We start from the raw sequence: 56,427 nt of genomic DNA on the forward strand, positions 1-56,427 counted from the left end.
TACAACTTGCTCAGTAGACTACGGTGATTTCGTTATGACAATGGAGTATGCGGACCAACTGCCTGCCATATACTCGAGTTGCGAAACGATTTATGTAGTGATGGGTCCACGACAGCATTTAGTTCCGAGCATAGCGCGTAGGCTATCGACCCGCTTACATAAACTTGCTGCCTCACAAAAGCAGATTGTCTTAATCGGCACTGCTATATCGGCAGGAGTTGTTTTGACACTTAAGGATGCTTTTCCTGATATGCAAATAATGCAGCTCTAAAAGAAATATCGACGTTGGTAATTGTATTCTTCGATTTGGACTAAAAACACGATAACAGCCATAAAAAAAGGGAGCCATTTGAACTGGCTCCCTTTGTCTTATGCTGCCTTCGCCTCGTCCTTCCTCCGTTGCAGCACGAAGATCGGCTGCGCCCATTGCACATCCTTCTTCTTCTTGCTGGTGATGAGCGTCAGCTCCGACGGATCGTACACGTCCGTGTTGTGCGTCAGCGGCGTCGTCATCAGGTATTGCGCGTCGGTGTTCTTGAGGAATTCGCCCACCAGCTGGATGTTGCGGATGTCCAGGTGCGCGAACGGTTCGTCGATGAACACGAAGCCGCCCGAGCCTTCTTCCGACTTCAGGAGGCCAATCAAGAGCACCAGCGACTTCATCACCTGCTGGCCGCCGGAGGCCTCGCCGTCGTTCATGCCGATCTGGTCCTTGCCGTCGAACTTGAAGCGCACGTGCAGGCCGGCCTGGGCCAGCTGCACGTCGTCGTTCTCCAGGCGCACCGGGTCGGCCTGCACGTCGATGCCGGCCAGCTCGCCCAGCTCCTTGATGTTCTTCGAGTAGGTCTTGATGGTGTAGCGCAGGCGCTCGATGTAGGCGCCGCGCGCGTTGCCCGTGGCCTCGATCGCGCGGTTGTTCTGGTAGCGGCGCTCTTCCGTTTCGGACTGGCGGCCGGACAGCTGGTCGTTCAGGCGCGCATACTGGTCGATCACCGTGCCATCCTGTTCCCAGTCCTCGCGCGCCAGGGAATGCTCGAGCGTCGACAGGCGCAGGTTGACCTGGTGCGCGTTCTGGTGCCTGGCCACCAGGGCGCTGCGCCAGCCTGCGTTCTTCCAGTTCTTCGGCACGTGGCGCCAGCCTTTGCGCAGCGCCAGCAGCGCCTTGGCATGTTCGGCGCGCTGCTCGATGGTGCGGCGGTTATTCAGGCGCATGCCCGCTTCCGCCTCGGACAAGGCCATGCGCGCGTTCTGCCATACGGTGTCGGCGCGGGTCCGCGCCACCGTCGCGTTCTTGGTCAGCATCGACAGCTCGCCCAGGCGCGCGCCGACTTCCAGGCGCTCGGCCTTGAGCGGCTGGACGGCGCGGGTGGCTTCCTCGAACTCGGCCTGGCGCGCCGACAGTTCCTTGGCCGCGTCCACGCCGGCGATGCGGCCCTTCAGCGCGCCCACCTCGGCGGCCAGCTTGCTGATTGCCAGCGTCAGCGCGTCTTCCTGGGCTTCCAGGGCCGGGAGCGACTTCTGGATCGCTTCCAGGCGCTGGGTCTTGCCGGCGGAACCGAAGCGGTAGCGCGACGGCTCCACGAACAGCGAGCGTCCGCCGCGGCGTTCGCGGTGGTAGGCGTCCGGCGTGATCCATTCGTCGCAATTGGCCTTGAAGCCGGCGTCCACCGAGTCCACGCGCTCGATGCGTTCCAGCTGGTCGATCAACCAGCCCGGCGCCTTCCCGGAGAAGCGCACCACCGACAGCAGGGTGCTGTCCTTGACCACCGGCGCCTCGACGCAATCGGGCACGATGAAGTGGCGGTAGCGCTCCTTCTCGGCCAGGCGGTAGGCGGCCGGGGCATCCTTGGCTTTCTCCAGCAGCACCACCGACGCGTAACCGCCGAGCACACCTTCGACCGCGCCCTGCCACTTCGGATCCGTCACTTCGACGATGTCCGACAGCATGGCGTGCGGGATGCCCTCGTCGCGCAGGGCGCGGCGCATCTGGCGCTGCGCTTCCGGCTCCGGCATCGCGCTCTTGCCCTGCAGCGCCGAGATGGTGGCCAGCTCGCCCGCTATTTTTGCCGCGATGCTGTCGCGCGCCGCCTTCTGCCTGGCCAGCTCGGCTTCCTTCTCGTTGAGCTGATTCGCCACCTCTGCCAGGTCGGCGCCGGCATCAAGCGCCAGCTTCTGCAGGCGTTCCTTCTGCTCGAGCAGGCTTTCCAGGGGCTTGAGCTTCTGGTTGACTTGCGTGAGGCGGCCGGCCAGTTCCGTGGCTTCCTGCTCCAGCTGGGTTTCCTGCTTCTGCGCTTCGGTCAGGGCGCGCTGCTGGGCGGCCAGCTGCTGGCGCTTCTCGGCCAGGATCGCGTCGGACTGCAGCAGGGGCTTGCGGGCTTCCTTCAGCGTGCGGCTGATCAATGCGGCCTTTTCGCGCGCTTCATGGTATTCGAGCGCCGGCAGCACGTCTTCCTGCAGCTCGCGCTTTTCCTTGTGCAGGTCTTCCCACTGGTGGTAGTTGGCCACGCGCAGGCGCAGGCCTTCCAGGTTGATGCGCGAGGTTTCCAGCTCGGCCTCGAAACGCTTCAGTTCCGTCTCGGTGTCGCGCTGGTGGCGCTTGGCCTCGTCGTAGGCGTCCAGCACTTCCTTGTCGCCGAACACCTGGAACACCAGGTCCAGCAGCTGGCGCGGCGCGTACTCGCACAGCTTGTCGGTCTCGCCCTGCTCCAGCGCCAGCACCTTCGACATTGCCGGCGACAGGCCGGCCGAGGCCAGGCGCTTCTTGTAGTTCTCGACGCCGAGCCAGTCGGTGGCTTCGGTGACTTCCTCGATCTCGACGTTCCCCGGGCGCATCAGGTACTGGCGCTTCCAGTCGCCGCCGTTCTTCTGCACCTGGCAGAACAGGGTCACTTCGTCGTCGGCGAAGAAGCCGGAATGGCGGAATGGGCGGTTCGACAGCTGTTTGCCGACCGGCTTGTTGTCGACCACGGCGCGCAGCCAGGCGCTCTGCTGGCCCGAGTGGCGCGCATAGTGCTTGTAGGTGCGGCCCATCGAGCAGTCGAGGCCGAACAGGGTGCGCAGCGCATCGAGCAGGGTGGTCTTGCCGGAACCGTTCTGGCCGGCGATCGTGATGATCTTGGCGTCCAGTGGAATGTTCTTGATCCGCTGCCAGTAATCCCAGTGGACCAGTTCGAGTGATTTGATGTGGAACATGGGCTTGCCTTAATTCGGAGTTTCTTCGTCGGCGACGGTTTCGACAACGGCGTCGTTGGCGGCATCGACCTTGCGCGGCACCACGGCCAGCGGGGCGCGCTTGAACACGTCGGCCAGCGCACCGTTGATGATGCGTTCCTTCAGCACGTCGGTATCCATCATCAGGTCCAGCAGCGGGCCTTCCAGGATCACGTCGCCGCGGCGCTCGATGAAGCCGAGCTTGGACAGCACGCCCAGGTTCATGTCCATGCGGGTCTTCTTGCCCAGCTTGTCGCCGAAGTCGGACAGCAGCGCGGTGTAGGAGATGCCGATCGAGGTGTCCTCGGCGCGCGGGATCGGCGCATCCTTGTCGAACATGTCGGTCTGGTCGTCGTCCACCGTGACGTGGGTTTCCTGGCGCTCGCGCTTCGGCAGGATGATCTGCGCCCACAGCACCACCAGCAGGGCCACGCCGTCGCGGGTCAGGCCGAAGTTGTTGTTCTGCCAGATGTCCTTGGCGCCGAAGATCTTCGGCTCGACGTTGCGGTGCAGGGCGATCGTCACGTGGTCGGCATACACGTTGTCGAGCAGCTTCATGCCGCATTCCAGCAGGCGCTTGTCGACTTCGATGCGGAACTGCTCGTCCGACAGCGCGCGCTTGACCATCTTGTCGTCGCGGCGCAGGGTCTGGTGCGTCAGCAGGCGCGCGATCAGGATTTGTGCGTCGTCATTCATCGGAAAGGCTTTCAGTATTCAGTGACAGGGTGGCGATCGACATCGCCGCCACTTCGGGATCGTCGAGCTGGATCATGTCGTCAGTGGGCTCGAACTTCACCGGCAGGCGCGCCAGCTCGGCGGTCGCGCCCTGCAGGCTGGCCTCGGCGGCGTCGCCCAGCAGCGGCAACAGCGAAGCCCGATAAGACGCAACAGCGAAACTGGCCGGCAACAGCGACTCGTGCAGCGCCACCTTCTTCGGGCCGCTCTCCGAGAACTCGGGGAAGTTGCCGAGGTTGGCGAAGTCGGCCAGCTTGTTGATCCAGTCGTTCAGCTCGGCCTGCATGGCCGGGTTGTCGTTGATGGTGGTGGGCGCATCCTGGCCGCTCGGCAGGCCCTTGGGGCCGGTCGAGGTCACGCGCTCGAGCAGCAGCTCGGTCTCGGCCACGTCGATCATCTCGGCCGGCGTGCCGAACAGCGGTACCACCGGGCGGTCGATCGCGTCCGCGGCCAGGCTGGCCAGGTCGTCGTGGGCCAGCAGCCAGCGCTTCACATCCGTGGTCGACAGGCCGGACTGGCCCAGGTGCACGCGCTGGCGCTCGATCTGGTTCAGGGCGCGCGAGAACATGCCCTGCATGTTCAGCAGCGCGCTCTGGGCGCGGCCGATGGCCTGCGCCGCCTTGTGGGTGGCGGCATCGGCGTTCGGATCCTGCAGGATGGCGCGCAGGATGACGGAGCCCTTCTCGACCCAGTCGCAGGCCATGTGCCACTTGGCCTGCGAGGTGCGCAGGCGGAATTCGGAGCCCGAGGCGATCGCGTCGCGGAATTCCTCGGTGAGTTCGACCAGGCGGCCCAGCAGGTGGCGCAGCTGCTCCACCGTGACGCCGCCCACGGCCTGGGCGCCGGCCACCTGCGACAGCAGGAAGCCCATCTCGGCATCGTCTTCTTCCGGCTTGGCCAGCGCGATCAGGGCGTCGAGCGCGGACAGCACGTTGCGCGCCAGCGGCGTGATGCGGTAGACGGCGGCCGGGGCGTCCCAGGCCAGCAGGCCGTGGCCGCGCAGGCGGTTCAAGACCGTCTCCAGGCTTTCCGCCGTCAGGTAGGCCAGCTTGTTGTTGATGTCGGCGCGCGAAAAGCTCGATGCGCCGGTGTCGCTGGCCAGCTCGCGCAGGACCAGCAGGCGCACCAGCACGCCGTCCTGGCTGCCATGGAACAGGGCCGTGAAGGCCGACAGCATCGGCTGGGCGCGCTTGAGGTGGTAGACCTGCTCGATCTCGTCGGGCGCGACGCCGCTCTGGAAGTGCGCCTGCAGGGGGTCGTCTTCCAGCGAAGTATCCTGAGCTGTGATGCGGGAATCTGCGGCGAGCGCCGCGCCGCCAAGGTGGTCGATCATGTGAGTACCGTTCTCTGGCGCGGACAAGCTCAACCGGTCCGCGGGGGCGCCAGTATAACAGTTTAAGATCGGCAACTAGCAGTCGATGGGGGCGGTCATTGCAGGAAAGACACACCAGATTATTGTCTTAAATGCAATAAAATATTGCCTGAATGTGAAATCTCGTTCAGCGTTTCTTGACAGTATTCAAGGTCTGTTCGACCTGTTCCTTGTCGCCGTCCGTATAGCGCAGCCTGACCGGATACCACTCGTGTTGCGGCGCCAGCCACACTTCCAGGGTCTGCTCCTTCTTGTCCGCCACCGGCTGACGCGCCACCAGCACGGCCTCGACTTCGCCCAGGCCGGTGCGCACTTTTTCGCGTTTGACCACCTTGAACACCCAGGTTTCGGCATCGCGCCGGCCGGCGACAAAGAAGGGCCATTCGGAACCCGGCCTGAAGCGCTCGCCGGCGCCGCGCGCCACCGCCGCCAGCTGCCAGGTAATGGAAGCGCGGTCCTGCTCGCCGCCCTTGAGCGGGTAGACCTGCCTGCTTTCGCTGAAGCGCAGCACGTTTGCCGCGCGATCGAAGGTGGCGGTGGTCGGGTCCTTGCGCATGCGCTTCTCGACGAACTCGTTGGGAGCCAGGCCGAAGGCGTCCACCGCGCCGCTGCTGCGATCGTGGGTGATGGTGCCCAGCACCGACAGCCGCGATTCGGCATTGACGCTGTACTTGCCCTCCCCCGCGCGCCAGTTGACGACGGCCTCGCCCTTCAGGCCGAAGCCGCGCTGGCGGGCCTGCAGGTCGTAGCTGAGGTCGGCCGACGGCGGCAGCTCGAACGGCCGCTTGATGGCGGGCGGCGCATCCTTCGCTGCGGCGGCGCCCAGTGTGAACGCGAGCAGCATGCCGGCGCCGGCGTGTCGTAGGGCGGATGTTTCGGTAAATCGGTGCATAGTCAGAATCCTGGTTGGGTCATGGCGATGTCGCTCACCGTCTGGGTGGTCACGGCGCCCTTGGCTTCGCTGCTGCGGATCTGCACCGGCAGCCAGCCGTGCGCGGGCGAGAGCCAGATGTCCAGCCGCGTCTTGTACGAGCCGGGCTTCGGCGGACGCACCACGCGCACGGTCTGCAGGCGGCCGATCGGGGTGTCGATCTCTTCCGGCCCCACGACATTGAAGGTATACACGCTGCCCCAGCGGTCCTCGCAGACAAACATGTCGATGTCGCCGGAAAGCTGCGACTGGTCGCCGCGCGCGATGGCGGACAGCTGCAGCGGCACCGTGGCCTTGTCCTGCGCGCCGGGCAGCAGCGCGTAGTTGTTCTGCGAGGCCGAAAAGCTCACCTTGTTGCCGGGCCAGTCGAAATGGGTCGCGGTCAGCGCGCGGCCGCGGCGCTTTTCCGTCATCTTCACCGGCGCCAGGCCAGTGTTGCCGAGGCGGCCTTCGCTGGTGAGCACCGCCAGGTTCACGCGCGCGAACACGATCCTGATGCCGGCCTCGAAGCGCAGCTGGTAGGCCCCGTCGGTCCGTTTCCACGACAGCAGCGCCTGGCCGCTCCAGCGGGTGCCGTCGGCATCGACGCGCGCCACGTCGTAGCGCAGCTCGGCCGGCGGCGGCACGTCGACCTTGTAGCGGCGGATCGTATGCACGATGGGGGCCGGGCCGGGATCGGGCGGAGCTTCCTCGGCTGCCGCCATGGCCGCCATGGCCGCCTGCTGCGCCGGCGCCGGCTCGGCGGGCGGCGCGGCCGGCTGGGCGGGCGGACCGGGTGCGACAGGCTCGCCCACCACGTCCTCGGTCACCGCAATCGTGGGCAGCGGGACGAAATCGGGCAGCGGCGGCTGCACCATCTTCGGCCCAGGAAGCGGCGCCGGTTCGGGCGGCGCCTCGCGCGGCGTCGTGGGCAGCAGCCGGGCGAGGCTGATGGCGGCTTCGCCCTCGCGCCCCGGCAGCGCGATGCCCTGCGTGCCCGAGGTGAGCCAGGCCAGCAGCAGCCAGTGCAGCAGCACGATGAGCGTGCACAGCACCAGGGCGCGCAGCCGCTGAGGAGGGAAAGCGGAACTCATGCCGCTAGTGTAGCCTGAGCGCAGCCGGGGCGCAGGTGCACGGCGCAGGGAGGCCGCATGCGCTTGTCGCGCAGGCTTTGTCCTGTGTTAGTTATCTGATACGCTAGGCGTGTCCACCAATGGAGAAACCGATGCTCAAGCCACCCATGCCGAACGCTGCCGGAATGACCGATACGCTCGAATTCGTCAAGAACCTCTGGGGCGGCATGCAAATCCCGGGTGTCGGCGTGCCCGGCATGTCCGGCTCCAGCCTGTCCGTGGACGAACTGGACAAGAAAATCACCGACCTCAAGGCCGTCGAATCCTGGCTGAACCTGAATCTGGGCATGCTGCGCGGAACCATCCAGGCGCTCGAAGTGCAGCGCGGCACGCTGGCCACGCTCAAGGCCATGGGCGACAGCATGGCGCAGGCCATGGGGGGCGCCGGCGGCGATCCCGCGATGGCGGCGCCGTTCGCCCAGTTCTTCGCGCAGTCGGCTGCGGCTCCCACGCCGCCCCCGCCGCCGGCCCCCTCGGCCCCGCCCGACCAGGCCACCACGCCCGGCGGAGCCGCCACCCCGGAGGCAACGGCCGCCGGCAGTGCCATGCCCGCAGCGGTCGCCTGGTGGAATTTATTGCAAGAACAATTCCGTCAAGCGGTCAGCAGTGCGATCCCGCCATCCGGGGCAGGGGCGGACACGCCGGGCACGCCGGGCACCGAGGGCGGCGAGGCCGCAAAGGTCCAGCCTGCCGAGCCGAAGGCCCGGGGCGGCTCGCCGCTGGACGTTTCCGGCGGTGCGGCCCAGCCTTCCTCGGGTTCCAAACGGGTGGGACGCCATCCCCGCGCCAATCCGGACAAGGGATGAGGCCGGCCTGGCAGCCATCCTTCCCGCCTGCCCGGCAGTGACTGCGCAAGCCCGCACCGGCGCGACATGGCGACAGCGGCGATTGGCGGGTCGCACGCGCACGCAGCGCTCCCTGCGTCGGGAGAGCATGGTATGGTCGCGCTATTCATTACCTTGACCAGATGCGAACGATGAGCCCACCCGCGCGGCCGAGTACCGGTTCTGCCACCCCCAACTTCGTCGCCGGCGGCGGCAGGATGGGCGAAGCGATTCGCAGCTACGCCTGGGCCGATTCGCCTCTCGGGGAACCCGATTACTGGCCCGGCGCCCTGCAGACCGTCGTCGGCATCATGCTCCATTCCCACACGGCCATGTATGTCGTCTGGGGCGACGACCTGATCCTGCTGTACAACGACCAGTACCAGACTATCCTTTCCGGAAAGGGAGCGGATCCGCGCCAGTTCCTCGGCCGGCCGTTCCGCGACGTGTGGCCGGAAGTATGGGACGAGGTCTCGCCCATGCTCTACTCGACCCTGCGCGGGGTGCCCGTGTCGTACGAGGACAGGCGCTTCGTCCTGATGCGCAATGGGGCGCCGGAAGAGATGTACGCCAGCTTTTCCACCACGCCGGTGTTCGATGCCGACGGAAGCATCGGCGGCGTCCTGTGTATTTGCAGCGAAACGTCCGAGAAAGTGCGGACCAGGCTGCAGCGCGACGCCGCCCTCGAGGAACTGGAGAGCACCGTGGCGGAACGCAGGCAGGTCGAGCAACGGCTGCGCCTGCTGGACGCCATCGGGGAGGCGACCCGCCTGGCCGGCGATCCCGAGGCCATCATGGAACACAGCACGCAGCTGCTGGGCGAGTTCCTCGGCGTCACCCGGGTCGCCTATGCCGACCTGGAAGCGGACAACGACCGCTTCACGATCCGCCACGACTGGCACCTTCCCGGCGCCGGCAGTACCGTCGGCGTCTATTCGCTCGACCTGTTCGGTGCAGGGATCGCCCGCAAGCTGCGCGCCGGCCGCACCACGGTCGTCAACGACGTCGACGCCGAGCTGGCCTCCGGCGACGGCGGCGACATGTTCAGGCAAATCGGCATCCAGGCCGTGGTGTGCTGCCCCCTCGTCAAGCAGGAAAGGCTGGTGGCCCTGATGGCCGTCCACCAGGCGCGGCCGCGCACCTGGACCGTGGAGGAAATCGCGCTCATCGAAGCCGTGGTGGACCGCTGCTGGGCCCACATCGAACGGGTCAGGTCGCACGAGGCGCTGCGCCAGGCAGACCGGCGCAAGTCCGAATTCCTGGCGACGCTCGCGCACGAACTGCGCAACCCGCTGGCCCCGATCCGCAGCGCGCTCGACGTGCTGCGCCTCGGCGCCGACAGGCCGGGGATGCTGGACAAGGTACGCGGGGTCATGGAACGCCAGGTGACGCACATGGCCCACCTCATCAACGACCTGCTCGACATTGCGCGCATCTCGTCGGGGAAAGTCGTCCTCAAGAGCAAACGCGTCAGCCTGCAGTCCGTGATCAGGAGCGCCATCGAGGCAAGCCTTCCCCTGATCGAGGGCGCGGGACACGACTTTGCCGTCGACGTCCCCGAACAGCCGGTGTGGGTGGATGGCGATCCGGTGCGCCTGACCCAGATCCTGGTCAACCTGCTGTCGAATGCCGCCAAGTACACGGGGCGGCAGGGACGCATCGCCCTGGCCGTCACGGCCGATGGCGGCCGCGTCGCCGTGCGTATCCAGGACAACGGCATGGGCATTGCGCCCGACTCGCTGGAATCCGTGTTCGAGATGTTCACCCAGGCCCATGCCGACGCGGCGCTATCGAAAGGCGGGCTCGGGATCGGGCTGTCCCTGGTGCGCCACCTGGTCTCCCTGCATGGCGGGACCGTGACGGCGGCCAGCGCCGGCCTGGGCCAGGGAAGCAGCTTCACGGTCGTGTTGCCGCTCGCCGCGCCGGCCGAGGGTGAGGAATCCCGGACGCAGGCGGGTGAGGCGCCCCGTGTGGCCCCGCATCGGCCCACGCGCATCCTGATTGCGGACGACAACGTGGACGCGGCCGAAACGCTCGGGCGCCTGCTGCAGTTACAAGGCCATACGGTCGACATCGCGCACGACGGCGTGCAGGCCGTGCGCATCGCGGCCCTCAGCCGCCCGCAGATTGCCCTGCTGGACATCGGGATGCCGGTCATGGACGGCTACCAGACTGCAAGGATGCTGCGCACCATGCCCGACATGGGCGCCGCCTGCCTGGTCGCGCTCACGGGTTGGGGCGCGGAAGAAGACCGGGCGCGCTCGCGCGCCGCAGGCTTCGACCACCACCTTCTCAAGCCGGCCCAGCTCAGCGATATCGAGCACATCATTGCCCGGACGTCCGGCTCCGCGGAGCCCGGAGCGGCGCGCCAGGGCTAGAGGACAAAGCGGTCCAGCCCGACGATGGCCGACACCGCCAGCGAGGCCACGAGGTAGCAGAGCAGCTGGTCTTTCCAGCCCAGCTGCAGGCGCCGGCTGGCCACCACCACCAGGGCGATCAGGCCGCCGGCCACCAGCACCGGCAAGGTCCATTTGCCCAGGCCGAAATACAGGCTGACGCGTGCTTCGTCGTTCGGATGGAGAACGCTGACCAGGCCGGCCGTCAGGCGGGAGAACGCGGCCGCATACAGGAATGCGAACGCAATCGGCGAGCCAGTGCGCCGCACCACGACATAGGCCAGCACGCCTTGCAGGATGGTGACGGCAGGGCCGGCGGCATCCGCCAGCATCCGTTGCCAGGGCTCGGCCGGCGTCAGGTAGCAGACGATGTTCAGGCCGAACTGCATGTCGAGGCCGAGCGCCCGGCCGGCGAGCCAGTGCGCCGATTCATGCACGAGGTTGGTGGCGAAGAAGACGACGATCAGCCAGGCGAAGAACGACGGTGTGAGCTTCATGAACATACCGGTTGGAACAGCGATCGGGCAAACCTGCGTTGTCGTGCGCATGCAATGTACTGCAAGTAATGAGAGTTTTCCAGCTTGAAATTTTCGCTACCTGAGGGCGAACTGGACGCAGCTGCAACGCCGCACGCTTGATGTAGTCGGTAGCGCCCGCTTGACTGGCGTGCTGAACTGGCCTGGCGGGATCGGTTTTTCCATTCCGCGCGTCTTCAGCAGGAGTGCCCGTGCCCTCTTTCGACCCAGCCAGCCTGGCCCCGGCGCAGATTGCCGACCTGCGCCGCAAACTGGAAGCGGCCGGTTGCCGTCCGCCGCCGCATGCCCGCACGCTGGGCGAACTGGCCGAGGCGGTGGTCGAATTCCGGCGGCGCCAGGGCATCGCCGGCCGCGGCGTGCTCGACGACGTCACCTTGATGCGCCTCGACGAGGTCAGCGGCGCCACCTTCCGCGACGCCTTCCTCGACGAGCTCGACCTCCTGCGGCCCGACCCCGATGCCGCGTCCGCTTCCGCTTCCGACGCCGGGCTGTCGCGCCGTGCCCATGGCGCCGGACTGGTAGGGCTGGCGCTGTCCGGCGGCGGCGTGCGCAGCGCCACCTTCGGCCTGGGCGTGCTGCAGGCGCTGGCGGCGCAGGGGATGCTGCGCCACCTCGACTACCTGTCCACCGTCTCGGGCGGCGGTTTCATCGGCGGCTGGCTGTCCAAGTGCATCCACGAACAGGGTGGCGACGTGCGCAAGGTCGAGGCGATGCTGGCGCCTGCGGGCGGCACGGCGTCCGCCGGGCCGGAGGCGCCGGAGATCCGCTTCCTGCGCCAGTACAGCAATTACCTGTCGCCGCGCGGCGGCATGTTCAGCGCCGACACCTGGACCCTGATCGGCACCTATGTCCGCAACACCGGCCTGAACCTGACGATGCTGGTCGCCTGGCTGTGCGCGCTGCTGCTGCTGCCGCGCGCGGCGGTCTGGGCCGTGCACCGGATCGTCGACCCCGGCGGCGCCTGGGCCTTGTACGCCGACCTGGCCTGGATGGCGGCGACCGTGCTGTTCCTGTGCGCGGTGTTCTGCATTGCGCTGAGCATCTCGAGCAAGCCGTCCGGCTCGCGCGGCCAGCGCCGCTTTCCGCTGTCGCAGGGTGCGGTGCTATGGTGGATCAACCTGCCCCTGCTGCTGGCCGGCTTCCTCGGCAGCGTGGGCCTGTGGCGGCACGGCGGTGCGGCGCCGGTCTGGGAGCTGGGCATGCTGCCGGCCCAGCTGCAGGGACGCGAGCACTGGCTGCTGGCGCCCGGCTTCGTGTACTTCGTCGTGTGGGCCTGCGGCTGGTACGTGGCGCACGACCGCACCAGCGTCTACCGGCGCGCCGGCTATACCCTGTGCGCAGCCGCCTTCGTCGCCGTGCTGGCGGTGCTGGCCGCGGCGGCGCGCGCCTTTGCGCCCGAGATGATGGCGCAGCTCGTCATGGGTGCGAAAGCGCGCGCCGGCGCCGACCACCTGGTGAACGGCCTGCTGGCCCTGTCGGCAGTGCTGGTGCTGCTGGCCATTGCCCTCTGGGGCATGCACCGCCTGCAGCCGCGGCCGCCCTCGGCCGACCTGACGCGTACCGAGATCGCCGAGGGCGTGTCGCACCTGCTGTGCGCCCTCGGCGCGCTGACCATCGGCACGGTGCTGCTGCTGGGGGGACTGTCGGTGCTGCCCGACCCGAGCACGCACCCGGTGCTGAACAACGCGATCGCGCTCACTACGTTCGGCATGCCGCTGATGATGGCGCTGTTCGCCGGCACCATGACGCTGATGATCGGCCTGATCGGCCGCATGTACAGCGACGCCAGCCGCGAATGGTGGAGCCGCCAGGGCGCCTGGACCTGGATCTTCGCGCTGGCCTGGGTGTCGATGTTCGGCGTCGCCTTCTTCCTGGCGCCGCTGCTGCACTGGGCCTGGCTGACCTACGAGCCGTGGTCGCACGCCGGCACGGCGGCCGGCTGGCTGCTCATGACCTGGTTCGGCCTGCGGGCCGGCAGCGGCAGCAGGACGGGCACGAACGGCGCCGGAATGCGCGCCACCGAGTCAAAGCTCGACCTGGCGGCGCGGCTCGCGCCCTACGTATTCACCGCCGGCGTGTTCGCGCTCCTGAGCGCGCTGGTGCAGGCGGTGGTGGCGCCGCCGCGCATCGCCTGCGCCCAGCCCATCACCCTCACCTGCGTGTACGGCGCCCACGCCTCCGCCACCCTGGCGACCGGCGGCGGCCGGCTGGCCACGACCCTCGCGGCCTTCCTGGCGGCCGCACTGCTGCTCGGCTGGCGCGTGGACATCAACAAGTTTTCGCTGTACATGCTGTACCGTAATCGCCTGGTGCGCGCCTACTTCGGCGCCAGCAGCCGCGCGCGCAGGCCGCATCCGTTCACCGGCTTCGACCCGGGCGACGATCCGCTGCTGGCCGACCTGCAGCAGCAGCGCCCCTGCCACATCATCAACACCTCCCTCAACCTGGTGGGCGGCGAGGAGCTGGCCTGGCGCACCCGCAAGGCAGCCTCATTCACCTTCACGCCGCGCTACTGCGGTTTCGAGCTGCCGGCCGGATCGGTGGGCATGGGCGGGTCGACGGCGGCCGATGCGCAGTCGTCCGATGCCAAGCGCGGCTGCTACCGGCCCACCCATGCCTATGGCGCGCGCTCGGGCGCCGGCGCCGACGACGATGCCGGCGTGCGGCTGGGGATGGCGGTCGCCGTCTCGGGCGCGGCGGCCAGCCCGAACATGGGCGCCCACTCGTCGCCGCCACTGAACTTCCTGATGACGATGTTTAACGTGCGCCTGGGGCGCTGGTGCCCCAACCCGCGCAAGGCGGCGTGGCAGCAGTCCTCGCCGCCGGTCGGGCTGTTCAGCCTGCTGGCCGAGCTGTTCGGCATGACCAATGCCGACGCCACCTGGGTCTACCTGTCCGACGGCGGGCACTTCGACAATCTCGGCATCTACGAGCTGGTGCGGCGCCGCTGCCGCCTGATCGTCGCGGTGGACGTGGCCAGCGACGGGCGCCTGGCCTTCGAAGACCTCGGCAATGCGATCCGCAAGTGCGCCACCGACCTGCACGTGCGCATCGACCTCGACGTCTCGAAGCTGGCGCAGCTGGGTGGAGAGGGCCTGTGCGGCGCCAGCTGCGCGGTGGGGACGCTGCGCTACAGCCAGGTGGACGCGGGCGGCGTGGACGGCACCCTGCTGTACCTGAAACCGGCCATCGTCGGCAGGGAGAACGCCGACCTGCTCAACTACCGCAAGGTGCACCCGGCCTACCCGCACGAGAGCTCGGTGGACCAGTGGTTCGACGAGACCCAGTTCGAAAGCTACCGGGCGCTGGGGCAGTACATCGGCCAGTGCGCGCTGGGCGGCGCGGTGGAGGCGGCGCGCACGCGCGACGGCGGGATCGACGTGGGCATGCTATGCGCCGAGCTGGCGCGCAGGCATGGCGACGCGGCGCCGGCACAAGGGCCTGGAGACGTGCGAGGAAGCTGGCGCTGAGGCCGTGACGGCAGGCTCAGGCGGCCTCGTCCTCGTTGTCCTCGTTGTCCTCGCTGTCCTCGTTGTCCTCCTCGTCCGTCTCCTTGTCGCCGTCCTTGTCCGGCGCCCCGGCCTTGGCGTCCTCCTCCGACTTCAGGCCCGTCAACTGATCCATCAGCTGCGCAAAGCGCTGCTGCCCCGGCTGCAGCTGGTCGACGTGGAGCAGCACGCCGTGCGCTTCCTCGTGCAGCTGCACGCTGTGGCCGCGCTGCTGCATGTACGAGATCAGGACCTGCACCGAGTTGAACAGGATGCGCACATTGTGCGGCAGCGCCGTGCGCGCGTTGCGCATCCATTCGACGGCTTCGGCCAGCTTGTTGGTCTTCCAGAGCAGCACGCCCTGGTTCATCAAATCGACTGCTTCCTTGCGCGCGGCGCGGATCAGCTCGGCGCCTTCCTCGCCCATGCGCGCCTTGTCGAAGATCGCCTGCACCTCGTCCTGCAGCAGCACGTTGTCGTGGTTGTTGCGGATCACGTAGCACAGCAGATCGGCCGGCGCCTCCTTGACCCCGACCGCGAACAGCAGGGTCGCCATCTCGAAGCAGGTCGGCACGTCCGGGCGTTCCGGGGTGGCCGCCAGCAGCGCTTCCAGCTCGTCGCCCGCCTTGCGCGCACGGCGGTAGTCGCCGCTTTCGTGGTACACCAGGCCTTCGGTGATCTTGGTGCGCAGCTCCATGTCGGGATGGTCGGCGCCGAATTCGCGCTGCGTGATACTCAGGATCTGGAGCGCTTCCTTCGGGTCGTTCTTCAGTCCGCACACGCGCGCCAGCCCCAGGTAGGCGTCAGGCGTCTTGCGGATCGAGTATTCGCCGATCGCGATGCACTTGCGGAAGGCCTTCTCGGCCATGCCGACGTTGCCCAGCCTCAGGCAGGCCTGGCCGAGGTTGCGCTGGCGCGGCACCGAATTCGGCGACAGTTTGGCGGCGCGCTCGAGGATGCTTTGCGCTTCCTCGTGCTTGCCCAGCTTCTGCCAGGCCAGCGCCAGCTGGTCGTAGGCATCGATGTAGTAGCGGTTCTCGGCGATCACGGTCTGGAACATCTGGCGGGCCTGCTCGAAGTCGCCATCGGCCATGCGGATCTTGGCCAGGCCGGCGCGTGCCCACTGGTATTCGCGCTGGGCCAGCACGCGTTCGTAGGTCTCGCGCGCCCTGGCCGGCTCGCCGCTCTTCTCCATCAGGCGCGCCTTCATGCGCAGCAGGTCGATCTCGTGCACCTTGTTCGCCAGGATCGCGTCTTCGCACAGGCGCGCCGCGCGCAGGTAGTCCTTTTCGATATAGGCCTGGTCGATCAGGCTGAACACCTGCTTCTTGCGCCACACCCGGTTCAGGCGGGTGAGCAGCACGCCTTCGGTGATCGGCTTGACCAGGTAGGCGTCCGGCTGGTGCTCGGCCGCGCCCATCACCGACTCCACGCTCTTCTCGGCCGATACCATCAGGAATACGCTCGACGGCAGCAGCAGGTTGCGCATGCGCGCTTCTTCCAGCACCTGCTGGCCGTTCTTGCCCTCGCCCAGGTTGTAGTCGCACAGCACCACGTCGTAGCGCGTCTTGTTCAGCAGGGCCATGGCCTCGCCGCCGCTGGAGGCCTGGTCGATGTTGCGCGCGCCCAGGCTGCGCAAGGCTTCGCGCAGCAGCTGGCGCACGCCGATGAAGTCGTCGACCACGAGGTAGCTCTTGGACGCCCAGTCGATCTGGTCCGCGTTCGACGCCGCGAAGGAATTCACGCCGGTATTCATGGCAGCAGCAGGATGAAGCAGCCGCCGCCCAGCGGACCGCCGTTCTCAAGGCGCACGGCGCCGCTGCGCTCGCGGTGGCGGTGCATGCGCGCCACCTCGCGCGAGAAATGCAGGCCCAGGCCGGCGCTGTTGGTCAGGAAATTGACGCCGCTCGCGGTTCCGCTCATCGCCGCGCTCCCTGCTTCGAGCAGCGCGGACGGATAGCCGACGCCGTTGTCCTCGACGCGGATCTCGAGCCAGCCGTCGTGTTCGCGCGCCACCAGCAGGATGCGGTCGCGCGTATAGTGCACGGCATTGTTGACCGCGTGCGACACCACGCCGACGATCAGGTCTTCGTCGAGGTGCCACACCAGGCCCGGGTCGATGTCGAGCTCGAGCCCGATGCCGCGCGACTCTAGCAGCACACGGCCGTTGGCGACCACCTGCTCGGCCAGCTGGCCGACCTCGATCGGCTGCACGTCGAACGGGTAGGCCGAGGTGCCCACGTGCTTGTACAGCGCCAGCAGCTGCATCAGGTTGTCGTTCAGCCGGCGCGTCTGGTACAGCATCTGCGCCATCTGCGGGTAGGCCTTCTCGGTCTCGGGCGAGGCAGCGTCGAGCAGGCGTTCGAGCGTGCCGGACAGGACGCTGATCGAGTTCTTCATGTCGTGCGCAGTCGACGCGAGGAACATGGACAGGGGCGAGTGTGGGTCTTCCATCGGATCGGCCGTCATTTCAGGCCAGAAAAGTTACCTTGAATCGATTATAGCCCCGGCGTCTGGAGAGTTGACGGCGAAACAGCATCTATTACGATAATGCAACACTTTATGGCCGTGCAGTGCGGTCGCTCAGTCCCGATGGCCGACCGGATGGCGCTTGCTGCGCCGGGCGCGCAGGACGAATCGGGCGGGATCCAGGGCGTCGACCAGCGCCGTCTCCAGCGGCAGCGGCTCGCCCTCCAGTTGCGCGGCCAGCAGCTCGGCGGCAAGCGGCGCCCAGATCAGGCCGCGCGAGGCATAACCGAGCAGGGCATGCAGGCCCGGATGGCGCGGCACGTCACGCAGGCGCTCGGTGGTCCCGGCGGCGCCGAAGTCCGGCAGGCGGCCCACCAGCGGCAGGCGGTCCGGCGCCACGCAGCGAAAGCCCACGCGCCCCGCCAGCGGCGCGCCTTCGCCCGCCAGCGGGTCGGACAAGAGGCCGCGCAGGCGCTCCAGGTTCTCCGCGTGGCTGGCGGCGCGCAGCCCGGGATCGTCGTCGAGGTCGTAGGTGGCGCCGGCGCAGGCGATGCCGCCGGCGGCCGGGGTCAGGTAGGCTTCGCGGCACAGCACCAGGGGCAAGGCGGGCAGGCTGCCGGCGTCCAGGTGACTGACCTGCCCGCGCAGCGCCGCCAGCGGCAGCGCGCGCGATTGCGCCAGGCTGCGCGCACCGGCGCCGTTGGCCAGCACCACGGTCGGCGCCTGCGCCACCAGTGCGCCGTCCTCGCCCTGCGCCTGCCATTCGTCGCCCTCGCGCACCAGGCATACCGTGCCGGCGCCGAAGCGGCGCACGAGCCGGTCGCCGCAGGATCGCAGCATCGCCTCGCACACGCTGCCGGGGCGCGCCCAGCCGCCTTCGGGGAACAGCCAGCCGCCCTCTGGCGCAGGTAATCCGAGCAGCGCCTCGGCCTCGGCGCGCTCGAGCCAGCGTGCATAGTGCGGCGGATACGCGGCCTCGCGGGCGATGGCGCGCGACACCTCGGCGTGTGCGGCGTCGCGCGCCAGCTGCAGCACGCCGCAGGCTTGCCCTTCGATGGCGCCGCCGATGCCGCCCAGCTGGCGCCAGGCCCGCAGGGCGTACAGGTAGGCGGCGCGCGTCAGGCGCGTCGGCATATTGTCGTCGCGCGACAGCAGCGGCATGAAGATGCCGGCCAGGTTGCCGGATGCTTCCATCGCATGGGCCGGGTGGCGCTCGACCAGCGTCACTTGCCAGCCGCGCGCCGCCAGGCTGGCGCAGGCGGCCGATCCGGCCAGGCCGGCGCCGAGGACGATGGCGCGCTTCTGCTCCGCCGGCAGCGCCGGCGGCAGCGGCAGGCGCGGCTTGCGGCTTGCGAACACGGCGTCGCCGGACTGGCCATCGAACACGAAGCCCTGTTCCTGCAGCGCCGCGCGCTGCCCTGGGTCCAGCGCTTCGGCATGCAGGCGCGCGCCGGCGGCCACGATGCGCGCCAGCGGACGGACGAATGCCGTACCGGCCTCCAGGGCGCCGTGCAGGCGGACATAGTCGGGCTGCGCGCCCAGCTGCGCCAGCGCCGCATCCAGGGGCGCCGCCAGCAGGGTCAGGCTCAGGCGCGGGTCTTCCTGCGGTATGCGGTGGAAGCCCGGCTGCAGGCCGCCGGCGAGCGCCACGATGTGCAGGCGCGCCGGCCGCCCGGGGTCGGCGCGCCAGGCCTCCTGCAAGGCGCGCACCCCGGCGCCGTCGCCGTAACCGGTGTCGAGGAAGGTATAGCGCGCGCGGCCGCGCCAGTGTGCGCGCACCTCCATGCTAGCGTCCCGCGTAGCAGAAACAGGCCTTGTCGTGGTCGTTCACCACGCCGATGCCTTGCAGGTAGGCGTAGATGATGGTCGAGCCGACGAACTTGAAGCCGCGCTTCGACAGGTCTTTCGAGATGCGGTCCGACAGCGCGGTCTTCGCCGGGCGCGCGCCGTCCGGCCAGTCGTTGACGACCGGCTTGCCGTCCACCCAGCCCCACAGGTAGGCGTCCAGGCTCAGGCCCTGTGCGCGCATCGCCAGGTAGGCTTTCGCATTGCCGATGGCGGCAGCCACCTTCAGGCGGTTGCGCACGATGCCGGGGTTGGCCAGCAGCTCGGCGACCTTGGCGTCGTCGTAGCGGGCGATGACTTGCGCATCCCAGCCGTCGAAGGCGGCGCGGTAGTTGTCGCGCTTGTTCAGGATGGTTTCCCAGGACAAGCCGGCCTGCGCGCCCTCGAGGTTCAGCATCTCGAACAGCGTGGTCTCGTCGTGGCAAGGCACGCCCCATTCGTGGTCGTGGTAGGCGAGATAACGCGGGTTGGCCATGTTGGCCCAGGAGCAGCGGATGGGGTGAGTGGCGGCGGTCATCACGGAAGTATAAATCACGCGCATTCATCCAGCACCGCGGCCAGGCGGTCCACGCCGCGCCGGATGTCGTCCGGGCCGACCGCCGAGAAGCCGAGCACCAGGCCCGGGTCGACCGCGCATTCCGGCCCTGCATGCGGATTGGCGTAGTAGCCGAGCGGGCGCAGTTCGATGCCGGCATCCTGCGCGGCCTGCGCCACGCGGGCTTCGTCCGGGAATCGTCCATCCGCGCCGCGGCGAAAATGCACGCACACATCGAGCCCCGCGTCCGTCGGCCCGCAGCGCAGCCGTCCGTCCAGGCGCGCGGCGAGCGCATCGAGCAGCGCGCCGCGGCGCTCGGCGTAGGCCTCGCGCGTGCGCCGGATGTGGCGCCCGAAATGGCCCTCGCCGATGAAGTCGGCCAGCACCATCTGCGGCAGGATGGCGCTGTGGCGGTCGACCAGGGCCTTCGCCCGGGCGAGCGGCTCGGCCAGGCCTGGTGGCGCCACCACGTAGCCCAGCCGCAGGCCCGGGAACAGGACCTTTGAGAAGGTACCCGTATAGATCACGCAGCCGGCACGGTCCAGGCTTTGCAGCGAGGCCAGCGGCGGACCGGTGTAGCGGTATTCGCTGTCGTAGTCGTCCTCGATCACCCAGGCCCGCTTCTCGCCGGCCCAGCGCAGCAGCGCCAGGCGCCGGGCCAGGCTCATGGTCACGCCGAGCGGCAGCTGGTGCGAGGGCGTGGCGAACACCATGCGCGCATCGGGATAACGGGACGCGGCCCAGTCCACGTCCATGCCCTCGGCATCGACCGGCACCGTGCAGATGCGCCCCCCGGCGGCCACCATCGGCGCGCAGGCGCCCTGGTAGCCCGGCGACTCGACCCAGACGCCGTCGCCCGGCGCCAGCAACAGCTGGGCCAGCAGGTACAAGGCCTGCTGCGAGCCGGAGGTGACGACCACCTGTTCCGGCGTGCAGCGCACGCCGCGCGAGGCGCGCAGGTAGGCGCACAGCAGTTCGCGCAGGCGCGGCTCGCCGCTCGGCATGCTGTAGCCCAGGTGGGGGCCGGGCCGGCGCAGCGCACGCAGCTCCAGCCTGCGCCAGACCTCGAAAGGGAACAGGTCCAGGCCCGGCATGCTGGGACGGAAGGCGCGCACCGGACCGTCGTGGTAGCGCACGTGCGCCATGCTGGCGGCCATGGCCGCGCCCCGCTCCGGCAGCGGGCGCAGCAGGCCGGGCGGCGCCGAGGGCGCCGGCAGCGCCTGGCGCGCGTGCGGCAGCGCCGCATCGACGAAACTGCCCTGCCCGACCCCGCCGCGCAGGTAGCCTTCGGCCGCCAGCTGCTCGTAGGCGGCCAGCACCGTCTGGCGCGACATGCCGAGCTGCCGGGCGAGTTCGCGCGTGGCGGGCAGGCGCGCTCCCGGCGCCAGCCGGCCCTGCAGGATGGCGTCCTTGAGCCGTGCATACAGCTGGCGAAACAGGGGCACGGCCGCGGCGCGCTCGAAGGGCGCGGCAAGCAGGAGATCGGTGGTGTCGAGGATCGGCATGATTGGTACGCCCATCTTCGCGCGGATTGGCTCTTTAGGCAAGCCAAAGCGCGGCTTAGCATAGGCGCTGACCATTGATGGAGGAAGCATGAAAGAGTTCGAAGCACGGGTGGCATGGCAGCGCGCCGGCCAGGTGTTCCTGGACGGGCGCTACAGCCGCGCCCACGACTGGGAGTTCGACGGCGGCCTGCGGCTACGGGCCTCCTCGTCGCCGCTGTCGGTGCCGTTGCCGATGTCGGACCCGGCAGCGGTCGACCCGGAAGAAGCACTGGTGGCCGCCGCCTCGAGCTGCCACATGCTGTTCTTCCTGTCGCTCGCGGCGCAGCGCGGCTTCACGGTGGACAGCTACCTGGACCGGGCCGTGGGCACCCTCGACAAGGACGGGAGCGGACGGATGGCGATGACCCGTATCGCGCTGCGGCCGGCCATCGCATTCGCCGGCAGCCAGCCATCAGTCGCCGAGCTCGACGCCCTCCACCATGCGGCCCACGAGCGCTGCTACGTCGCCAATTCCTTGCGGGCCGAGATCGTGGTCATGGGGGCGCGCTGATGTACATTGCGACACGTCACCGCCAGCTGGATCCGCTGGCCATGCAGGCGCTCATCCGGAAGCACGCGCTTGGCATGCTGGTCACCGCGAACGAAGGCCTGCCGGACGCCGATCATGTTCCTTTCGAGTACGTCGAGGCCACTGCCGGTGGACCGGCCCTGCTGCGCGCTCACGTGGCGCGTGCGAACCCGGTCTGGCGCCGCGCCGGCCAGGACGTGCTGGTGGCCTTCCGCGGCCCGGCTGCCTACGTGCCGCCCGACGCGGACGAAAAGGCCGCCACGGGTGGCCGGGTGGTACCGACCTGGGACTATCACGCGGTGCACGTACACGGGCGGCTGCGCACCGTCGACGACCCGGCCTGGCTGCTGGCTTTGCTTCACGGGCAGACGGCGCATCACGAAGCGGCGCAAGCGCATCCGTGGTCGGTGGCGGATGCGCCGCCGGCCTACATCGATGGCATGCTGAAGGCGATCGTCGGCATCGAGATCGCCATCGAGCGCGTCGAGGGGAAATGGAAAGGCGCGCCACAGCCCTAGCCGCCCGCGCCTCTGAAGGAGAAAAGTTCCTTACTTCTTGTTTGGAATCGGCTCCTTGCCGGTGGCCGTGCTGGTGTCGTTACCCGGGGTACCGGCCGTCCCGGTGGCGTTGCGCGCGGTTTGGGCGATCAGTTCATCGGCCGCCATCAGGTGCTGTTCCACGACAGGGCGCATCTTCATGGCCAGGGCCTTGATGTCCGGATCCTTGATCTTGTCCAGGTTGTCCTTCAGCTGCTCATGCGTGACGCGGTGGTCGCGCCGGCCCGACTGCTTGATATAGGTGCGGTCGAAGATGTCGCCGCTCAGGGTCTGGAGCAAGGCGCCCTTGGCCTTGAACTTGACATTGAGTTCCTTCGGCAGCTCGACGCCCTTGGCCTGGGCCAGTGCCTGCACCTCGGCCAGCGTTTTACTGTGCTCCTCGACCATGCGCTGGGCATAGGCCTTGATGTCGGGATTGAGCGCCTTGGCGAGCGCCAGCTTGCCGGTGGCGACTTCGGCCATGTTGGATTGCGCCATGTCGACCAGCGCGTTACGGTCGCTGCGGTCCAGCTTGGCCGGCGCCTTGGCTGCGGCAGCAGCCTGGGCGGCGGGCTGGGCCGCCGGCTGGGCGGTCTGGGCCTGCGCGGCGCTGGCGGCGAACAATGCGCTGGCGAAGGACAGCGCAAGCGCCTGGTATAGCTGGGTTGGTTGTTGCATGAATGCTCCTTGACGCATGCGTACGAACCGGCGGCGACCGCAATGCGGCCGCCGGCAATGTCGTGCGAGCTGCTTGCCGCAGCCTGCGGCGGTTTACTTGCCCGAAGTGGTGCCGGACTTGGCCGACGACATCTGCTGGGCGGCCTTCAGGTGCTGCTCGACGGTTGGCAGGGTCTTGTCGGCCGCGGCCTTGACATCAGGGTCCTTGGCGTTCTTGCTGATTTTCTGCAGCTTGGCATGGGTGGCCTTGTGATCCTGCAGGCCGGCCAGCTTCATGTACTCCCTGTCGAAAGCGTCGCCGCTGAGCTTTTCCAACTTGGCCGCCATGGCCTTGTGCTTGGCGTCGAGTTCCTTCGGCAGGGTCACGCCCTTCGATTGCGCCAGCGTCTGGAGCTCGGACAGCGCCTTGCCGTGATCGTCGATCATCTGCTGGGCGAAGGTTTTCACTTCGGCGTTCTGGCTCTTGCTCAGGGCCAGCTTGCCGGCTTCGACTTCGGCCATGTTGGCGATGGCCATGTCTGTCATCGCCTTCCTGTCCACCGAGCTCAGCTTGGCTGCACCCGAGGCGCTTGCGCCGGCGGCGCCCGATGCGCCCGAGGTCGACGACATGTCGGTATGCGCCTTGGCGCCGTCGGCGCGGGTGTTGCCGTGGGCGCCGGTCTGGGCGCTGCGGTCTTCCATGCCCTGGCTGCTGGTGTTGTTGACGGTGCCGTCGGCGGCGGTCTTGCCGGTGAGGTTAGGATTGCCGGTTGCGCTCTGCCTGGTCATCGACTGGGCAGTCTGGCCGCTGGTCTGGGCCTGCACGCCGAAGGCGCTGAACATCGCAGCCACGGCAGTTACTGCGAGTAACTTCTTTGCGACCTGGTTCTTCTGCATGATGTTCTCCTGTTTTCAATGGTATGGGCTGCTCGGGCACGCCGGGCGGCGTCTCCTTCTTTCTGACATCGCACGATGTCGAGCGCTTTCGAGTGTAGCCCCGCATATGCCGGAACAGCGCACGTTAGCCGTACTGCAAGTTCTATCAGCGCAGCGTCAAACGCCTGTCACAATCGGCAGGCAGAATGCGGGTGTCCTTGGGAAGGGATGCTGGCGGCGCAAGCCGCCCTACCGGCGCCGGCGGTCGGGAAATATACCGGCACCAGTTTTTTATAGCAGAGGAATCAGGATGTCGTAGGCGTTGTCCGGACGGTTGCCGTCGTGCAGCGTCGGGGTGTAGCGCCGGTCGTAGCGCTCGACGCGCCAGGTTTCCTCATCCCGCACCATGCCCAGCTGCTCGATCGCAGCGTAGCCGGTCAGGTAAGTGGCCTGCACGCGCGTCACCGGTCCGCGGTGGGTCAGCATCGCATAGCGGCGCTCCGGGATGCGGATGCCGATCATGCCCGGCGGCAGATGGTTCAGGTCGGCGACTTCGGCGGCGACGCACTCGATGTGCACGCCGTCCTTGTCTTGCAGGCTGACGCTGTAGCGCAAGCCATTGGTTTCGCCCAGTTCGCTTTCGCGCTCCAGGAAAGCGCTCCAGATGTCCGGCATGTCCGCTTCCAGAACTGAAAACGGACCTGCAAGCGGCAGCCCGGCGAGCTTCATTTCAGGTAGGGTAACGGTAGAGATGTGCATGGTGTCGGTTACGCGAGTGGACTCAAAAAATTATAGCCTTAACTCCTCGACAATATTGTCATGCACGCAATCGTGCGCATGCATTTATCATAATCAAACTGCATTTATTTTGTAAAAGTGCACACCTGGTATTGACGCTTGCCGGTTCATTGCCGCGTCAAGCCCCGATCCATACACATATTCCGCGTTCCCGACCGTCCACCCTCGCATTCTTGCAGTTCGTCGCAAACGGCCTACGGGCGCCGGGCGTCTCCCTACAATGGCCTCATACCACTTACCGGAGACCACCATGCAACGCTTGATCCTCGCCACCGTCCTGTCCCTCGCTTCGCTGAGCGCCCATGCCGACGAGCAGGCGCGCCAGGTTTCTGCTTTCAAGGGGATCGCCGTGCATGGCCCGGTGAACCTGACGGTGGAGGCCGGCAAGTCGTTCTCGCTCAAGGTCTACGGCGAAGCGCGCTTCATCGATCGCGTGACCAGCGAGGTCGTGAACGGAGAACTGCGCCTGGGCATGAAGGAAGGTTCGCGCAACAACATCGACAGCGGCGACCGTGTGGTCGTCACCATGCCGGCGCTGCAGACCTTCAAGGGCGAAGGCGCTGGCCTGATGCGCCTCACCAACGTGCGCGGCGAACGACTGGACGTCAACTACCAGGGCGCCGGCCGCCTCGCCATCGACGGCGAAGTGCGCGAACTGCGCCTGCACGCCCAGGGCGTGGGCGAAGTCGACACCAAGGCCCTGCTGGCGCAGGAAGCCAACGTGACCTTCGAAGGCATCGGCAATGTCAGTATCCACGCCAAGGACAAGCTCAACGCCAGCGTGCGCGGGCTGGGCAACCTCACCTACTACGGCAACCCGCGCGTGGTGAACAAGTCGGTGTCGGGCATCGGCAGCGTCGTTGCGGCCAAGTGAAGCGCAGCCTTCCTATCCGCCGAAAGGAATGAAGGCAAAGCCGTTGCCGATCACGGGTGCGAGGCCGGCCTGGTTTTCCGGGCTCTCGCTGAACGCAACCAGCAACTGGGCCGGGGTGGCTGCGCCGCTGTCGAGGATCCCGACCCAGTACGCGTAGCCGGCTTCGTCCGGCGCACGGTGCAGCACGTTCTGGTAGAACTTGTCCACCAGCGCACGGTTGCTGGGATTTAACCCGACCAGGTCCAGGAACTCGGGCGCGGTGACGAAGCCCTCGGCGGCTTTTTGCAGGCTCAAGCCCTTGTCCATCTGCGCAATCCAGAAACCCAGCCCCGCCTCGTCCGGTGTCCGGTTGAATGCGGCCTGGTACAGGCGATATGCCTGTCCTCCGACCCCATCTATATCGACGGCAAACATCTTGTCGCTAAACGCAATGCGTTCGACATCGGCGAGTACGTCGACGCCATCCAGATCGTTTACACTGACCCGGTTGCCGGACCTGACGATGCTCATCCCACCCGTACTGGTAAACGGCTTCGCATACAGCACTGTGTCGGTACCCGCCCCGCCATCGATTTCCATGCTTCCCACCCCCGCTCGCAGGCTGTCGTTGCCGGCACTCCCTTGCAGCACGGCAGGGGGCTGTGTCGTGAACGCCATGGCAGGGACTTCCTTGAAGGCGTTGCCCGCCAGGTCGGTCACGGCGCCGGCCCGCAGGTGCACTTCATAGCGTGAGCTGTTCGCAAGATTGTCCACGGGATTGATCGTCAAGGTGTTGCCGCTGATGCTGATCCCCGGACTGTTGGCGCCGAAGGTTTCGATGAGCTCGCCGCTGCTGCGCTTCAGCACGATCTCGCCGCTGCCCGGCTTGATTGCTTCACTGAACGTGAATTGCAGGCTGGCGTCCACTGCGATTTCCGCGCCGGCCTTGCCCAGGCTGCTTTCCACCAGCAGCGGCGCCGTGGTATCGCCAAAATACGTTCGCAGGTCGAGGACGTCCTGCTCGTCATTGAAGGTCAGCAGCTCGACGTTATAGAGCGTGGCATGCAAGGCTGCACTGGCGCCCGACAAGGTATCGATGCTGACGCTGCCGTCCGGATTGGCCACGATGGTGTACGAGGAGCGCAGCGACGTGCCAAAATGGATGGTGTCGACACCGCCCAGTCCATCCAGGCTGAAGGACATGGCCTGCACCACGGTCCACATGTTGTCCGCGTCCGTCCCCACGTATTTCGGTGTCATCGCCCTTCCCTTTCGTCCTCGATTATTGCTCGTGTTGGTGGATATTACCCCGCTGGTCGACCGCCAGGAACCCGACTCCGGCCTGGCGCAGGAATGCCAGGCCGTCTGCCTGCTTGAGCATGGCGATCGTGGCGCAGGCGCCGGCCGCAATCGCGCGTGGCGCCATGACGCTGACCGACTGCCAGTAGCCGACCGGCTCGCCCGTGCGCGGATCGAGCACATGGCAGTAGCGCTTACCGTCCTGCTCGAAATATCGCTCGTAGTCGCCACTCGTAGCCAGCGCGCCCCCAGCCAAGGGCACGGTCGCCAGCAGTGCGCCCGGGCCGCGAGGATGCGTGATGCCGATCTGCCAAGCTTGCCCGTCCGCCTTCGGCCCGATCGTGCTCACGTCGCCGGCCAGGTTCACGAACGCGTGCCTTGCGCCACGGCCCGCAAGCAGCGCAGCAGCCCGGTCCGCCGCGTATTCCTTGCCGAAGCCGCCAAAGTCGATTTCCATCCCGGCCATCGGCAGGCGCACCGCGCGCTCCCTGCGCTCGACGCGCCGCCAGCCGACCAGCGCGCACAGGCGCGCCAACTGTCCCGGCGCCGGACGACGCGCCGTAGTGAAATCCCATGCACGGCGCAGTACGCCCGAACTGATATCGAACAGGCCATCGCTGCTGTCGAACAGCGTATCGGCAAAGCTGAACAGCGCCAGCGTTTCCTCATCGCATTCGATCCAGTCGCCTCCCGCGGCGGCATTGATGCGCGAAACGATGCTGCCGGGCAGGTAACGGGAGAATTTTGTTTCGATGCGTCCGACTTCGTCGATGGCTGCCTGCGCCAGCGCGCGTGCTTTCGCCGGGTCGAGGCCGTCGATCCGCAGCTCGGCCATGCCGCCCATGGCGCGGAACGGAAAACTGCTCGCCGCCATGGTTCAGAAACGGCGCGCCACGCCCAGCTGCCAGGTCGTCGCATTGAATGGCGCCAGGTGTTCGCTGCCGCGGCCGTCGATGCGCCAGCTGCCGCGCTGCGCGTAACGCTCGGCCTTCACGTCGATCTGCCAGGGCCCGAGCTGGCGCGCGAGCTTGATGCCGAGTGTAGCCCCTCCATAGGCCGACAGGCGCTGGTCTTCGGTAAAGTAGCGCGCGCCACGCGGCGGATTGGTCGGGAACGGTGCTGCCAGCGGATTCACGGGTACGTAGAAATCGGCGGCGTTTTGCGTATATATGCGCAGCGAGGGCGTGACGCTCCAATTCCGGCCCAGCGGCTGGACATACTCGGCGCTTGCGGTATGCGCGCGGATGCCGAAACTGTCGCGGTAGTAGCGGTAGCTGAGGCGGCCAGTACCCTTGCTGGTGGCGAAAAAATGGTTCCAGCGCAGCAGCGCGATTTCGCTATCGCGTTCGCCCGGGCGGCGGTCGAAGGTCTTGTAGGGATCGGTAAAATAGCCTTCCCCACGCACCACCGTCAGCAGCAGCTGCGCCAGGTCGTACTGCGACAGCACCTGGGTGACCCCGGCGGCCATGTGCAGCGTGCGCTTGTGGGCTTTGCGCACCGCGCCGACGACCGGCGAGATGCGGTCGTTCGATACGGCCAGCGTACCGTTCCACGTGGTGTTCTTGCTTTCGCTGGAATAGGTCCCGGCGACGCTGAGCGTACGCGAGCGGTAGTCCGGCTCGCCCGAGTAGACGGCGCCAAGCGTGAACGTCGCATCGTCGCTGTAGCGTGTCACGGCCAGGTCGTAGGCGCGGCGCAGGTCGCGCATCTTCGTCAGGGCGTGCGTGTGATAGGCGGGCGATGCCCCGGAGATGGAGTCGACGATTGCGCCGGCTGCCACCGACCAGTCGCTGCCGACCGGCGCCAGCACGGACAAGGCCGGCGCCTTGACCCGGATGCGGTCGGCGTCCGGCTGGCTGTCCTGGTAGTGCAGGTACTTGAAGCTGACGACGCCCTCTTCCGGCTGTGGCTCCGCCTGTGCTCCCTGCAGCCCGGGCAAGACCAGCGCCGCTGCCAGGATGCCTTTTCCCGCTCCCTGTTTCAATAGCATCCACATCCTCCGCCGGCTTCGCCGGTGCCGCCGGAAGCAGCTTCCTTGCTCGAATAAACGTGTTCTGCAAACATGCCTTCCAGGCGGTCCGCGCCAAAACGCATCTCGGGCCGCGCCAGGACGCCCTTCTGCCAAGGCGCCACCGGCTGCACATGGGCACAGCCGCCCGCTCCCAGCAGGACCAGCCCGACGCAGGCGCGCAGGAGAAGACGGATCGGACGGGCCATCATGCGCCGAACGGAAGATAGGTGAAGCCGTTGCCGATCAGGTCGATCAGCGCCTCCTGGTTTTCCCGGCTTTCGCTGAATTGCTCCAGCACCTGGGCCGCGTTCAGCGCCCCGCTGTTCAGCGCCCCGAGCCAGAAATCCCGTCCCGCAGGGTCGGGGGCACGGTGCAGCACGTTCTGGTAGTAGCGGTCGACCAGTTCTGCGTTGGACGGCGCGGCGCCGTACAGTGCGACGAATTCGGCCGACGCGACAAAGCCTTTGGCGACATCTCCCAAGCTCATGCCACGGTCCATCATGCTGATCCAGTAGCCGAGGCCGCCGGCATCGGGCGTGCGGTCGAAGGCCGCCTGGTAGATGCGATAAGCCTGCCCCGCGAGACCGCCGATATCGAGCGCCATGGCGGCGTCGGCAAACATGATCCGCTCGATATTGACGAGCGTATCCTTGCCCTCGCTGCCGGTCTTGTCGACGACGGTGAAGCCCGTCGCAGTCCGGGTCACGTCGAAGTTGGTGCGCAGGCCCAGGTAATTCGCGATGTCGTGCCCGGCCCCGCCATCGAGCCTGTCGTCGCCGCCCATGCCGATCAGGCGGTTGTCGGCCGCATTGCCGGCAAGGGTCTCGCCGGCTGCCGTGCCGGCCAGGCTGCCTGCGGCGCCATCCAGGCCCATCTTGGCGACATCGATGATCAGGTCGGAAAACTGCAGTTGTTCCACGCTGGCCAGGGTAGTGGCGCCATCGGTGCCGTTGCGCGCGGTGACGGTCCAGTTTCCGGCGCCATCAGCCTTGACCACGGTGTAGTCCGCGTATCTGCCGCCAAACTGTGCGCGGTCGGCGCCGGCGCCGCCATCGAGCACGTCGTTCCCGATACCTCCTGCAAAGATGTCGTTGCCGTCCAGGCCACTCATGCGGTCGGCATGTTCGCTGCCGATCAGGATGTCGTTGCCGGCGCTGCCGGCCGGTGCCGGGCTGGTCGCATCGCCTGCGCGGTAGGCGAGACGGAACACGCCGTCGGCGAAGGCCGCCTGCTCGATGTCGGTAAGGGTGTCGGTGCCGCTGCTGCGGTCGTAGGAAGCGATGAAATAACGTCCGAAGCTGTTGGTGAACACGTAGTCGCGCGAGGCCTGCGCATAGGCGGCGGTGTCAAGGCCGGCTCCGCCTTCGAGCCAGTCGTTGCCCAGGCCGCCGGTCAGGCGGTTGTCGCGCTCGTTGCCGACGAGGACGTCGTCGAACCTGGTGCCGATCGCGTTCTCGACCCAGGTATCGCCTCCCAGCGCCAGGTTGTCGACGCTGGCCTGGCCGACGCTGTTCTGGCCCACGCTCGAAAGCGCGCCCGGCTTGAGGTTGATCTGGACCCCGACCTGGTAGCCGGACGCGTCGATCGTATCGTTTCCGCCATCGTCGACGATGGTCGTCTTGGAGGTGGCGCGTTCGCTGCCGAGTACATAGACGGAATCGCCAGCACCGGCCGTCCTGCTGCCGTAGAGGTAGCGCAGCGCCAATACGTCGAGCGGCCCCCATGTTGCCCGGTACAGGCCGTCACTGACCTGCTCGGACGACATGACCGTATTCGCCGTGGTATCGTCCAGCGCGCGCAGTTCGACCGCCCAGGACTCGCCGGGATCGGTATTGCGTGGATGCCGCAGGCCAAGCGCATGGCCGATCTCGTGCAGCAGTGCGGCGTAGCCCTCGGTCCCGGGCGCAAGGCCGATCATCGATTCGACATCCATCCATACATCGCCGGCCGCGTCACCGGCGCCGTCCTGGTTCGGCAGCCAGCTCACGCCCTTGCTGGCCAATTGCTGGCTGACGCCGAAGCGGATCTGGCTGGCGGCGCTGTCGCCCACCTCCGTGAACGTCAGGCCGCTGATGCTCGCGGCTGCCTGCAGGATGTCGCGCACCAATTGCTGCTCGGCCGAGGAAAATGCCCGGAACTGGGGCGCGCCGACGCCGCCCGCCGGCGCGCTGGAGACGAAGCTGTAGCTGACGGCGGCCGCCGTGCCGAACGCTGCACTGGCGTTCCAGCGCAGCGCGCCGCCGGCGGCGATCGCTTCCTGAGCCTGCGACTGGGGCGTGATGAAGCTGGCGATCTCGGCAAAGGGCTGGCCCCAGTCGAGGGCAATGCGCTCGACGTCGCGCAGTTCGAGCACGAAGTTGCTGTCAAGCGGAGACGTGATCCGTGCACTGCGCCCGTCCACCGACACCACGATATTGAGCTTGTCCCACGTGGCAACCGCGCCGTCGACCCAAGGCAGGACGACCGAATCGATGCCTCCGCGGCCGTCCACGAAATCGCGTCCACCGCCCGGAGAAATTTGATTATTGGTGGCGCTGCCGTACAGCTTGTCATTGCCCCCACCGGAATTCACGTTATCGACATTGATCAGCGTGTCGCGGGTGCCCCAGCCGTCGTCGGCATAACCGGCGGCCAGGTCGACCACGATGCTCTGGCCGGTTTCCCACCAGGGAGCGTCCCAGTAGTTGACGCTGAGCGTTTCCCACATGTTCGATGTCGGATATTTTTCAATCCGGTCGTTGCCGGCCCCCGGCGTGACGCCACCGCGGAACATGCGGATGTCGTCATCGCCGCCCAGTGCGAAATAGGTCAGCCAGTCGGTGACGCCAAGCGCCTTCTGGTCATAGACGTCCGCACCTTCCGTGCCCCTTGGATCAATCATGGTTCATCCCGCTGTCATTAGATGTGTCGCCGCCAGAGGCGGCCGAAGAACCTGCTCACGCCTTCATCAAGCCCAGGTTACGCGTCTGGAAATTGGCCAGCGACGGGAATACGTGGGCGAACTCGGATTGCGGCAGCCCCATCCACTGCATGACGGTGGCCCCCACCTGCTCGGTGCTGATGGTCGGCACCATGCGCCCGCCGCCACCCGGGTCGCCGTCGTCCGCACCGCCCAGTACCAGCGAAGGGAATTTCCCCACCACCTGGCCGCCTGCCACCGCCCCCCCCATCGCGAACCAGTGGTTGCCCCAGGCATGGTCCGAGCCGGCGCCGGACGCCGGGCGCAAGGTCCGCCCGAAATCGCTCATCATCAGGGTAGTCACGTCCAGGTCCAGGCCGCTCGCCACGTTGGCCTGGTCGAAGGCAGCCAGGGCCCGGCCGACGATATCGAGCTGAAAATCCTGCGTGGTCGGTCCGTTGCCGCGCTGGCCGTAATGGGTGTCGAAACCACCCCAGCTGACCAGGAAGATCTGGCGGCGATAGCCCATCGACTTAAATACCGGCAAGACCGACGCGAGGGAGCGCAACTTCACTGCCAGGTCGTCTCCGGCGAAATCGGCCGCTGGTGGCTTGGCCGCGCCAAACACCTTCACCAGGAGCGTCGCCTCGTCCACGTTGGTGCCCAGATTGCGGCCATACTCCGCCTCGAAGTCGTTACTGAACTGCCACTTGGCCATGTTGTTGAGTGCCTGGGCCCAAAAACCCTGGGGCGAACCCAGGTCGGCGCGCCCCCAATATCGGTTACCGCCCGGATTCATGAAAGACACCGGCGACTTCTGGCCGAGCACGAAGGTGCGGTTGTCGTTCATGGTGACCGCATTGAAGCGGTTGACCAGGTTGGTCGGGAAGCGCTCCAGCGCGCGTCCGCCCCAGCCGCTGGCGTCGGCATCTCCCCACCAGCCCTGCTGCATCGCGGTCTGGTCGCTGTGCGACATCAGGAAGGGAGGGAGCGGCACCGCGTTGCCGATCACCTGCTCGGCCGTGGCGGGAACGATCAGCGGACCAGCGTTGGCGATCCAGGCGAGCCGACCCTTGTCATACAGGGGCGCGAGCGGCGCCAGCGCCGGGTGCAGGCCGAAGGTATGGCCTGCGCTGCTGCCGCGAAGGGGAGCCAGCGAATCCTTCGGCAGCGCCAGGATCGGACGCGCGGTGGCGTAGTCGTTGTAGGCGCCGTCGGTCGGCACCAGGGTATTGTTGCCATCGTTGCCGCCGTCGAGGAACAGGCAGACCAGCGCCTTGTAGTCGCCGGCGCCGGCGGCGTGGCCCAGTCCCAGCGTGCTGTACAGTCCTGCTCCGCCGAGGCCCGCCATCAGCGGCGCAGCACCGGCTTTCAAGAATTGGCGGCGCTTCATTTGATGACTCCATAGTAAGGGCTGGACAGGGCAAACTGCAGCAGGCTGAGGGCGCCTTCTTCCGGGTTGGCCCAATTGGTTTCGCCGACCATCAAGGACTGCAGGGTGCTGCGTAAAGTGGGTGGCATCGCACCGCGGAAGTAACGCGTGCTGACCAGGTCGATGAAGGCCTTGGGCGACTGCGAAAACGCAGCCCCGAACGTGGCCAGATCGCAGCCGGATGCCGCCCGGCTGATGTCACGCATGGCGTTGTTCGGATCGATGAGGCGCCAGCTTGCCGAACCCATGCGACTGGTCAGCTCATTCATGTTGAGCAGCTTCTGCTCGGGTGCCAGCAGGTTGCTGCCCGGCGCGCGGTCGGTCGCCTGGTAATAGGAGAAAATACTGGGCGGGTTGTCCGGATTCTGGCCCTGAGGACTCTCGACCCAGGTAAAGTCCTTCGTTCCGCCGATGTATGGACCCGTGCACCCCATGCCGCGCATCATGCTGGACATGTGATTGACGGGCTCGCGCAGCTTGCCGAAGCGCGGGCTGTCGACTCCGGGCTGGTCGCCGCGCCGGGCTTCGGGATCGAGCAGGATGGCTTTGACAACCGCCTTCATATCGCCTGCGACTCCCTTGCCGTTGTCGCGAAACACTGTCGCGACGCGGGCAAGGTATGCGGGGCTGGGGTTGCTTGTCACCAGGTGCTGGATCAGGCGCAGACTGACGAAAGGCGCGATGTTCTGGTGCTTCATGAGCAAGGCAATGACAGCGTCGAGTTCCTTGTCGGCGCCCATGCCGGCCGCGATCGGGGTGCCCATCACGGTCTTGGGGCCGCTGTCATGCAAGGCGGCGTTCGACTCCGGAATCATGGGCTGGTCGAAATGAGGCCAGCCATAGCCGGGCAATCCAGTATTGTTGCGCGGCTGACGCCAGCCCGTCAGGGCACGCGCCAGTTCTTCCACGTCCTTCTGGGTGTACGTTTCCTTCGGCTTGCCCTGTGCGTTGCGGATGGTCGTGCCGTCCAGGTTGAGCTGCACCACACCGACCGAGAACAGCTGCAGCAGTTCCCGCGCATAGTTTTCATTCGGCGCGCATCCCAGGCATTCTGGCGTACGCGGGCGGTTCAGCTCATTGTTGAGGTAGAAGCCCATGGCGGGCTGGGTCGTCACTTCGCGCAGCAATTGCCCGTAATTTCCGAATGCGTTACGGGTCAACATGTTGTAATAGGCCACATGTCCATATGCAGCGCCCTGCGCCACCGGCATGTACTGGAACAGCGCCCAGGTGACACGCTTGCGCAATTGATCTGGTGCCCCCAGGGCGTGGCGCCACCATTGGGTCGGGTGGAACTGGCCAAGGCGATGTTCAGCCGCGCGGTCCTGCTCCTTGTAGTCGAGGTATTCCCGCGGCATCTGCTCCAGCGAAGGCGGCAGCGCAAACTGGGCGTCGATCCATGCTTCCAGGCCGGTGCTCGACAGTTCGGCAACCAGGGCCGGAGTCGGGCCGAAACTCACCTGGTCCGCCATGCGCGACGCCGCATAGAAGGAGACCTTGGCAGTCGTGCTGGCCAGCGGCTTGACCTGGCCAGCCGACATAAGGGGTGTGGAGGTGCCGGTTTCGTTGCCGCAACCGGACAGCAACAACAGCACAAGGGACGCGGCGGGGACGCGACCTGGCCAATGAGGTGCAATCATGGAAGTGCTCGCAGTAGGAAGTTGATGAGAAATCGCCTATGAGCAACGGCGAGTGGCCAGCGGCTGCTCATGCTCCGCTTTCCAGTGCATCGACAATGGCGCGCTCGAGCCTGGCCTCGTCGATTTTCTTGAAGCCGACATGGGTAAAGATGACCTTGCCGTTCCGGCCGATCAGCACGCTGCTCGGCATGCCCTTGATGGCGTACTGTCGGGGAGACGTTCCGTCGGGGTCGAAGGCGATCGTGAACTCGGCCGGTACTGCCCGCAAGAACGATTCGGCATCGTCCCTGGACTGATCAACATTGATCGCAATCACTTGCAGGCCGCGGGCAGCGTATTTGCGCTGCATTGCGTTCATGAAGGGGAAGGACTGTTTGCAGGGGCCGCACCAGGACGCCCAGAAGTCGAGGTAGACGAGCTGTCCTCGAAACCCGCTGAGACTAACGGGGCCTTTGACGCCACGCAAGGAAAACGATGGAGCGGCTGCAGATTCTGGCGTCGCGATCGGTGCAGCCGCCAAAGACATGTTTGCCACCGACGCCATTGCGCAGAACAGGCTGGCACATACAAGGTATGGAAAATGATTCATAGTGACGCGCCAGCGCTACGAGTTGTTGTGTTTTAGAAGTTTATCATTTTACTATTTGTAAGTTTGATTTTTGTGAACTTGGTTACGAACTGTTGCGCTCGTTTGACATTCGGTCCATGGATTCCACGGCATCGCACGTACGCTCAGCGGTTGGCGATCTCGAGCAGCACTTCGGCATGGCAGGGGCCGTCGAGCGGACACCAGCACGCCAGGTTCTTGCCGCGCAGCGCCACCCGCGCCTCGGCCGCCAGCCGCTGCCCGGCGGGATCCTCCTGCAACCAGCGCCGGAAGGCGGCCACGGCCTGCTCCACGTTCGGCATGGCGGTATAGCGCACGCCTACCGGCGTGCCCGGCGCCACCTCCGGCGCCACCGAGAACGGATTGCCCCAGCGGCCGGGGCGCGCCACCGACACCGTGTCCGGCGGCAGCTTCCAGCCTTTCTTCCTGCTCAATCGGACGCGTGTCGGCTCCATGGCCTGGCCTACAGTTTCGCGATCTGGGCGTCGATCCTGCGCAGCGCACGCTCGCTGCGCTCACTGTAGCGGTCGGTCAGGTAGTCGCTGCGGCCGCGCATGAGCAGGGTGATCTTGAAGAGTTCTTCCATCACGTCCACCACACGGTCGTAATAGGCCGAGGGGCGCATACGGCCTTCCTCGTCGAATTCCTTGTAGGCCATCGGTACCGAGGACTGGTTCGGGATCGTGAACATGCGCATCCAGCGCCCCAGCAGGCGCATCGTGTTCACCACGTTGAAGGATTGCGAACCGCCGCACACCTGCATCACCGCGAGCGTGCGGCCCTGGCTCGGGCGCAGCGCGCCCTGCTCGAGCGGGATCCAGTCGATCTGGTTCTTCATCACGCCCGTGATCGCGCCGTGGCGCTCGGGACTGCACCACACCTGCCCTTCCGACCACAGGGACAGTTCGCGCAGCTCGACCACCTTGGGGTGGGTCTCCGGCACGCTGCCCACCATCGGCAGCTGCATGGGGTCGTAGATGCGTACCTCGGCGCCGAAGTGCTCGAGGATGCGCGCCGCCTCGTAGGTGAGGAAGCGGCTGAACGAGCGCTCGCGCAGCGAACCGTAGAGCAGGAGGATGCGCGGCGGATGCGACAGCTCGCCTCTTGGGGCCAGTTTGGCCAGGTCCGGCAGGTCGAGCTGTTCCGGGTTGATGTTCGGTAGTCCGGGTATCTTGTCCATATTCTTCCTTGTCAGCTCAGGCGCAGCGCGAGGGCGGCCAGGGTGAGCAGCAGGATCGGCAGCGTCAGGGTCAGGCCGACTCGGAAATAATACCCCCACGAGATGGCGATCCCCTTGTTCGCCAGGACGTGCAGCCACAGGAGCGTGGCCAGGCTGCCGATCGGCGTGATTTTCGGGCCGAGGTCGCTGCCGATCACGTTCGCATAGATCATCGCCTCGCGCACCGCGCCGCTGGTCGCCGTGGCGTCGATCGAAAGCGCGCCGATCAGCACGGTGGGCATATTGTTCATCACCGACGACAGCAGCGCCGTGATCACCCCGGTGCCGAGCGCCGCACCCCATACGCCATGGGCCGCGCAGCGCTCGAGCAATGCGCTCAGGTGATCGGTCAGGCCGGCATTGCGCAGGCCGTAGACCACCAGGTACATCCCGAGCGAGAACACCACCACCTGCCAGGGCGCGTCGCGCAGCACCGTGCGGGTGGCGATGCGGTGACCGCGCGCGGCAACGGCGAACAGTACCAGTGCGCCGAGCGCCGCTACCGCGCTGATCGGCACGCCCACCTCGTCGAGCCAGAAAAAGCCGATCAGCAGCAGCGCCAGCACCCACCAGCCGGCGACAAAGGTCGCGCGGTCGTGGATGGCTTCCACCGGCCGGCGCAGCTGGGCCAGGTCGTAGTCCTGCGGGATGTCCTTGCCGAAGAACCAGAGCAGCGCCGCGAGCGTGGCCGCCACCGACACCAGGTTCACCGGCGCCATCACCGCCGCATAGCGTGCGAAGCCGATATTGAAATAATCGCTGGAGACGATGTTCACCAGGTTCGACACCACCAGCGGCAGGCTGGCGGTGTCGGCGATGAAGCCGGCCGCCATCACGAAGGCCAGCGTGGCCTTCGGCGAAAAGCGCAGCGCGCCCAGCATGGCGATGACGATCGGCGTGAGGATCAGGGCGGCGCCGTCGTTGGCGAACAGCGCCGCCACCGCGGCGCCGAGCAGCACCAGCAGCACGAACAGGCGCCGTCCCTTGCCGCCGCCCCAGCGCGCGACGTGCAGCGCCGCCCACTCGAAGAAGCCGGCCTTGTCCAGCAGCAGGCTGATGATGATCACGGCGACGAAGGCGCCCGTGGCGTTCCACACGATGTGCCACACGACCGGGATGTCGGACGGCTGGATGACGCCGGCCAGCAGCGCGGCGGCGGCGCCGGCCGAGGCGCTCCAGCCGATGCCGAGGCCGCGCGGCTGCCAGATGACGAGGACGAGGGTGGCAAGAAAAATCAGGATGGCGGGCAGCAAGCGCGATCCCTCCGTCAGGCCGGCAGCAGGCCGCCGATGCGGTCCAGCTCTGCCTTGAAGCGGGTGCGGTCCTGGGCCAGCTCGCCGAGAGGCAGCGCCAGGAAGGCTTCGATGCGGGCGCGCAGGATCGCGTAGGCGCGTTCGAAGGCGGCGCTGATGTCCTCGTCCGAACCCCCGACGTGGCTCGGATCGTCCACGCCCCAATGGGTGCGCAGCACCGGTCCGAGGTATGCCGGGCAGGTTTCGCCGGCCGCGCTGGCGCAGACGGTGACGACGATATCGGGCGTGAGCGGCAGCGCATCCCAGGATTTGCTGTAATAGCCGCTAGTGGAGATGCCCTTGTCCGCCAGCAGCTGCAGCGCGCGCGCGTTCAGGCGGCCGGCCGGCTGGCTGCCGGCGCTCAGCGCCCGCCAGCCCTGCGGCGCCAGGTGGTTGAAGACGGCTTCGCTGATGAGCGAACGGCAGGAATTGCCGGTGCAGAGGAATAGCACGTTCATGGTGTCTTTCGGTGGAGATGGGTGGTCAGGTGGCGGCGCCGCAGCCTGGGCTGCACGGATTGCCGCCGCAGCAGTTTTCGGTGAGGAAGGCCAGCAGCGCGTTCATGGCGCCGAACTGCGCCGCATAGATGATGAAGCGGCCTTCCTGGCGCGGTGTGATCAGTCCCGCATGAGTGAGCTCCTTCAGGTGGAAGGAGAGCGAGGACGCGGGCAGGCCCAGCGTCTCGGCAATGCGGCTGGCGGCCATCCCGGCAGGGCCGGCCTGGACCAGCAGCCGAAAGGCGGCCAGCCGCGATTCCTGGGCCAGCGCGGCCAGCGCCGCGATGGCTGCTTTGGTGTCCATGAGTGCGTCTTTTGTCATTTCCATGATCATCGAATTATAACCGGCAGGCGCCGGACACTTCGAATATTATCGAAATAATTTGACAGCTTCATGACAAAGCACTTATTCTTATTTCGTCGAATGACGAATAACGAATGACAACGAACGACCTACCACGTCTCATCTCACCCGGAGAGCTGCCATGCACCACATCGATGCCACCCTTCCCGTCGCCGTGCTGGGCGCCGGCCCCGTCGGCCTTGCCGCTGCCGCGCACCTGCGCGAGCGCGGCCTCACTCCCCTGCTGCTCGAAGCCGGCGCGGTCGTCGGCGCGAACCTGGACGCCGTCCGCCATGTGCAGTTGTTTTCGCCGTGGCGCTACAACGTCGACAAGGCGGCGCGCCGCCTGCTCGAAGCCGCCGGCTGGCGCATGCCGGCGCCGGATGCCCTGCCGACCGCAGCCGAACTGCGCGACGCCTACCTGGCGCCGCTGGCCGCCCTGCCCGCCCTCGCCGGAGCCCTGCACCTGTCGCACCGCGTCACGGCCATTACCCGCAGCGGCGCCGACAAGGTGAAGACGCGCGGACGCGCCGACGCCCCCTTCCTCATCCGCGCCGACACGCCCGAGGGCCCGCGCGAGTTCCTGGCGCGCGCCGTGATCGACGCCACCGGCACCTGGTCGCAGCCGAATCCGCTCGGCGCGAGCGGCATCCCGGCGCTCGGCGAAGCGGCGCTGTCGGCGCGTATCGTCTACGGCATGCCGGACGTGCTGGGAAGCCAGCGCGCCCGTTATGCCGGCAAGGGGGTGCTGGTGGTGGGCGCCGGCCATTCCGCCGCCGGCACGCTGCTGGCGCTGGCGCAGCTCGCAACCGGGCATCCCGCTACCCGGCTGGTGTGGGCCACCCGCGGCAGCCAGCTGGCGCGCGTGTTCGGCGGCGGCGACGCGGACGGACTGCCGGCGCGCGGACGGCTGGGGCAGCGCCTGCAGGCATTGCGCGACACCGGGCAACTGACGATGCGCCAGGACTTCCCGATCGTGCGTGTGGAGGAGGCGGGTGGGCGTTTGGCCGTGCTTGATGCCGGCGGCCGCCGCATCGAGGGTATCGACGAGATCGTCTGCGCCACCGGCGCCCGGCCCGACCTGTCGCTGACGCGCGAGCTGCGCGTGCGCCATGATCCCTGGCTGGAGAGCACCGATGCGCTGGCGCCGCTGATCGACCCGAACGAACACAGTTGCGGCACCGTGCGCCCGCATGGCCACCGCGAGCTGGCCCATCCCGAGACCGGCTACTACGCAGTGGGCGCCAAGAGCTATGGCCGTGCGCCCAACTTCCTGCTGGCCACCGGCTACGAGCAGGTGCGCTCGGTGGTGGCGGCGCTGGCGGGCGACCTCGCCGCCGCAGACGACGTCCAGCTCGACCTGCCGGAGACGGGTGTCTGCAATACCCGCAGGGTCTATCAGCAGCCGGCGTCGGCCTGCTGTACAGTGAAGGCCGCGGACGCCACCTGCTGCTGAACGGCGGCCGCCCATGTCGCGGCAATTCGCGCCATTACCGGGAGAACAGCTTGTCATCCGCACGCAAGACCATCGGCATCCTCGCCTTCACGCAGATTGCATCGTGGGGATCACTGTACTACGCCTTCGGCGTCCTGGCGCCATCGATCGGGCGCGAGCTCGGCATCGCCGCCGAGACCACCGTCGCCGCCTTCTCGTGGAGCCTGCTGGTGGCCGGCGTTGCCGCCACGCCGGTCGGCGCCCTGGTCGACCGGCACGGCGGGCGCTACGTGATGGCGGCCGGCTCGGTGGCCAGCGCTCTCGGCCTGGCCTGGATGGCGCTGAGCACGACGGCCGCCTCCTACTTCGGCGCCTGGAGCCTGATCGGCCTGGCGATGGCGCTGACCCTGTACGAAGCGGCCTTCGCCACCATCAACCGCAAGGTCGAGGTGGGTGCGCCGCGCGCGATCTCGACGCTGACCCTGTTCGCCGGTTTCGCCAGCACCCTCTTCTGGCCGCTGACGCTCGCCCTCGCCTCGCGCCTGGGCTGGCGCGATACCTACCTGGCCTACGCGGCGCTGCAACTGGCCGTATGCCTGCCGCTGCATCTGTGGCTGGGAAGGGACGGGCCGCGCCCGCCCCTGTGCGCGAACGCGCCGCGCGACAGCCACACCCTGGCCGAGGCGCTGCGCCATCCGGCCTTCTGGAAGCTGGCGCTGGCCTTCTCAGCCAACGTCTTCACCTTTTCCGCGCTGGCGGTACACCTGATTCCGCTGCTGCAGTCGCTCGGCCACGGCGCCGCCACCGCCGTCCTGCTGGCGGCCCTGGTGGGCCCAATGCAGGTGGCCGGCCGCATCGGCGAGCGCACGCTGGCGCGCGACACGCCGCCCCAGGTCGTCGGGCGCTTCGTCTTCGCGACCCTGCCCTTCGGGCTGCTGGCGCTGGCGCTGCTGGGCACCCAGGTCTGGGCGGTGGGGCTGTTCTGCGTGCTGTACGGGATGAGCAACGGCGTGCTGACCATCATCCGCGGCACCCTGCCGCGCGCCATGTTCGGAGCGCGCCACTATGGCGCCATCACGGGCGCGCTGGCGGCGCCCTCGCTGTTGTCGAAGGCAGCCGGTCCCCTGGTGGCGGCGGCGGTCCTGTCCGGCGCGTCCGGGCCGGTGCTGCTGCCTCTGGTGCTGTTCGGCTGCGCACTGGCCTCGCTCCTGCTGTATCTCTCGGCGACCAGGTCGGCGCAGGCAGCGCAGGCAAGGGAAGTCGCGGCGACTTGACGGCGCCGCGCCGCCTTCCTATCCTCGCAACTGTCCTTGCAGATTCACCAGATCGAAAGCGCCCATGACCTCTTCCTGCTGCGGCCCGGCCACGACGCCCCCGTCCGACATCGACACCGACGACCTCGCCGCGCTGTGCAAGGCCATCGGCCATCCTGCGCGCCTGCAGCTGCTGCGGCACCTGATCCAGCACGGCGACTGCTATTTCGGCAGCCTGGCCGACGTGCTGCCGCTGGCGCCGTCGACCATCTCGAAGCATGTGTCGATCCTGAAGGAAGCGGGCCTGATCGAAGGCTCGTCGGACGTGCAGCGGGTCTGCTACTGCGTCCGGCCCGCGCGGCTGGCCCAGCTCAAGACGATGATCGGCGCACTGTAAGTCCCGCCACTGCCGGCCCGGGGGCGGCGTCCTTCAGCGGGCGATCAGTTCGGGCCGTTTCAGCTTGCGCTGCAACTGCAGGATTCCATACACCAGGGCTTCCGCCGTAGGCGGGCAGCCGGGAATGTAGACGTCGACCGGCACGATGCGGTCGCAGCCGCGCACCACCGAATACGAGTAGTGGTAGTAGCCGCCTCCGTTGGCGCAGGACCCCATCGAGATGACGTAGCGCGGCTCGGGCATCTGGTCGTACACCTTGCGCAGGGCGGTCGCCATCTTGTTGGTCAGGGTGCCTGCAATGATCATCAGGTCGGCCTGGCGCGGACTGGCGCGCGGGATCAGGCCGAAGCGGTCCATGTCGTAGCGTGCGGATGCTGCATGCATCATCTCCACGGCGCAGCAGGCAAGGCCAAAGGACAGGTACCAGAGACTGTTGCCGCGGGCATGGGCCAGCAGGTGATCGACATTCGTCAGCAGGTAATGCTGGCCTTCCAGCACGGATTCATTCATCGTCGGCTCCTTCGAAAACAGCGCGACGATACGGCCTTGCCGGCGCCGTGTCTTGTACCGACACGACATCGCGGCCGGCTTGTCACGTGAACGAATCCAGCTCCTCGCGCTCGAACTGCCAGAAGCCGTACCCGGAGGCGTCGTCCTCGCGCCGGGCCAGGAAGCCGGACGGCGTATCCCCCACGAACTGCCTGAAGTCGCGGCTGAAGTGGGCCTGGTCGACGTAGCCGGCTTCGTATGCGGCCAGTGCCAGGCTCGGCCTGCCCTGCGCCCGCATCAGGACCGACAGCGCCTGCGCGAAGCGGGCAAGCCGGCGGTAGTCGCGCAGCGCAACGCCGTGGTGCGCCAGGAAGCGGCGCTCGAACTGGCGCACGCCCAGGCCGAGATCGGTGGCCAGCGCGTCCACCGGCTGGAACAGGCGATCGAAGGACAGGGAGGGCAGCGGCGGCAAGGCCCGCGCGCCCGCGCCGGGACGGCGCAGGAGGAATTCCTCGAGAACGCGTACGCGCCCGCGAAAGCCTGCGGCATGCTGCAGCTCGTCTTGCAGGCGCTGCGCCTCGGCCTGGCCCACCAGGGCGTCGAGCGGCACGGGACCCGCGCCCAGGCAATCGGCGGGAATCCCGAAGCAATGGAGGATGCCCGACGCGCGAAACACGGCCGACATGAAGGCGCTGCCCGGCTGCACCGTGAAACGGCGCGGCGCCAAGGTCGGCCCCGTGACGAAGGCCTGCGGCAGGCCGACGGGCGCTTGCGCACCGAGCACGGCGGCGCCGCCCTGCAGGTAGACCACCAGTTGCGCGTCCGGGCTCGCCGGAAGATGCGGCGCGGAGACCGCGAAGCCGCCTCCGATGAGGTTCTTCACATAGGGCGCGAGCGCCCTGCGCGGCAGGGCGAGCAGGCGCTCCGGCAAGCCGGCAGGGCGCGAATCGAGCATGGCGGGTCGGGGCGTATGGACGAACCCGCCGAGCTTACCCTGGCGCGGCGGCGCTGTCCATGCAGCTAGCGCCGTAGGGAGGGCATGCGCGGCAGTAGCACCGCCAGGATGCCCAGCAGCGGCAGGAAGGAAGCGGCCCGGATCACGTATGCGATGCCGGCCGTGTCGGCGACCGCGCCCATCACGGCCGCGCCGATGCCGCTGATGCCGAACATCAGCCCGAAGAACAGTCCGGCGATCATGCCCACCTTGTCGGGCACCAGTTCCTGCGCGAACACGACGATGGCCGAGAAGGCCGAGGACATCACCAGGCCGATCACCACCGACAGCACGGCGGTCCAGAACAGGTTCGCATACGGCAGCGCCAGCGCGAACGGGGCCGCACCCAGGATCGAGAACCAGATGACGCGCTTGCGGCCGATGCGGTCGCCGATCGGCCCCCCGGCGAAGGTGCCCGCCGCCACGGCAGCGAGGAACAGGAACAGGTACATCTGCGCCGATTCCACCGATACGCGGAACTTCTCGATCAGGTAGAAGGTGTAGTAGCTCGACAGGCTGGCCATGTAGATGTACTTCGAGAACACCAGCAGCGCCAGCACCGTCAGGGCCCATAGCACGCGCCCGCGCGACAGGCTAGGGCCGGCATGGACGGCCACCGTGCGCGTCGCCTTGCGCAGGTGCCCCGCGTACCAGCGGCTGACCTTGAACAAGACGCCGACCGCCAGCAGCACCAGCAGCATCAGCCAGGCGATCCGGCCTTGCCCGCTGCCGACGATGATGGCGGCGGCCAGCAGCGGCCCGAAAGCCGAGCCGAGGTTGCCGCCCACCTGGAACAGCGACTGGGCGAAGCCGAAGCGCCCGCCGGAAGCCAGGCGCGCGACACGCGAGGCTTCGGGGTGGAAGGTCGAGGAGCCGATGCCGATCAGGCCGGCCGCAAGCAGCAGCATGGCGAAGCTGCCGGCCGTGGCCAGCAGCGCGACGCCGAGCAGGGTCACGCACATCCCGGCCGGCAGCAGGAAGGGAATCGGGCGCTTGTCGGTGTACAGGCCGATCCACGGCTGCAGCAGCGAGGCGGTGCACTGGAAGGTCAGCGTGATCAGGCCGATCTGGGTGAAGCTGAGTGCGAACTCGTCCTTGAGCAGCGGGTAGATGGCGGGCAGCACGGCCTGCACGCAATCGTTCAGCAGGTGGACGAAGGCGACCGAGAACAGGATTTGCATTACCGCTGCCGGCTGCGTGGCGGCGGATGTTGCGGAAGAAGGTAGCGACATGGGTGAAGCGGGCAATGGCGGTCATCGAGTCTACACCGGGCGCCTGGACAGCGCCGGCGGGCAGCGAAGCAGCGCTTCAGGACGCGGCGTTCTCCTGGGCGTAGCGCGCAGGCGGCATCCCCGCATGGCGCATGAAGGCGACACTGAATGCGCTGGCCGAGGCGTAGCCGACCCGCCGTCCCACCTCCGCCACGCCGCCCTCCTTGTGCCGCAGCAGCGTGCGCGCCATCGCCATGCGCCAGTTGAACAGGTATTCCATCGGCGCCACGCCAAGCGCACGGCTGAACCGCTCGAAGAAGGTCGATCGCGACAACGCGGCCTCCCTGGCCAGCTCCGCGACGGTCCAGGCCCGCGCCGGATCCTCATGCAGGCGCCGCAGGGCCGCCGCCAGGCGTGCATCGGCCATCCCGCGCAGCAGGCCGGGTGTGCCGGCGTCGTGCGCGCCCGCGCGCAGCGCTTCGATCAGCAACACTTCGAGCAGCTTGGCCAGCAAGACCTCGCGCGCGGGGCGCAGGGCGCGGAACTCGTCGCCGATCAGTTGCCCGATGGCGCGCAGGCGAGGATCCCCGTGCACGTGCACCAATTGGGGAAGCAGCGGCACCAGCAGGCCCGCATCGGGCGAACCGAATATGCAATAGCCGACCAGCAGGCGGACATCCGCCGGTCCGTCCTGGACGCCATGGCGGATCTCGCCGTCGCGCAGCACCGGCGCCGACGCCGGCTCTGAAGCCAGATCGTCGCCTCCCTCCTCCAGGCTGGACACCTGGAACTCGCGCGCCGACGGGATCATCACGAAATCGTCCTGGCGCAGGAGGAGCGGTTCATTGCCTGCGACCGCAAGCCGGCAGCCGCCCTCCAGCACGACGCAGAAGAACGGCCGGCCGACCTCCGAGCGTCGCACCCGCCAAGGGCCGGCGCCGCTGACGATCTTGGAAAACGGGGCGCCAGGCTGCAGCAGCAGGACGAGTTCAGCGAAAGGGTCAACCATATTCGGACGCTCAGAAAAGAAAGTCGTACTTTCAATTATATCCAGTCTGGATACGAGCGCCTATCCTGTGCCTTCCACCAATCAATCAAGGAGCCATTCATGCCTACCATCCTCGTTACCGGCTGCTCGTCCGGATTCGGCCTCGAAACCGCCCGCTATTTCCTCGAACGCGGCTGGCAGGTCGTCGCCACCATGCGCACGCCGCGCGCCGACCTGCTGCCGGCTTCGCCAAAACTGCGTATTCTCGCGCTCGATGTGACGGACCTGGCAAGCGTGCAAGAAGCGGTCTCAGCCGCCGGTCCGATCGATGTCCTGGTGAATAACGCCGGTATCGGCCTGCTGGGCCTGTCGGAAACCACGGCGATGGAGACCGTGCGTGATGTGTTCGATGCCAATACCTTCGGCAGCATGGCCATGGTGCAGGCAGTCTTGCCCCAGTTCCGGCAGCGCCGTGCCGGCGTCATCGTCAACGTCTCGTCCAGCACGACCCTCAAGCCGCTTCCCCTGCTCGCCGCGTACAGTGCCAGCAAGGCCGCCGTCAACGCCTACACCGAATCGCTGGCGCTCGAATTGCAGGCGATCGGGGTGCGGGTCAGTCTGGTGCTTCCGGGGCGCTCGCCCGAGACGCCGTTCTCCCGCAACGCACAGCCGCGCATGCAGGCCAATGTGCCGCAGGAATATGCCGGGTTCGTGGAGCAGGTGTTTGCCGGGAGAGGAAGTGCGGGACCGGTGACCCATGCAGTCGACGTGGCCGAGGCGATATGGCGGGCCGCGACCGACCCGGCCACGCCGCTACGCATCCCGGCCGGGGCGGATGCGGTGGCAGTGGCGTTGGCGGCGGCATGAGGTCCCGGCAGACGCCTTGGGTGAGTCGTCTCAGTAGCTCACCGATGCCGGGTTCCTCTGCCATGAAGGCGTTGCAGGGTGGCCCGACACCAGCCTTCCGCACTCATCCACCGGCTCGCGGAATCGCAGCGTTCAATCGAACTTCGAGAAGTCCGGCTTGCGCTTCTCGAAGAACGCAGTAAACGCTTCCTTCGCCTCCGGCGCCAGCAGCATGGCGGCGAAGCGCTCGTTTTCGGCCGCGATCGCGGCTTCGATGTCGGCGATGCGCGGACGCTTCATCAGCGCCTTGGTGGTGCGGATCGACGCGGCCGGCAGCGCCACCAGCTTGGCGGCCTGCTGCTCGACGAAGGCGCGCAGCTCTGGAGCAGGCAGCACGCGGGTGACCAGGCCCATCTCGAAGGCTTCCTGGGCGCCGAAGGCTTCGCCCAGCAGCAGTTTTTCCGCGGCGCGCGGGTAGCCGGCCAGTTGCGGCAGCAGCAGCGAGGAGCCGAATTCCGGGCACAGGCCGAGCTGGGTGAAGGGCACCGAGAACTTGGCGTTGTCGGCCGCGTACACCAGGTCGCAGTGCATCAGCATGGTGGTGCCGATGCCGATGGCGGCGCCAGCCACCGCGGCGACCACGGGCTTGGTCGTACCGTGCAGGGCGCGCATGAACTGGAACACCGGGCGGGCTTCGGCCGGCACTCCCTGGACCGGGGCCGAGTTCTTCATGAAGTCGTCGAGGTCGTTACCAGCGGTGAAGATCTCCGGTTTGCCGGCGATGAGGATGGCGCGCACGGCGCTGTCCTGCTCGGCATCGAGCAGCGCGTCGGCCATCGACTGGTACATCGCGGCGGTGATCGCGTTCTTGCGCTCGAGGCGGTTGAATTCGATGGTCAGCAGGCCGTTGGCCTTGTTGATCAGCATGTCCATTTCAGGGTCTCCGAATATTCTTGGGCTGCTTGAACGCGCGGGCGTTCGTAATTCCGGGCATTGCCCGGAATTACCCCTCCCATCCTACGGAGAAACAGCCGATTTCCCGCCCGCGCGGTCACTGCTTACTTGTTGCTTAAACGCGCTCGACGATACCGGCCGCGCCCATGCCGGCGCCCACGCACATCGTCACCATGCCGTACTTCAGGTTGTTGCGGCGCAGTGCGTGCACGACGGTCGCGGCGCGGATCGCGCCGGTGGCGCCCAGCGGGTGGCCGAGGGCGATCGCGCCGCCCATCGGGTTGACCTTGCTGGTGTCCAGGCCGAGGTCGCGGATCACGGCCAGCGCCTGGGCGGCAAAGGCTTCGTTGAGTTCGATCCAGTCCAGCTGGTCCTGCGTGATGCCGGCGGCGGCCAGCGCTGCGGGAATCGCGACCTTCGGGCCAATGCCCATGATCTCCGGCGGCACGCCTCGCACGGCGAACGAGGAGAACTTGGCCAGCGGGGTCAGGTTGTGCTCCTTCAGGATCTTCTCGCTGACGACGATCAGCGCGCCGGCGCCGTCCGACATCTGCGACGAGGTCGCGGCGGTCACGCTGCCCTTGGCGGCGAAGACCGGCTTCAGCTTGGCCATGCCTTCCGGGCTGGCGTCGGCGCGCGGGCCTTCGTCCAGGTCCACGGTGCGGCGCTTGACGGTGATTTCACCGGTGGCCAGGTTCGGGGTACGGGTGACGATTTCCACCGGGGTGATCTCGTCCTTGAAGTAACCGGCCTGCTGGGCGGCGATGGCGCGGCGGTGCGATTCCAGGCCGAAGGCGTCCTGGTCTTCGCGCGACACCTTCCACTGCTCGGCCACCTTCTCGGCGGTCAGGCCCATGCCGTAGGCCAGGCCCACGTTCTCGTCCCTGAAGGTCTCCATATTAATGGAGGGGTGGTGGCCCATCATCGGGACCATCGACATCGACTCGACGCCGCCTGCGATCATCACGTCGGCTTCGCCCACGCGGATGCGGTCGGCCGCCATGGCCAGGGCGGTGATGCCCGAGGCGCAGTAGCGGTTGACGGTGACGCCGCCCACGGTGTGCGGCAGGCCTGCCAGCACCACGGCGTTACGCGCCACGTTGAAGCCCTGCTCCGCTTCCGGGAAGGAGCAGCCGACGATGGCGTCGACGATCAGGGCCGGGTCCAGGTTCGGCACGGCGGCCATGGCGCCGCGGATGGCGTGCACCAGCAGGTCGTCCGGACGGGTCTTGTTGAAGAAACCGCGCGGCGCCTTGCCGATCGGGGTACGGGTCGCTGCGACGATGTATGCGTCTTGAAGTTGTTTGCTCATGATTGGTCGTCCTGTTCTTTGTCAGCGACTTAGTTACGCACTGGCTTGCCGGTCTGCATCATGCCCATGATGCGTTCCTGGGTTTTCGGGTTGGCCAGCAGCTCGATGAAGGCCTTGCGCTCCATGTCGAGCAGCCACTGCTCCGATACCACGCTGCCCTGGTCGACGTCGCCGCCGGTCACGATCTCGGCGATCATGTCGCCCAGCTTGTAGTCGTAGGCCGAGATGAAACCGCCGTCACGCATGTTGACCAGCTGGCCGCGGATGGTCGCCCAGCCGTAGCGGCCGGTGACGGTGATCGGGCGGCGCGCCGGGGCGCGGTAGCCGGCGTCGAACATGGCGCGCGCGGTGGTCTTGGCCACGTGCAGCAGTTCGTAGGGGTTGAAGACGATGACGTCGTCTTCCTTCAGGTAGCCCATGGCCTTCGCTTCCAGTGCCGACTTCGACACCTGCGCCGTGGCCGCGTTGGTGAAGCCGGTCTTCAGGAATTGCAGGATGTCGTTGCCCTTCGCTTCCGTGAAGGCGCGCACGGCCGCTTCCTTCAGGCCGCCGCCGGCCGGCACCAGGCCGACGCCCACTTCCACCAGGCCGATGTAGGACTCGATCGAGGCCACGCGCTTCGATGCGTGCAGCATCATCTCGCAGCCGCCGCCCAGCGCCAGGCCCGCGACAGCGGCGACCACCGGGATGTTCGAGTACTTCATCTGCATGAAGACGTTCTGCAGGTCGCGCACCATCGGGTCCATCGCCTTGGCGCCGCCCATCATGAAGGCCGGCATGGCCGACTGCAGGTCGGCGCCGGCCGAGAACGCGCCGCCTTCGGCCGCGTCGGTGTTCCAGATCACCAGGCCCTTGAAGTTTTTCTCCGCTTCAGCCAGGCCGCGCTGGATGCCCTTCACCACGCCTTCGCCGATGACGTGCATCTTGGTCTTGAGCGAGATGACCAGCACCTCGTCGTCCGCGTGCCACAGGCGCACCGATTCGTCCTCGAACACGGTGGTGCCGAAGGTCTTTGGATCGACCGTGGTCGACCCCACCACCGGGGCGCGGAACTGCTGGCGCTGGTACACCGGCAGGTCGGACACCGGCACGTAGGCGTTCTTCGAAGCCGAGTACGAGCCTTCGGCAGTGTGCACGCCCTTCTCGGCGACCGGGCCTTCGAACACCCAGGCCGGCAGTGGTGCGTTGACCAAAGCCTTGCCCTGCTCGATGTCTTCCTTCACCCACTGGGCGATCTGGGTCCAGCCGGCGGCCTGCCAGGTCTCGAACGGGCCGACGCTCCAGCCGAAGCCCCAGCGCATTGCGAAGTCGACGTCGCGCGCATTGTCGGCGATGGTGTCGAGGTGGAAGGCGATGTAGTGGAAGGCGTCGCGGAAGATCGCCCACAGGAACTGCGCCTGCGGGTTGGTCGATTCGCGCATGGCCTTGAACTTCTTGACCGGGTCCTTTTCCTTCAGGATGCGGCCGACGATGTCGGCGGCCTTGGCGCCGCTCGGTACATAGTCGCCGGTGGCGAAGTCGAGGCGCTGGATCTCCTTGCCGACCTTCTTGTAGAAGCCGCCGCCGGTCTTCTGGCCCAGGGCGCCCTTCTCGATCAGCTTGGCCAGCACGTCCGGGGTCTTGTACAGGCTGAAGAAGGGGTCGTCCTGCAGGGTGTCCTGCATGGTCTTGATCACGTGGCCCATGGTATCCAGGCCCACGACGTCGGCGGTGCGGAAGGTGCCCGACTTGGCGCGGCCCAGCTTGGCGCCGGTCAGGTCGTCGACCACGTCCACCGACAGGCCGAACTTCTCGGCTTCATGGATGGTGGCCAGCATGCCGAAGATGCCGACGCGGTTGGCGATGAAGTTCGGGGTGTCTTTCGCGCGCACCACGCCCTTGCCCAGGGTCGAGGTCAGGAAGGTTTCCAGCTGGTCGAGGATCTCCGGACGGGTGGCGGCGGTCGGGATCAGTTCGACCAGGTGCATGTAGCGCGGCGGGTTGAAGAAGTGCACGCCGCAGAAGCGCGACTTCAGTTCGTCATCAAAACCTTCGGCCAGCTTGTTGATCGACAGGCCCGAGGTGTTCGAGGCGAAGATCGCGTTGGCGCCGATGTGCGGGGCGACCTTCTTGTACAGGTCGTGTTTCCAGTCCATGCGCTCGGCGATGGCTTCGATGATCAGGTCGCAGCCCGCCAGCACGTCGAGGTTGTCCTCGTAGTTGGCCACTTCGATCAGGGAGGCGTCGTCCTTGTTGCCCAGCGGGGCCGGCGACAGTTTTTTCAGGTTCTCGATGGCCTTCAGGACGATGGCGTTCTTAGAACCTTCCTTCGCCGGCAGGTCGAACAGCACGACCGGCACTTTCGCGTTCACGCAGTGCGCAGCGATCTGCGCGCCCATCACGCCGGCGCCCAGCACGGCGACTTTCTTGACGATGAAATTGGACATTCTTATTTCCTTGGATAAGTCGCGGCCTCCGCGATCAAGCAAAGGCCACGTGATGGTGTGTTAGAACAGGTCTGCGTCCATGGCCAGCAGGTTCGATGCACCCGAACGCGCCTGGCGGATCAGCATCGCGGTTTCCGGATACAGGCGGGCGAAGTAGAAGCGCGCGGTGTGCAGCTTGGCGACATAGAACTTGTCTTCCGAATCCTGCTTGGCCAGCGCGATCTTCGCCATCTGTGCGAAGAAGTAGCTGAACACCAGGTGACCGACGACGCGCAGGTAAGGCACGGCGGCAGCGCCGACTTCGTCCTGGTTCTGGAAGGCCTTCATGCCGATTTCCATGGTCAGCTTGGTGACCTTTTCGCCGAGCTCGCCCAGCGGGGTCACGAATTCGGACATCGACTCGTCCAGGCCGTTCTCTTCGACGAAGGCCTTGATCTTTTCGCCGAAGGCGCGCAGCTTGGCGCCGTTGTCCATCAGGATCTTACGGCCCAGCAGGTCGAGCGCCTGCACGGTGTTGGTGCCCTCGTAGATCATGTTGATACGGGCGTCGCGCACGTACTGCTCCATGCCCCACTCGCTGATGTAGCCGTGGCCGCCGTAGACCTGCATCGCTTCCGAGGTGGCGATCCAGCCGTTGTCGGTGATGAAGGCTTTCACGATCGGGGTCAGCAGCGCGACTTCGGCTGCGGCTTCCTTGCGCACTTCCTCGTCCGGGTGGCTCAGTTCGCGGTCGATCTGCAGCGCGATGTAGGAAGTCAGCGCGCGGCCGCCTTCGGCGAAGGCCTTGGCGGTCAGCAGCATGCGGCGCACGTCCGGGTGCACGATGATCGGGTCGGCCGGCTTGTCCGGCGCCTTCGGGCCCGACAGCGAACGCATCTGGATGCGGTCTTTCGCATACACCAGCGCGTTCTGGTACGCGACTTCGGTCAGGCCCAGCGACTGCATGCCGACGCCGAGGCGGGCGGCGTTCATGAACACGAACATCGCCTGCAGGCCCTTGTGCGGCTGGCCGATCAGGGTGCCGATGGCGCCGTCCAGGTTCATCTGGCAGGTCGAGTTGGCGTGGATGCCCATTTTCTCTTCGATGGCGCCGCAGGCGATGCCGTTGCGCTCGCCGAGCGAGCCGTCGCTGTTCACCTTGAATTTCGGGACCAGGAACAGCGAGATGCCCTTCGAGCCTTCCGGTGCGTCCGGCAGGCGCGCCAGCACCAGGTGGACGATGTTCTCGGACATGTCGTGCTCGCCGGCCGAGATGAAGATCTTGGAGCCGGTGATGCTGTAGGTGCCGTCCGCCTGCGGTTCGGCCTTGGTGCGCAGCAGGCCCAGGTCGGTGCCGCAATGCGCTTCGGTCAGGCACATGGTGCCGGTCCACTCGCCCGAGACCAGCTTCGGCAGGAACAGCTTCTTCTGCTCGTCGGTGCCGTGCTCTTTCAGGCACTCGTAGGCGCCGTGCGACAGGCCCGGGTACATGGTCCACGCCTGGTTCGACGAGTTCAGCATCTCGTAGAAGGAGTTGTTCAGCGAGACCGGCAGGCCCTGGCCGCCGTATTCCGGATCGCAGGCCAGCGCCGCCCAGCCGCCTTCCACGTACTGCTTGTACGCTTCCTTGAAGCCCTTCGGGGTGGTGACGGCCTTGGTGGCGGCGTCGAAGTGGCAGCCTTCGCGGTCGCCCGAGTGGTTCAGCGGGAACAGCACTTCCTGCGTGAACTTCGCACCTTCTTCGAGCACCTGGTTGATGATGTCGGCGTCGATTTCCTGGTAGGCAGGCAGGTTCTTGAACTCTTCGCTGACGTTGAGGAATTCGTGCAGAACGAACTGCATATCCCGGATTGGCGCGACGTACTGACCCATGGTTTTCTCCTGAACGAAGGTAATGTTGTTTGACTGAAGGCTTTACTGAGCCGGGACGCCTTGCGGCGCGCCTTTCGGCATGCTTGGATTGCGGTAGTTCTCGACCAGCCGCTCGAAGCCGCGGCGTGCGCGCTCGACCGCGCCCGGCATGCGCAGGAAGCGCGCATCGTGGTGCAGGGCCAGGATCAGCCCGTACATCTCGTAGACCAGCTGTTCGGCGTCGGTATCGGGCCGCAGGTGGCCGACCTCGACCGCCTGGTGCGCGGCGCGCTGCAGGGCGCCCTGCCAGGCCTGCACCATCTTGACCAGCTCCTCGCGGATCGGGCCCGGGCGGTCGTCGTACTCGACGGCGCCGCTGATATAGATGCAGCCGGACGCGATCTCGACCGACACGCGCGCCAGCCAGCGGTCGAACATCGACTGCAGGCGCGGCAGGCCGCGCGGCTCGCGCACGCTCGGGAAGAACACTTCCTGCTCGAAGCGGTGGTGGTACAGCTTGACGACTTCCAGCTGCAGGTCTTCGCGCGAACCGAAGTGCGCGAACACGCCGGACTTGCTCATGTTCATCCGGTCGGCCAGCAGGCCGATGGTCAGGCCTTCCAGGCCGTCGCGGCTCGACAGCTCGAGCGCCACGTCGAGAATTGCTGCCCGCGTCAGTTCGCCCTTGCGCATGAATTTGGCTGAAGTAGTGATAGCTGCCCCTGAATCGAAAAAATCCGAACGCTCGTACTATTATCTACCAGAGATGAAATGTCAAACGGGAACTTAGAGGCGAGATTCTATTGATGCATGACAACGGCGGACGGAGAAACCATCCACAGGACGCTCCCGGCTGAATGCGCCCGGAACACGTTGTCGCAGATGCTAAGGTAACCCATTTTCGGGACTTGTGGCGTATCCGGGCGACATCCAGCTAATTGAACGTGCAAGATACTCAGAGAAAGGGCCACTAGCGCCCAGGACAACACTTCCCCGATTCCAGCCCATGCGACTTCATTGCCTGCTTCCCCTGCTGTTTGCCTTCGCCAGCGTCGATGCCCCCGCCGCGGCGCCAGCACCATCGATCAAGACCTATGCCGCAGTCATGGCGCGTGCACCTGCGCCAGCCGAACTTCGTCATCGATCGATTCGGGAAGCACGATTTGCTGATTTTCGACGATGCCCTGTAGCCGCGTCATGTGGACCGAACAGGAGATCGCGGACATGTTGAAGGACGCCGGCGTCGCCACGGTGGAGGCGTATGTGGACCGCGTGTTCCAGCCGCGCCCGGAACAGATCGAGCCGGCGGTGACCCGGCTGCCTCCGAACGCGGCGTGTACGGCGAACTAGCTCATGTGGCCAGCATGCGCAGCACCAGGCCAGTGATGTAGGCGCCATAGGTGCCGAGGGCATAGCCGAGCACCGCCAGCAGCACGCCGACCGGCGCCAGCGCCGGGTGGAAGGCGCTCGCCACCACCGGCGCCGAGGCGGCGCCGCCGACGTTGGCCATCGAGCCGACCGCGAAGAAGAACAGCGGCGCACGGATCAGCTTGGCCACCAGCAGCAGCAGGCCGCCGTGCACGGCGATCCAGATCAGCCCCAGCAGGAACAACCAGGGACGGTCGAGCAGTGCATTCAGGTCCATCTGCATGCCGATGGTCGCCACCAGGAAGTACAGCATGGCCGAGCCGATCTTCGACGCGCCGGCGCCCTCCAGGCCGCGTGCCCGCGTAAAACTGAGCAGCAGGCCGAAGGTGGTGGCGAACACGACGATCCAGAAGAAGGACGAGGTCAGGCTGTAGTCCTGCAGCCGCCATTCGGCCGGCAGGCCGGCGATCCAGCCGATGGTCGGCGCGGTCAGCGCATGCGACAGGCCGGTGGCGCCGATGCCCACGGCCAGGATCACCATCACATCGGTCAGGCTCGGCATGCGCGCATTCTCGGCCTGGAAGGTCTCGATGCGCGTCTTGAGCGCATTGATGGCGCTCAGGTCGGCGCCGGTCCAGCGGTCGAAGGCCTGGGCGCGGCCCGTCATGAACAGCAGCACTGCCGTCCATACGTTGGCCACCAGTACGTCGACGGCGACGAACTGGCCGAACACGTTGGCGTCGACCTCGAACACCTCCTTCATCGCGGCCTGGTTGGCGCCGCCGCCGATCCAGGCGCCGGTGATCGTGGTCATGCCGCGCCAGGTCTCGCCCGCCACGGTCTCGGGGTGGATGAAGCGCATGATCTCGAACGAAGCCAAGGCGCCCAGCATGATGCCGGCGGTGCCGGTCAGGAACATGATGATCGCCTTGGGCCCCAGCCGCACGATGGCGCCGAAGTCGATCGCGATACACAGCAGTACCAGCGAAGCGGGCAGCAGGTAGTCGCGCGCCACCGGGTACAGCTTCGACAGGTTGCCGTCGATGACGCCCAGGGTGTTCAGAATGGCCGGGATCAGGTAGCACAGCAGCAGGGCCGGGACGTAGGTATAGAATCTTTTCCAAAAACCGTCGGGCCGGGCGGCGGACCAGAAGACCAGGCCGAGGATCGTTGCGAGGATGCCGAGCACGACGGCATCGTTGGTGACGAGGGGAACAGCAGTTTGCATGGAATGATCATCAAGAGCTGCCGGGACATCGCGCCGGCGCAGCCTGCGGCAATGCCCGACCTGGAGCCTTGCGGCCGGGTACGGGCATTTTACATTCCTGCAAACAAATGCAAACTAAAAATGTGACGATCGCAGCCCGGCGTCTATTCTTCCCCGATGCGCGTCATTACCCTCGGGGTCAGGTCTGACATTTGGACACGAGCTCAAGCGTTAAACATGGGCCGTAGCCGTGCCCGCAGCCGTAGCCGCGGCCGATGGCGTTTTACCTCCGCCCTGCCGACAACTGCGCTGTCTCAGCGCCGGCAATGCCGCGTCCGGTACCGTGATCGGCATGGCACGACCACTCCGACTCGAATTCCCCCACGCGCTTTACCATGTCACAGCGCGAGGAAACCGGCACAAGCCGATCTATCACCGCGACGCCGATCGCCATCTATGGCTGGACGTGCTGACGCACGTATGCGCACGCCATAATTTTGTCGTCCACGCTTTTTGCCAGATGACAAATCACTATCACTTACTGGTGGAGACAGTGGACGCGAACCTTTCGCAAGGAATGCGCCAACTCAATGGCCTGTATTCACAGCACATCAACCGGCGCCACCAACTCGCCGGACATCTTTTCCAGGGGCGGTATCACGCGATCCTGGTACAGAAAGAGAGCTACCTGCTGGAACTCAGCCGATATATCGTGCTGAATCCTATACGTGCAGCGATGGTGTCCTCGCCAGAAGAATGGCAATGGAGCAGCCATCACTACCTGACCGGTGCCAAGCCTGCACCTGCCTGGTTCGAACGCGACTGGCTGCTCAGCCAATTCAGTGAAACGCATGCGGCCGCCGTGTCCGCTTATCGGGCGTTTGTGCTGGCAGGCATCGGCAAGGGCAGCCCGCTTGCCGCTGTCCGCCATCAAGTTCTTCTAGGTGAAGACGACTTCGTCTCGCGCCACCAGCGATTGCAATTGGCAGAAGCCTTCGTGGAAGCGCCCAGGGCCGAGCGCCGGGCGGTCGCGCTGCCATTGACCGATTATCAGGAAACCTACGCCGACAGGTCCGAAGCAATGGCGCGCGCCTACCGCTCGACGGCCTTCACGATGCCGCAGATTGCTCACGCCTTCGGTGTGTCGACCAAAACCGTGAGCCGCGCGGTGGCTGCCTTTGAAAAACTGAAATTGCCGCGTTGAACAGCCTTTTACAGTAGAGGCCGTGTCC

At 66.8% G+C, this 56,427-nt stretch carries 50 protein-coding genes (1 of these 50 only partly in view); 13 read left to right on the forward strand and 37 right to left on the reverse strand.

Features of this window, described 5'->3' with window-relative positions; translation table 11 throughout:
* On the forward strand, positions 1-271 hold the 3' portion of the coding sequence (locus tag AC56KL_RS16690) for a hypothetical protein (RefSeq protein WP_497181288.1). The gene continues 800 nt to the left of window position 1, outside the view; only the last 271 of its 1,071 coding nucleotides appear in the window; the start codon falls outside the window, past its left edge; its stop codon occupies positions 269-271.
* A gap of 98 nt (positions 272-369) precedes the next feature.
* On the opposite strand, the gene AC56KL_RS16695 is transcribed toward AC56KL_RS16690, so the two are convergent.
* From AC56KL_RS16695 to AC56KL_RS16715, 5 genes are all read right to left on the reverse strand, one after another.
* Positions 370-3,192: an ATP-binding protein gene (locus tag AC56KL_RS16695; protein WP_497181289.1), complete on the reverse strand. Its 2,823-nt coding sequence runs from the start codon at positions 3,190-3,192 to the stop codon at positions 370-372.
* A 9-nt stretch (positions 3,193-3,201) separates the two neighbouring features.
* Positions 3,202-3,906: a hypothetical protein gene (locus AC56KL_RS16700; protein ID WP_497181290.1), complete on the reverse strand. Its 705-nt coding sequence runs from the start codon at positions 3,904-3,906 to the stop codon at positions 3,202-3,204.
* Entirely contained in the window at positions 3,899-5,278 is a 1,380-nt protein-coding gene (locus AC56KL_RS16705; protein WP_497181291.1) for a hypothetical protein, read from the reverse strand. The genes AC56KL_RS16700 and AC56KL_RS16705 overlap by 8 nt, the downstream gene beginning before the upstream one ends.
* 166 nt (positions 5,279-5,444) lie before the next feature.
* Positions 5,445-6,209 (reverse strand): DUF3108 domain-containing protein, encoded by a 765-nt coding sequence (locus AC56KL_RS16710; protein ID WP_497181292.1) that lies wholly within the window; start codon positions 6,207-6,209, stop codon positions 5,445-5,447.
* A gap of 2 nt (positions 6,210-6,211) precedes the next feature.
* The gene (locus AC56KL_RS16715; RefSeq protein WP_497181293.1) at positions 6,212-7,321 is read right to left on the reverse strand and encodes a DUF3108 domain-containing protein; all 1,110 of its coding nucleotides are present in this window, start codon (positions 7,319-7,321) and stop codon (positions 6,212-6,214) included.
* Between the two features lie 131 nt (positions 7,322-7,452).
* Here AC56KL_RS16715 and AC56KL_RS16720 point away from each other — a divergent pair, with 131 nt between their 5' ends.
* Positions 7,453-8,166: a PhaM family polyhydroxyalkanoate granule multifunctional regulatory protein gene (locus AC56KL_RS16720; protein WP_497181294.1), complete on the forward strand. Its 714-nt coding sequence runs from the start codon at positions 7,453-7,455 to the stop codon at positions 8,164-8,166.
* A gap of 170 nt (positions 8,167-8,336) precedes the next feature.
* A complete protein-coding gene (locus AC56KL_RS16725; RefSeq protein ID WP_497181295.1) occupies positions 8,337-10,562 on the forward strand; it encodes a hybrid sensor histidine kinase/response regulator in 2,226 nt (741 codons plus the stop codon).
* Here the strand turns inward: AC56KL_RS16725 and AC56KL_RS16730 are convergent.
* Positions 10,559-11,077 (reverse strand): hypothetical protein, encoded by a 519-nt coding sequence (locus AC56KL_RS16730; protein ID WP_497181296.1) that lies wholly within the window; start codon positions 11,075-11,077, stop codon positions 10,559-10,561. The genes AC56KL_RS16725 and AC56KL_RS16730 overlap by 4 nt on opposite strands.
* Positions 11,078-11,307: 230 nt before the next feature.
* Between AC56KL_RS16730 and AC56KL_RS16735 the strand changes: the two genes are divergently transcribed.
* Positions 11,308-14,586: a patatin-like phospholipase family protein gene (locus AC56KL_RS16735; RefSeq protein ID WP_497181297.1), complete on the forward strand. Its 3,279-nt coding sequence runs from the start codon at positions 11,308-11,310 to the stop codon at positions 14,584-14,586.
* A 16-nt stretch (positions 14,587-14,602) separates the two neighbouring features.
* On the opposite strand, the gene AC56KL_RS16740 is transcribed toward AC56KL_RS16735, so the two are convergent.
* The 5 genes from AC56KL_RS16740 to pdxR all read right to left on the reverse strand — a co-directional run bounded on the left by AC56KL_RS16740 (position 14,603) and on the right by pdxR (position 20,973).
* A complete protein-coding gene (locus AC56KL_RS16740) occupies positions 14,603-16,360 on the reverse strand; it encodes a tetratricopeptide repeat protein (protein WP_497181298.1) in 1,758 nt (585 codons plus the stop codon).
* Entirely contained in the window at positions 16,357-17,058 is a 702-nt protein-coding gene (locus AC56KL_RS16745) for a sensor histidine kinase (RefSeq protein WP_497181299.1), read from the reverse strand. Before AC56KL_RS16745 ends, AC56KL_RS16740 begins: the two co-directional genes overlap by 4 nt.
* Positions 17,059-17,187: 129 nt before the next feature.
* Positions 17,188-18,858: an FAD-dependent 5-carboxymethylaminomethyl-2-thiouridine(34) oxidoreductase MnmC1 gene (mnmC1, locus tag AC56KL_RS16750; protein WP_497181300.1), complete on the reverse strand. Its 1,671-nt coding sequence runs from the start codon at positions 18,856-18,858 to the stop codon at positions 17,188-17,190.
* Between the two features lies 1 nt (position 18,859).
* Positions 18,860-19,393, reverse strand: coding sequence for a DNA-3-methyladenine glycosylase I (locus AC56KL_RS16755; protein WP_497181344.1), 534 nt, complete (start codon positions 19,391-19,393; stop codon positions 18,860-18,862).
* 56 nt (positions 19,394-19,449) lie between these two features.
* Positions 19,450-20,973, reverse strand: coding sequence for a MocR-like pyridoxine biosynthesis transcription factor PdxR (gene pdxR / locus AC56KL_RS16760; RefSeq protein ID WP_497181301.1), 1,524 nt, complete (start codon positions 20,971-20,973; stop codon positions 19,450-19,452).
* A gap of 73 nt (positions 20,974-21,046) precedes the next feature.
* Between pdxR and AC56KL_RS16765 the strand changes: the two genes are divergently transcribed.
* Positions 21,047-21,508: an OsmC family protein gene (locus AC56KL_RS16765; RefSeq protein WP_497181302.1), complete on the forward strand. Its 462-nt coding sequence runs from the start codon at positions 21,047-21,049 to the stop codon at positions 21,506-21,508.
* Positions 21,508-22,044 carry an FMN-binding negative transcriptional regulator gene (locus AC56KL_RS16770; protein ID WP_497181303.1) on the forward strand — a complete coding sequence of 179 codons (537 nt, stop codon included), beginning with the start codon at positions 21,508-21,510 and terminating at the stop codon, positions 22,042-22,044. The genes AC56KL_RS16765 and AC56KL_RS16770 overlap by 1 nt, the downstream gene beginning before the upstream one ends.
* A 30-nt stretch (positions 22,045-22,074) precedes the next feature.
* Here the strand turns inward: AC56KL_RS16770 and AC56KL_RS16775 are convergent, their stop codons facing one another.
* The 3 genes from AC56KL_RS16775 to AC56KL_RS16785 all read right to left on the reverse strand — a co-directional run bounded on the left by AC56KL_RS16775 (position 22,075) and on the right by AC56KL_RS16785 (position 24,354).
* A complete protein-coding gene (locus AC56KL_RS16775; protein ID WP_497181304.1) occupies positions 22,075-22,740 on the reverse strand; it encodes a DUF4142 domain-containing protein in 666 nt (221 codons plus the stop codon).
* Between the two features lie 93 nt (positions 22,741-22,833).
* The gene (locus AC56KL_RS16780) at positions 22,834-23,616 is read right to left on the reverse strand and encodes a DUF4142 domain-containing protein (RefSeq protein ID WP_497181305.1); all 783 of its coding nucleotides are present in this window, start codon (positions 23,614-23,616) and stop codon (positions 22,834-22,836) included.
* Positions 23,617-23,886: 270 nt separating this feature from the next.
* Entirely contained in the window at positions 23,887-24,354 is a 468-nt protein-coding gene (locus AC56KL_RS16785; RefSeq protein ID WP_497181306.1) for a GyrI-like domain-containing protein, read from the reverse strand.
* A gap of 289 nt (positions 24,355-24,643) precedes the next feature.
* On the opposite strand from AC56KL_RS16785, the gene AC56KL_RS16790 reads away from it, so the two are divergent.
* The gene (locus AC56KL_RS16790) at positions 24,644-25,267 is read left to right on the forward strand and encodes a GIN domain-containing protein (RefSeq protein WP_497181307.1); all 624 of its coding nucleotides are present in this window, start codon (positions 24,644-24,646) and stop codon (positions 25,265-25,267) included.
* Positions 25,268-25,279: 12 nt separating this feature from the next.
* On the opposite strand, the gene AC56KL_RS16795 is transcribed toward AC56KL_RS16790, so the two are convergent.
* The 13 genes from AC56KL_RS16795 to AC56KL_RS16855 form a co-directional block, all read right to left on the reverse strand.
* Positions 25,280-26,506 (reverse strand): DUF4214 domain-containing protein, encoded by a 1,227-nt coding sequence (locus tag AC56KL_RS16795; RefSeq protein WP_497181308.1) that lies wholly within the window; start codon positions 26,504-26,506, stop codon positions 25,280-25,282.
* Positions 26,507-26,528: 22 nt separating this feature from the next.
* The gene (locus tag AC56KL_RS16800; RefSeq protein ID WP_497181309.1) at positions 26,529-27,419 is read right to left on the reverse strand and encodes an FAD:protein FMN transferase; all 891 of its coding nucleotides are present in this window, start codon (positions 27,417-27,419) and stop codon (positions 26,529-26,531) included.
* A gap of 3 nt (positions 27,420-27,422) precedes the next feature.
* On the reverse strand, positions 27,423-28,535 hold the full coding sequence (locus AC56KL_RS16805; RefSeq protein ID WP_497181310.1) for a DUF3570 domain-containing protein: 1,113 nt from the start codon (positions 28,533-28,535) through the stop codon (positions 27,423-27,425).
* Entirely contained in the window at positions 28,526-28,765 is a 240-nt protein-coding gene (locus AC56KL_RS16810; protein ID WP_497181311.1) for a DUF4266 domain-containing protein, read from the reverse strand. Before AC56KL_RS16810 ends, AC56KL_RS16805 begins: the two co-directional genes overlap by 10 nt.
* Entirely contained in the window at positions 28,762-31,437 is a 2,676-nt protein-coding gene (locus AC56KL_RS16815; RefSeq protein ID WP_497181312.1) for a DUF4214 domain-containing protein, read from the reverse strand. Before AC56KL_RS16815 ends, AC56KL_RS16810 begins: the two co-directional genes overlap by 4 nt.
* A gap of 55 nt (positions 31,438-31,492) precedes the next feature.
* On the reverse strand, positions 31,493-32,848 hold the full coding sequence (locus AC56KL_RS16820; RefSeq protein WP_497181313.1) for a DUF1501 domain-containing protein: 1,356 nt from the start codon (positions 32,846-32,848) through the stop codon (positions 31,493-31,495).
* Positions 32,845-34,527 (reverse strand): DUF1800 domain-containing protein, encoded by a 1,683-nt coding sequence (locus AC56KL_RS16825; RefSeq protein WP_497181314.1) that lies wholly within the window; start codon positions 34,525-34,527, stop codon positions 32,845-32,847. Before AC56KL_RS16825 ends, AC56KL_RS16820 begins: the two co-directional genes overlap by 4 nt.
* A gap of 67 nt (positions 34,528-34,594) precedes the next feature.
* Positions 34,595-35,116, reverse strand: a complete 522-nt coding sequence (locus AC56KL_RS16830) for a TlpA family protein disulfide reductase (protein WP_497181315.1) — start codon at positions 35,114-35,116, stop codon at positions 34,595-34,597.
* Between the two features lie 143 nt (positions 35,117-35,259).
* Positions 35,260-35,568, reverse strand: a complete 309-nt coding sequence (locus AC56KL_RS16835; RefSeq protein WP_497181316.1) for a DUF4326 domain-containing protein — start codon at positions 35,566-35,568, stop codon at positions 35,260-35,262.
* 29 nt (positions 35,569-35,597) lie between these two features.
* Positions 35,598-36,314 (reverse strand): arsenical resistance protein ArsH, encoded by a 717-nt coding sequence (gene arsH / locus AC56KL_RS16840; protein ID WP_497181317.1) that lies wholly within the window; start codon positions 36,312-36,314, stop codon positions 35,598-35,600.
* 11 nt (positions 36,315-36,325) lie between these two features.
* Entirely contained in the window at positions 36,326-37,606 is a 1,281-nt protein-coding gene (locus AC56KL_RS16845) for an arsenic transporter (RefSeq protein WP_497181318.1), read from the reverse strand.
* 14 nt (positions 37,607-37,620) lie between these two features.
* The gene (locus AC56KL_RS16850) at positions 37,621-38,103 is read right to left on the reverse strand and encodes an arsenate reductase ArsC (RefSeq protein WP_497181319.1); all 483 of its coding nucleotides are present in this window, start codon (positions 38,101-38,103) and stop codon (positions 37,621-37,623) included.
* 25 nt (positions 38,104-38,128) lie between these two features.
* Positions 38,129-38,446, reverse strand: a complete 318-nt coding sequence (locus AC56KL_RS16855; protein WP_497181320.1) for an ArsR/SmtB family transcription factor — start codon at positions 38,444-38,446, stop codon at positions 38,129-38,131.
* 181 nt (positions 38,447-38,627) lie between these two features.
* On the opposite strand from AC56KL_RS16855, the gene AC56KL_RS16860 reads away from it, so the two are divergent.
* The 3 genes from AC56KL_RS16860 (at position 38,628) to AC56KL_RS16870 (ending at position 41,570) form a co-directional block, all read left to right on the forward strand.
* Positions 38,628-39,941, forward strand: coding sequence for an NAD(P)-binding domain-containing protein (locus AC56KL_RS16860; protein WP_497181321.1), 1,314 nt, complete (start codon positions 38,628-38,630; stop codon positions 39,939-39,941).
* Between the two features lie 50 nt (positions 39,942-39,991).
* Positions 39,992-41,194, forward strand: a complete 1,203-nt coding sequence (locus AC56KL_RS16865) for an MFS transporter (protein WP_497181322.1) — start codon at positions 39,992-39,994, stop codon at positions 41,192-41,194.
* 64 nt (positions 41,195-41,258) lie between these two features.
* On the forward strand, positions 41,259-41,570 hold the full coding sequence (locus AC56KL_RS16870) for an ArsR/SmtB family transcription factor (protein WP_497181323.1): 312 nt from the start codon (positions 41,259-41,261) through the stop codon (positions 41,568-41,570).
* Positions 41,571-41,603: 33 nt separating this feature from the next.
* Here AC56KL_RS16870 and AC56KL_RS16875 read toward each other — a convergent pair whose 3' ends face one another.
* From AC56KL_RS16875 to AC56KL_RS16890, 4 genes are all read right to left on the reverse strand, one after another.
* The gene (locus AC56KL_RS16875) at positions 41,604-42,080 is read right to left on the reverse strand and encodes a NuoB/complex I 20 kDa subunit family protein (RefSeq protein ID WP_497181324.1); all 477 of its coding nucleotides are present in this window, start codon (positions 42,078-42,080) and stop codon (positions 41,604-41,606) included.
* A gap of 82 nt (positions 42,081-42,162) precedes the next feature.
* Positions 42,163-43,014 (reverse strand): AraC family transcriptional regulator, encoded by an 852-nt coding sequence (locus tag AC56KL_RS16880; protein WP_497181325.1) that lies wholly within the window; start codon positions 43,012-43,014, stop codon positions 42,163-42,165.
* 65 nt (positions 43,015-43,079) lie between these two features.
* Complete coding sequence (locus AC56KL_RS16885; protein ID WP_497181326.1) at positions 43,080-44,234, reverse strand: MFS transporter; 1,155 nt, start codon at positions 44,232-44,234, stop codon at positions 43,080-43,082.
* 127 nt (positions 44,235-44,361) lie between these two features.
* Complete coding sequence (locus AC56KL_RS16890; RefSeq protein ID WP_497181327.1) at positions 44,362-45,273, reverse strand: helix-turn-helix transcriptional regulator; 912 nt, start codon at positions 45,271-45,273, stop codon at positions 44,362-44,364.
* Positions 45,274-45,372: 99 nt separating this feature from the next.
* Between AC56KL_RS16890 and AC56KL_RS16895 the strand changes: the two genes are divergently transcribed.
* Positions 45,373-46,119 (forward strand): SDR family oxidoreductase, encoded by a 747-nt coding sequence (locus AC56KL_RS16895; protein WP_497181328.1) that lies wholly within the window; start codon positions 45,373-45,375, stop codon positions 46,117-46,119.
* Between the two features lie 132 nt (positions 46,120-46,251).
* Here the strand turns inward: AC56KL_RS16895 and AC56KL_RS16900 are convergent, their stop codons facing one another.
* The 5 genes from AC56KL_RS16900 to AC56KL_RS16920 form a co-directional block, all read right to left on the reverse strand.
* On the reverse strand, positions 46,252-47,031 hold the full coding sequence (locus tag AC56KL_RS16900) for an enoyl-CoA hydratase (RefSeq protein ID WP_497181329.1): 780 nt from the start codon (positions 47,029-47,031) through the stop codon (positions 46,252-46,254).
* 136 nt (positions 47,032-47,167) lie between these two features.
* Positions 47,168-48,364: an acetyl-CoA C-acyltransferase gene (locus AC56KL_RS16905; protein WP_497181330.1), complete on the reverse strand. Its 1,197-nt coding sequence runs from the start codon at positions 48,362-48,364 to the stop codon at positions 47,168-47,170.
* A 29-nt stretch (positions 48,365-48,393) separates the two neighbouring features.
* Complete coding sequence (locus tag AC56KL_RS16910) at positions 48,394-50,790, reverse strand: 3-hydroxyacyl-CoA dehydrogenase/enoyl-CoA hydratase family protein (protein WP_497181331.1); 2,397 nt, start codon at positions 50,788-50,790, stop codon at positions 48,394-48,396.
* A gap of 60 nt (positions 50,791-50,850) precedes the next feature.
* The gene (locus tag AC56KL_RS16915) at positions 50,851-52,641 is read right to left on the reverse strand and encodes an acyl-CoA dehydrogenase C-terminal domain-containing protein (protein WP_497181332.1); all 1,791 of its coding nucleotides are present in this window, start codon (positions 52,639-52,641) and stop codon (positions 50,851-50,853) included.
* 42 nt (positions 52,642-52,683) lie between these two features.
* A complete protein-coding gene (locus AC56KL_RS16920; RefSeq protein WP_497181333.1) occupies positions 52,684-53,313 on the reverse strand; it encodes a TetR/AcrR family transcriptional regulator in 630 nt (209 codons plus the stop codon).
* Positions 53,314-53,817: 504 nt separating this feature from the next.
* Between AC56KL_RS16920 and AC56KL_RS16925 the strand changes: the two genes are divergently transcribed.
* Complete coding sequence (locus tag AC56KL_RS16925; protein WP_497181334.1) at positions 53,818-53,970, forward strand: hypothetical protein; 153 nt, start codon at positions 53,818-53,820, stop codon at positions 53,968-53,970.
* A gap of 1 nt (position 53,971) precedes the next feature.
* On the opposite strand, the gene AC56KL_RS16930 is transcribed toward AC56KL_RS16925, so the two are convergent.
* On the reverse strand, positions 53,972-55,216 hold the full coding sequence (locus tag AC56KL_RS16930; RefSeq protein ID WP_497181335.1) for a DUF819 family protein: 1,245 nt from the start codon (positions 55,214-55,216) through the stop codon (positions 53,972-53,974).
* Positions 55,217-55,547: 331 nt separating this feature from the next.
* On the opposite strand from AC56KL_RS16930, the gene AC56KL_RS16935 reads away from it, so the two are divergent.
* On the forward strand, positions 55,548-56,399 hold the full coding sequence (locus AC56KL_RS16935; RefSeq protein ID WP_497181336.1) for a transposase: 852 nt from the start codon (positions 55,548-55,550) through the stop codon (positions 56,397-56,399).
* Positions 56,400-56,427 lie beyond the last annotated feature (28 nt).

The organism is Telluria sp. ZB4P34, from assembly GCF_059686055.1.

Coding starts and splice junctions, on each gene's coding strand:
- AC56KL_RS16695 (WP_497181289.1), bottom strand. CDS start 3,192: ATGTTCCACATCAAATCACTCGAACTGGTCCACTGGGATTACTGGCAG.
- AC56KL_RS16700 (WP_497181290.1), bottom strand. CDS start 3,906: ATGAATGACGACGCACAAATCCTGATCGCGCGCCTGCTGACGCACCAG.
- AC56KL_RS16705 (WP_497181291.1), bottom strand. CDS start 5,278: ATGATCGACCACCTTGGCGGCGCGGCGCTCGCCGCAGATTCCCGCATC.
- AC56KL_RS16710 (WP_497181292.1), bottom strand. CDS start 6,209: ATGCACCGATTTACCGAAACATCCGCCCTACGACACGCCGGCGCCGGC.
- AC56KL_RS16715 (WP_497181293.1), bottom strand. CDS start 7,321: ATGAGTTCCGCTTTCCCTCCTCAGCGGCTGCGCGCCCTGGTGCTGTGC.
- AC56KL_RS16720 (WP_497181294.1), top strand. CDS start 7,453: ATGCTCAAGCCACCCATGCCGAACGCTGCCGGAATGACCGATACGCTC.
- AC56KL_RS16725 (WP_497181295.1), top strand. CDS start 8,337: ATGAGCCCACCCGCGCGGCCGAGTACCGGTTCTGCCACCCCCAACTTC.
- AC56KL_RS16730 (WP_497181296.1), bottom strand. CDS start 11,077: ATGAAGCTCACACCGTCGTTCTTCGCCTGGCTGATCGTCGTCTTCTTC.
- AC56KL_RS16740 (WP_497181298.1), bottom strand. CDS start 16,360: ATGAATACCGGCGTGAATTCCTTCGCGGCGTCGAACGCGGACCAGATC.
- AC56KL_RS16745 (WP_497181299.1), bottom strand. CDS start 17,058: ATGGAAGACCCACACTCGCCCCTGTCCATGTTCCTCGCGTCGACTGCG.
- mnmC1 (WP_497181300.1), bottom strand. CDS start 18,858: ATGGAGGTGCGCGCACACTGGCGCGGCCGCGCGCGCTATACCTTCCTC.
- AC56KL_RS16755 (WP_497181344.1), bottom strand. CDS start 19,393: ATGGCCAACCCGCGTTATCTCGCCTACCACGACCACGAATGGGGCGTG.
- pdxR (WP_497181301.1), bottom strand. CDS start 20,973: ATGGGCGTACCAATCATGCCGATCCTCGACACCACCGATCTCCTGCTT.
- AC56KL_RS16765 (WP_497181302.1), top strand. CDS start 21,047: ATGAAAGAGTTCGAAGCACGGGTGGCATGGCAGCGCGCCGGCCAGGTG.
- AC56KL_RS16770 (WP_497181303.1), top strand. CDS start 21,508: ATGTACATTGCGACACGTCACCGCCAGCTGGATCCGCTGGCCATGCAG.
- AC56KL_RS16775 (WP_497181304.1), bottom strand. CDS start 22,740: ATGCAACAACCAACCCAGCTATACCAGGCGCTTGCGCTGTCCTTCGCC.
- AC56KL_RS16780 (WP_497181305.1), bottom strand. CDS start 23,616: ATGCAGAAGAACCAGGTCGCAAAGAAGTTACTCGCAGTAACTGCCGTG.
- AC56KL_RS16785 (WP_497181306.1), bottom strand. CDS start 24,354: ATGCACATCTCTACCGTTACCCTACCTGAAATGAAGCTCGCCGGGCTG.
- AC56KL_RS16790 (WP_497181307.1), top strand. CDS start 24,644: ATGCAACGCTTGATCCTCGCCACCGTCCTGTCCCTCGCTTCGCTGAGC.
- AC56KL_RS16795 (WP_497181308.1), bottom strand. CDS start 26,506: ATGACACCGAAATACGTGGGGACGGACGCGGACAACATGTGGACCGTG.
- AC56KL_RS16800 (WP_497181309.1), bottom strand. CDS start 27,419: ATGGCGGCGAGCAGTTTTCCGTTCCGCGCCATGGGCGGCATGGCCGAG.
- AC56KL_RS16805 (WP_497181310.1), bottom strand. CDS start 28,535: ATGCTATTGAAACAGGGAGCGGGAAAAGGCATCCTGGCAGCGGCGCTG.
- AC56KL_RS16810 (WP_497181311.1), bottom strand. CDS start 28,765: ATGATGGCCCGTCCGATCCGTCTTCTCCTGCGCGCCTGCGTCGGGCTG.
- AC56KL_RS16815 (WP_497181312.1), bottom strand. CDS start 31,437: ATGATTGATCCAAGGGGCACGGAAGGTGCGGACGTCTATGACCAGAAG.
- AC56KL_RS16820 (WP_497181313.1), bottom strand. CDS start 32,848: ATGAAGCGCCGCCAATTCTTGAAAGCCGGTGCTGCGCCGCTGATGGCG.
- AC56KL_RS16825 (WP_497181314.1), bottom strand. CDS start 34,527: ATGATTGCACCTCATTGGCCAGGTCGCGTCCCCGCCGCGTCCCTTGTG.
- AC56KL_RS16830 (WP_497181315.1), bottom strand. CDS start 35,116: ATGAATCATTTTCCATACCTTGTATGTGCCAGCCTGTTCTGCGCAATG.
- arsH (WP_497181317.1), bottom strand. CDS start 36,314: ATGGACAAGATACCCGGACTACCGAACATCAACCCGGAACAGCTCGAC.
- AC56KL_RS16850 (WP_497181319.1), bottom strand. CDS start 38,103: ATGAACGTGCTATTCCTCTGCACCGGCAATTCCTGCCGTTCGCTCATC.
- AC56KL_RS16855 (WP_497181320.1), bottom strand. CDS start 38,446: ATGGACACCAAAGCAGCCATCGCGGCGCTGGCCGCGCTGGCCCAGGAA.
- AC56KL_RS16860 (WP_497181321.1), top strand. CDS start 38,628: ATGCACCACATCGATGCCACCCTTCCCGTCGCCGTGCTGGGCGCCGGC.
- AC56KL_RS16870 (WP_497181323.1), top strand. CDS start 41,259: ATGACCTCTTCCTGCTGCGGCCCGGCCACGACGCCCCCGTCCGACATC.
- AC56KL_RS16875 (WP_497181324.1), bottom strand. CDS start 42,080: ATGAATGAATCCGTGCTGGAAGGCCAGCATTACCTGCTGACGAATGTC.
- AC56KL_RS16880 (WP_497181325.1), bottom strand. CDS start 43,014: ATGCTCGATTCGCGCCCTGCCGGCTTGCCGGAGCGCCTGCTCGCCCTG.
- AC56KL_RS16885 (WP_497181326.1), bottom strand. CDS start 44,234: ATGCAAATCCTGTTCTCGGTCGCCTTCGTCCACCTGCTGAACGATTGC.
- AC56KL_RS16890 (WP_497181327.1), bottom strand. CDS start 45,273: ATGGTTGACCCTTTCGCTGAACTCGTCCTGCTGCTGCAGCCTGGCGCC.
- AC56KL_RS16895 (WP_497181328.1), top strand. CDS start 45,373: ATGCCTACCATCCTCGTTACCGGCTGCTCGTCCGGATTCGGCCTCGAA.
- AC56KL_RS16900 (WP_497181329.1), bottom strand. CDS start 47,031: ATGGACATGCTGATCAACAAGGCCAACGGCCTGCTGACCATCGAATTC.
- AC56KL_RS16905 (WP_497181330.1), bottom strand. CDS start 48,364: ATGAGCAAACAACTTCAAGACGCATACATCGTCGCAGCGACCCGTACC.
- AC56KL_RS16910 (WP_497181331.1), bottom strand. CDS start 50,790: ATGTCCAATTTCATCGTCAAGAAAGTCGCCGTGCTGGGCGCCGGCGTG.
- AC56KL_RS16915 (WP_497181332.1), bottom strand. CDS start 52,641: ATGGGTCAGTACGTCGCGCCAATCCGGGATATGCAGTTCGTTCTGCAC.
- AC56KL_RS16920 (WP_497181333.1), bottom strand. CDS start 53,313: ATGCGCAAGGGCGAACTGACGCGGGCAGCAATTCTCGACGTGGCGCTC.
- AC56KL_RS16925 (WP_497181334.1), top strand. CDS start 53,818: ATGTGGACCGAACAGGAGATCGCGGACATGTTGAAGGACGCCGGCGTC.
- AC56KL_RS16930 (WP_497181335.1), bottom strand. CDS start 55,216: ATGCAAACTGCTGTTCCCCTCGTCACCAACGATGCCGTCGTGCTCGGC.
- AC56KL_RS16935 (WP_497181336.1), top strand. CDS start 55,548: ATGGCACGACCACTCCGACTCGAATTCCCCCACGCGCTTTACCATGTC.